The sequence below is a fragment of the Rhizobium sullae genome (assembly GCF_900169785.1).
Classification (GTDB): domain Bacteria; phylum Pseudomonadota; class Alphaproteobacteria; order Rhizobiales; family Rhizobiaceae; genus Rhizobium; species Rhizobium sullae.
Map to the genome: position 1 here is coordinate 1 of NZ_FWER01000018.1, position 55,242 is coordinate 55,242.

The 55,242-nt window shown below is 59.9% G+C and carries 58 protein-coding genes and 1 pseudogene (1 of these 59 only partly in view); 33 read left to right on the forward strand and 26 right to left on the reverse strand.

What is annotated here, in order from left to right; translation table 11 throughout:
- Positions 1-29: 29 nt before the first annotated feature.
- The 3 genes from rpsP to ffh are packed head-to-tail and all read right to left on the reverse strand — an operon-like array spanning position 30 to position 2,357.
- Positions 30-398 carry a 30S ribosomal protein S16 gene (gene rpsP, locus BN1800_RS17925; RefSeq protein WP_027511773.1) on the reverse strand — a complete coding sequence of 123 codons (369 nt, stop codon included), beginning with the start codon at positions 396-398 and terminating at the stop codon, positions 30-32.
- Positions 399-448: 50 nt separating this feature from the next.
- The gene (locus BN1800_RS17930; RefSeq protein ID WP_027511772.1) at positions 449-769 is read right to left on the reverse strand and encodes a chorismate mutase; all 321 of its coding nucleotides are present in this window, start codon (positions 767-769) and stop codon (positions 449-451) included.
- Between the two features lie 16 nt (positions 770-785).
- Positions 786-2,357 (reverse strand): signal recognition particle protein, encoded by a 1,572-nt coding sequence (gene ffh, locus BN1800_RS17935; protein WP_027511771.1) that lies wholly within the window; start codon positions 2,355-2,357, stop codon positions 786-788.
- A 448-nt stretch (positions 2,358-2,805) separates the two neighbouring features.
- Here ffh and BN1800_RS17945 point away from each other — a divergent pair.
- Positions 2,806-3,051 (forward strand): annotated as a pseudogene (locus BN1800_RS17945) (hydantoinase B/oxoprolinase family protein); the annotation flags it as partial.
- Between the two features lie 56 nt (positions 3,052-3,107).
- Here the strand turns inward: BN1800_RS17945 and BN1800_RS17950 are convergent.
- A complete protein-coding gene (locus tag BN1800_RS17950; RefSeq protein WP_086999865.1) occupies positions 3,108-5,057 on the reverse strand; it encodes an elongation factor G in 1,950 nt (649 codons plus the stop codon).
- Positions 5,058-5,244: 187 nt separating this feature from the next.
- Between BN1800_RS17950 and dapF the strand changes: the two genes are divergently transcribed.
- The 5 genes from dapF (at position 5,245) to BN1800_RS17975 (ending at position 10,287) form a co-directional block, all read left to right on the forward strand.
- A complete protein-coding gene (gene dapF / locus BN1800_RS17955) occupies positions 5,245-6,150 on the forward strand; it encodes a diaminopimelate epimerase (protein ID WP_086999867.1) in 906 nt (301 codons plus the stop codon).
- Positions 6,147-7,400 (forward strand): tRNA (N(6)-L-threonylcarbamoyladenosine(37)-C(2))-methylthiotransferase MtaB, encoded by a 1,254-nt coding sequence (mtaB, locus tag BN1800_RS17960; RefSeq protein ID WP_086999869.1) that lies wholly within the window; start codon positions 6,147-6,149, stop codon positions 7,398-7,400. Before dapF ends, mtaB begins: the two co-directional genes overlap by 4 nt.
- 35 nt (positions 7,401-7,435) lie before the next feature.
- Positions 7,436-8,995, forward strand: coding sequence for a signal recognition particle-docking protein FtsY (gene ftsY, locus BN1800_RS17965; protein WP_086999871.1), 1,560 nt, complete (start codon positions 7,436-7,438; stop codon positions 8,993-8,995).
- A 63-nt stretch (positions 8,996-9,058) separates the two neighbouring features.
- Positions 9,059-9,703 (forward strand): septation protein A, encoded by a 645-nt coding sequence (locus BN1800_RS17970; protein WP_086999873.1) that lies wholly within the window; start codon positions 9,059-9,061, stop codon positions 9,701-9,703.
- Positions 9,700-10,287, forward strand: a complete 588-nt coding sequence (locus BN1800_RS17975; RefSeq protein ID WP_086999875.1) for a DUF2585 domain-containing protein — start codon at positions 9,700-9,702, stop codon at positions 10,285-10,287. The genes BN1800_RS17970 and BN1800_RS17975 overlap by 4 nt, the downstream gene beginning before the upstream one ends.
- Here BN1800_RS17975 and BN1800_RS17980 read toward each other — a convergent pair.
- The 5 genes from BN1800_RS17980 to ccmA all read right to left on the reverse strand — a co-directional run bounded on the left by BN1800_RS17980 (position 10,284) and on the right by ccmA (position 13,364).
- Positions 10,284-10,889 (reverse strand): DsbE family thiol:disulfide interchange protein, encoded by a 606-nt coding sequence (locus tag BN1800_RS17980; protein WP_086999877.1) that lies wholly within the window; start codon positions 10,887-10,889, stop codon positions 10,284-10,286. The genes BN1800_RS17975 and BN1800_RS17980 overlap by 4 nt on opposite strands.
- Positions 10,886-11,053 (reverse strand): heme exporter protein CcmD, encoded by a 168-nt coding sequence (ccmD, locus tag BN1800_RS17985; protein WP_027511763.1) that lies wholly within the window; start codon positions 11,051-11,053, stop codon positions 10,886-10,888. Before ccmD ends, BN1800_RS17980 begins: the two co-directional genes overlap by 4 nt.
- A 2-nt stretch (positions 11,054-11,055) precedes the next feature.
- Positions 11,056-11,817 carry a heme ABC transporter permease gene (locus BN1800_RS17990; RefSeq protein WP_086999879.1) on the reverse strand — a complete coding sequence of 254 codons (762 nt, stop codon included), beginning with the start codon at positions 11,815-11,817 and terminating at the stop codon, positions 11,056-11,058.
- 58 nt (positions 11,818-11,875) lie between these two features.
- Complete coding sequence (ccmB, locus tag BN1800_RS17995; RefSeq protein WP_027511761.1) at positions 11,876-12,535, reverse strand: heme exporter protein CcmB; 660 nt, start codon at positions 12,533-12,535, stop codon at positions 11,876-11,878.
- Positions 12,536-12,716: 181 nt separating this feature from the next.
- Complete coding sequence (ccmA, locus tag BN1800_RS18005) at positions 12,717-13,364, reverse strand: heme ABC exporter ATP-binding protein CcmA (protein ID WP_086999883.1); 648 nt, start codon at positions 13,362-13,364, stop codon at positions 12,717-12,719.
- 258 nt (positions 13,365-13,622) lie between these two features.
- On the opposite strand from ccmA, the gene acnA reads away from it, so the two are divergent.
- The 3 genes from acnA (at position 13,623) to BN1800_RS18020 (ending at position 17,952) form a co-directional block, all read left to right on the forward strand.
- Positions 13,623-16,313 (forward strand): aconitate hydratase AcnA, encoded by a 2,691-nt coding sequence (gene acnA / locus BN1800_RS18010; protein WP_086999885.1) that lies wholly within the window; start codon positions 13,623-13,625, stop codon positions 16,311-16,313.
- Between the two features lie 219 nt (positions 16,314-16,532).
- A complete protein-coding gene (locus tag BN1800_RS18015; RefSeq protein ID WP_086999887.1) occupies positions 16,533-17,273 on the forward strand; it encodes a DUF1223 domain-containing protein in 741 nt (246 codons plus the stop codon).
- A gap of 277 nt (positions 17,274-17,550) precedes the next feature.
- Entirely contained in the window at positions 17,551-17,952 is a 402-nt protein-coding gene (locus tag BN1800_RS18020; RefSeq protein ID WP_027511757.1) for a DUF2794 domain-containing protein, read from the forward strand.
- A 5-nt stretch (positions 17,953-17,957) separates the two neighbouring features.
- Here BN1800_RS18020 and BN1800_RS18025 read toward each other — a convergent pair whose 3' ends face one another.
- The 4 genes from BN1800_RS18025 to BN1800_RS18040 form a co-directional block, all read right to left on the reverse strand.
- Entirely contained in the window at positions 17,958-18,515 is a 558-nt protein-coding gene (locus tag BN1800_RS18025; RefSeq protein WP_086999889.1) for a GNAT family N-acetyltransferase, read from the reverse strand.
- Between the two features lie 102 nt (positions 18,516-18,617).
- A complete protein-coding gene (locus BN1800_RS18030) occupies positions 18,618-19,346 on the reverse strand; it encodes a Bax inhibitor-1/YccA family protein (RefSeq protein WP_027511755.1) in 729 nt (242 codons plus the stop codon).
- A 179-nt stretch (positions 19,347-19,525) separates the two neighbouring features.
- Positions 19,526-22,069: an ABC transporter permease gene (locus tag BN1800_RS18035; RefSeq protein WP_086999891.1), complete on the reverse strand. Its 2,544-nt coding sequence runs from the start codon at positions 22,067-22,069 to the stop codon at positions 19,526-19,528.
- A complete protein-coding gene (locus BN1800_RS18040; RefSeq protein ID WP_027511753.1) occupies positions 22,066-22,773 on the reverse strand; it encodes an ABC transporter ATP-binding protein in 708 nt (235 codons plus the stop codon). Before BN1800_RS18040 ends, BN1800_RS18035 begins: the two co-directional genes overlap by 4 nt.
- Before the next feature lie 54 nt (positions 22,774-22,827).
- Between BN1800_RS18040 and BN1800_RS18045 the strand changes: the two genes are divergently transcribed.
- Entirely contained in the window at positions 22,828-23,472 is a 645-nt protein-coding gene (locus tag BN1800_RS18045) for an arylesterase (protein WP_086999893.1), read from the forward strand.
- A gap of 68 nt (positions 23,473-23,540) precedes the next feature.
- Positions 23,541-24,134 carry an RNA 2',3'-cyclic phosphodiesterase gene (gene thpR, locus BN1800_RS18050; RefSeq protein WP_027511751.1) on the forward strand — a complete coding sequence of 198 codons (594 nt, stop codon included), beginning with the start codon at positions 23,541-23,543 and terminating at the stop codon, positions 24,132-24,134.
- On the opposite strand, the gene BN1800_RS18055 is transcribed toward thpR, so the two are convergent.
- Positions 24,041-24,541 (reverse strand): low molecular weight protein-tyrosine-phosphatase, encoded by a 501-nt coding sequence (locus BN1800_RS18055; protein ID WP_086999895.1) that lies wholly within the window; start codon positions 24,539-24,541, stop codon positions 24,041-24,043. The genes thpR and BN1800_RS18055 overlap by 94 nt on opposite strands.
- A gap of 36 nt (positions 24,542-24,577) precedes the next feature.
- On the opposite strand from BN1800_RS18055, the gene BN1800_RS18060 reads away from it, so the two are divergent.
- The 7 genes from BN1800_RS18060 to BN1800_RS18090 all read left to right on the forward strand — a co-directional run bounded on the left by BN1800_RS18060 (position 24,578) and on the right by BN1800_RS18090 (position 30,466).
- The gene (locus tag BN1800_RS18060) at positions 24,578-24,880 is read left to right on the forward strand and encodes a 4a-hydroxytetrahydrobiopterin dehydratase (RefSeq protein ID WP_086999896.1); all 303 of its coding nucleotides are present in this window, start codon (positions 24,578-24,580) and stop codon (positions 24,878-24,880) included.
- Positions 24,881-24,931: 51 nt separating this feature from the next.
- Positions 24,932-25,321, forward strand: a complete 390-nt coding sequence (locus BN1800_RS18065) for a YkvA family protein (RefSeq protein ID WP_027511748.1) — start codon at positions 24,932-24,934, stop codon at positions 25,319-25,321.
- 339 nt (positions 25,322-25,660) lie between these two features.
- A complete protein-coding gene (locus tag BN1800_RS18070; protein ID WP_086999898.1) occupies positions 25,661-26,176 on the forward strand; it encodes an invasion associated locus B family protein in 516 nt (171 codons plus the stop codon).
- A gap of 223 nt (positions 26,177-26,399) precedes the next feature.
- Complete coding sequence (gene rlmN / locus BN1800_RS18075) at positions 26,400-27,629, forward strand: dual-specificity RNA methyltransferase RlmN (protein WP_027511746.1); 1,230 nt, start codon at positions 26,400-26,402, stop codon at positions 27,627-27,629.
- A gap of 90 nt (positions 27,630-27,719) precedes the next feature.
- Positions 27,720-28,673: an ABC transporter substrate-binding protein gene (locus BN1800_RS18080; protein ID WP_086999900.1), complete on the forward strand. Its 954-nt coding sequence runs from the start codon at positions 27,720-27,722 to the stop codon at positions 28,671-28,673.
- 120 nt (positions 28,674-28,793) lie between these two features.
- Positions 28,794-29,675, forward strand: a complete 882-nt coding sequence (locus tag BN1800_RS18085; RefSeq protein ID WP_027511744.1) for an ABC transporter permease — start codon at positions 28,794-28,796, stop codon at positions 29,673-29,675.
- The gene (locus BN1800_RS18090; RefSeq protein WP_027511743.1) at positions 29,672-30,466 is read left to right on the forward strand and encodes an ABC transporter ATP-binding protein; all 795 of its coding nucleotides are present in this window, start codon (positions 29,672-29,674) and stop codon (positions 30,464-30,466) included. The genes BN1800_RS18085 and BN1800_RS18090 overlap by 4 nt, the downstream gene beginning before the upstream one ends.
- Before the next feature lie 11 nt (positions 30,467-30,477).
- Here BN1800_RS18090 and BN1800_RS18095 read toward each other — a convergent pair whose 3' ends face one another.
- Together BN1800_RS18095 and BN1800_RS18100 are read right to left on the reverse strand one after the other, a co-directional pair.
- Positions 30,478-31,119 (reverse strand): LysE family translocator, encoded by a 642-nt coding sequence (locus BN1800_RS18095; RefSeq protein ID WP_086999902.1) that lies wholly within the window; start codon positions 31,117-31,119, stop codon positions 30,478-30,480.
- 80 nt (positions 31,120-31,199) lie between these two features.
- Positions 31,200-32,051, reverse strand: coding sequence for an SDR family NAD(P)-dependent oxidoreductase (locus BN1800_RS18100; protein WP_425299037.1), 852 nt, complete (start codon positions 32,049-32,051; stop codon positions 31,200-31,202).
- Between the two features lie 188 nt (positions 32,052-32,239).
- On the opposite strand from BN1800_RS18100, the gene BN1800_RS18105 reads away from it, so the two are divergent.
- Positions 32,240-33,463 carry an argininosuccinate synthase gene (locus BN1800_RS18105; RefSeq protein ID WP_027511740.1) on the forward strand — a complete coding sequence of 408 codons (1,224 nt, stop codon included), beginning with the start codon at positions 32,240-32,242 and terminating at the stop codon, positions 33,461-33,463.
- A 129-nt stretch (positions 33,464-33,592) separates the two neighbouring features.
- A complete protein-coding gene (locus BN1800_RS18110; protein WP_086999906.1) occupies positions 33,593-34,234 on the forward strand; it encodes a LysE family translocator in 642 nt (213 codons plus the stop codon).
- 6 nt (positions 34,235-34,240) lie between these two features.
- On the opposite strand, the gene BN1800_RS18115 is transcribed toward BN1800_RS18110, so the two are convergent.
- Positions 34,241-34,672 carry a hypothetical protein gene (locus BN1800_RS18115; protein WP_086999908.1) on the reverse strand — a complete coding sequence of 144 codons (432 nt, stop codon included), beginning with the start codon at positions 34,670-34,672 and terminating at the stop codon, positions 34,241-34,243.
- A gap of 211 nt (positions 34,673-34,883) precedes the next feature.
- On the opposite strand from BN1800_RS18115, the gene BN1800_RS18120 reads away from it, so the two are divergent.
- The 5 genes from BN1800_RS18120 to ppa all read left to right on the forward strand — a co-directional run bounded on the left by BN1800_RS18120 (position 34,884) and on the right by ppa (position 42,054).
- On the forward strand, positions 34,884-36,971 hold the full coding sequence (locus BN1800_RS18120; RefSeq protein ID WP_086999982.1) for a M3 family metallopeptidase: 2,088 nt from the start codon (positions 34,884-34,886) through the stop codon (positions 36,969-36,971).
- A 137-nt stretch (positions 36,972-37,108) separates the two neighbouring features.
- Positions 37,109-38,689, forward strand: coding sequence for an alkaline phosphatase D family protein (locus tag BN1800_RS18125; RefSeq protein ID WP_027511736.1), 1,581 nt, complete (start codon positions 37,109-37,111; stop codon positions 38,687-38,689).
- 126 nt (positions 38,690-38,815) lie between these two features.
- A complete protein-coding gene (gene typA, locus BN1800_RS18130; protein ID WP_027511735.1) occupies positions 38,816-40,633 on the forward strand; it encodes a translational GTPase TypA in 1,818 nt (605 codons plus the stop codon).
- A gap of 202 nt (positions 40,634-40,835) precedes the next feature.
- A complete protein-coding gene (locus BN1800_RS18135) occupies positions 40,836-41,342 on the forward strand; it encodes a GNAT family N-acetyltransferase (RefSeq protein ID WP_027511734.1) in 507 nt (168 codons plus the stop codon).
- A gap of 178 nt (positions 41,343-41,520) precedes the next feature.
- Entirely contained in the window at positions 41,521-42,054 is a 534-nt protein-coding gene (gene ppa, locus BN1800_RS18140; RefSeq protein ID WP_086999910.1) for an inorganic diphosphatase, read from the forward strand.
- Positions 42,055-42,058: 4 nt separating this feature from the next.
- On the opposite strand, the gene BN1800_RS18145 is transcribed toward ppa, so the two are convergent.
- The 8 genes from BN1800_RS18145 to hemC all read right to left on the reverse strand — a co-directional run bounded on the left by BN1800_RS18145 (position 42,059) and on the right by hemC (position 48,692).
- The gene (locus BN1800_RS18145; protein ID WP_027511732.1) at positions 42,059-42,373 is read right to left on the reverse strand and encodes a DUF167 domain-containing protein; all 315 of its coding nucleotides are present in this window, start codon (positions 42,371-42,373) and stop codon (positions 42,059-42,061) included.
- Positions 42,370-42,660, reverse strand: coding sequence for a YggT family protein (locus BN1800_RS18150; protein ID WP_027511731.1), 291 nt, complete (start codon positions 42,658-42,660; stop codon positions 42,370-42,372). The genes BN1800_RS18145 and BN1800_RS18150 overlap by 4 nt, the downstream gene beginning before the upstream one ends.
- A 189-nt stretch (positions 42,661-42,849) precedes the next feature.
- On the reverse strand, positions 42,850-43,608 hold the full coding sequence (locus BN1800_RS18155; RefSeq protein ID WP_086999912.1) for a glutamine amidotransferase: 759 nt from the start codon (positions 43,606-43,608) through the stop codon (positions 42,850-42,852).
- Entirely contained in the window at positions 43,598-44,083 is a 486-nt protein-coding gene (locus BN1800_RS18160; protein ID WP_027511729.1) for a tellurite resistance TerB family protein, read from the reverse strand. The genes BN1800_RS18155 and BN1800_RS18160 overlap by 11 nt, the downstream gene beginning before the upstream one ends.
- 16 nt (positions 44,084-44,099) lie before the next feature.
- Positions 44,100-45,704 (reverse strand): heme biosynthesis protein HemY, encoded by a 1,605-nt coding sequence (locus BN1800_RS18165; RefSeq protein ID WP_027511728.1) that lies wholly within the window; start codon positions 45,702-45,704, stop codon positions 44,100-44,102.
- Positions 45,705-45,707: 3 nt separating this feature from the next.
- Positions 45,708-46,961, reverse strand: coding sequence for a COG4223 family protein (locus BN1800_RS18170; RefSeq protein ID WP_086999914.1), 1,254 nt, complete (start codon positions 46,959-46,961; stop codon positions 45,708-45,710).
- A gap of 90 nt (positions 46,962-47,051) precedes the next feature.
- Positions 47,052-47,756, reverse strand: a complete 705-nt coding sequence (locus BN1800_RS18175; protein ID WP_086999916.1) for a uroporphyrinogen-III synthase — start codon at positions 47,754-47,756, stop codon at positions 47,052-47,054.
- A gap of 6 nt (positions 47,757-47,762) precedes the next feature.
- Complete coding sequence (gene hemC, locus BN1800_RS18180) at positions 47,763-48,692, reverse strand: hydroxymethylbilane synthase (RefSeq protein WP_086999918.1); 930 nt, start codon at positions 48,690-48,692, stop codon at positions 47,763-47,765.
- A gap of 72 nt (positions 48,693-48,764) precedes the next feature.
- Here hemC and tsaD point away from each other — a divergent pair, with 72 nt between their 5' ends.
- From tsaD to BN1800_RS18205, 5 genes are read left to right on the forward strand one after another with little or no spacing between them, the layout of a single operon-like run.
- Positions 48,765-49,862: a tRNA (adenosine(37)-N6)-threonylcarbamoyltransferase complex transferase subunit TsaD gene (gene tsaD / locus BN1800_RS18185; RefSeq protein ID WP_086999920.1), complete on the forward strand. Its 1,098-nt coding sequence runs from the start codon at positions 48,765-48,767 to the stop codon at positions 49,860-49,862.
- Positions 49,859-50,842, forward strand: a complete 984-nt coding sequence (locus BN1800_RS18190) for an NAD(P)H-dependent glycerol-3-phosphate dehydrogenase (protein ID WP_086999922.1) — start codon at positions 49,859-49,861, stop codon at positions 50,840-50,842. Before tsaD ends, BN1800_RS18190 begins: the two co-directional genes overlap by 4 nt.
- Positions 50,843-50,851: 9 nt before the next feature.
- The gene (locus tag BN1800_RS18195) at positions 50,852-51,145 is read left to right on the forward strand and encodes a YciI-like protein (RefSeq protein ID WP_086999924.1); all 294 of its coding nucleotides are present in this window, start codon (positions 50,852-50,854) and stop codon (positions 51,143-51,145) included.
- A gap of 3 nt (positions 51,146-51,148) precedes the next feature.
- Positions 51,149-51,580 (forward strand): EVE domain-containing protein, encoded by a 432-nt coding sequence (locus tag BN1800_RS18200; RefSeq protein WP_027511721.1) that lies wholly within the window; start codon positions 51,149-51,151, stop codon positions 51,578-51,580.
- A gap of 6 nt (positions 51,581-51,586) precedes the next feature.
- On the forward strand, positions 51,587-52,234 hold the full coding sequence (locus tag BN1800_RS18205) for a class I SAM-dependent methyltransferase (protein ID WP_086999926.1): 648 nt from the start codon (positions 51,587-51,589) through the stop codon (positions 52,232-52,234).
- On the opposite strand, the gene BN1800_RS18210 is transcribed toward BN1800_RS18205, so the two are convergent.
- Positions 52,224-52,685, reverse strand: coding sequence for a hypothetical protein (locus BN1800_RS18210; protein ID WP_086999928.1), 462 nt, complete (start codon positions 52,683-52,685; stop codon positions 52,224-52,226). The two genes, BN1800_RS18205 and BN1800_RS18210, sit on opposite strands and share 11 nt — an antisense overlap.
- A 316-nt stretch (positions 52,686-53,001) precedes the next feature.
- Between BN1800_RS18210 and sdhC the strand changes: the two genes are divergently transcribed.
- The 3 genes in view from sdhC to sdhA are tightly spaced (at most 10 nt apart) and all read left to right on the forward strand, a layout consistent with a single transcriptional unit that may run on beyond the window.
- Positions 53,002-53,397, forward strand: a complete 396-nt coding sequence (sdhC, locus tag BN1800_RS18215; RefSeq protein WP_086999930.1) for a succinate dehydrogenase, cytochrome b556 subunit — start codon at positions 53,002-53,004, stop codon at positions 53,395-53,397.
- A 10-nt stretch (positions 53,398-53,407) separates the two neighbouring features.
- The gene (gene sdhD, locus BN1800_RS18220) at positions 53,408-53,788 is read left to right on the forward strand and encodes a succinate dehydrogenase, hydrophobic membrane anchor protein (RefSeq protein ID WP_086999932.1); all 381 of its coding nucleotides are present in this window, start codon (positions 53,408-53,410) and stop codon (positions 53,786-53,788) included.
- 7 nt (positions 53,789-53,795) lie between these two features.
- Positions 53,796-55,242 carry the 5' portion of a succinate dehydrogenase flavoprotein subunit gene (gene sdhA / locus BN1800_RS18225; RefSeq protein ID WP_027511716.1) on the forward strand. 395 nt of this gene lie beyond the right edge of the window, so 1,447 of the gene's 1,842 nt are visible here — the first part of the coding sequence; it begins with the start codon at positions 53,796-53,798; the stop codon falls past the right edge of the window.

Sequence of the window (55,242 nt, forward strand, 5' to 3'; positions counted from 1 at the left end):
CCCCGTCCAATCAGGATATGATCCCGGGATTATTCCGCGGAAGCGGCGGCTTCAGCTGCGTCGGCAGCCTTCTGAGCCTTTTCGGCGGTGCGCTCCTGAGCCTTCTTTCCCGGCTTTGCCTTTTCCGGGTTGTTCTTGGCTTCGCGCTTGGCAACGCCGGCTTCGTTGAGGAAGCGCAGAACGCGGTCGGTCGGCTGCGCGCCGTTATCGAGCCAGTGCTTGATGCGCTCGGCGTTCAATTCAACGCGCTTTGCGTCGTCCTTGGCAAGCATCGGGTTCCAGGAACCGAGCTTTTCGAGGAAGCGGCCGTCGCGCGGCGAGCGAGCGTCGGCAACAACAACGTGGTAGTACGGGCGCTTCTTGGAGCCACCGCGGGCGAGACGAATTTTCAGTGCCATGTCATTTACTCCTTAGGCTTTTCTTGACCGCTTCGTGAGGCGGTATCGGTTCATTTTGCTGCGGCGCCTTGTTCAGCGTGATCCGCAGCGATCTGCTCATGGTGCCGGATGACTTCTTTAATGACGAAGTTCAGGAACTTCTCGGCGAAATCCGGATCCAGATGTGCGTCTTCGGCAAGCTGCCGCAGACGGGCGATCTGGTATTCCTCGCGCGCCGGATCGGCCGGCGGCAACTTGTACTTGGCCTTCAGCACGCCGACCTCTTTGGTGCAGCGGAAACGTTCGGCCAGGATGTGAACGAGCGCGGCGTCGATATTGTCAATCGACTGGCGATAGCTCGAAAGCTGGGCTTTGACTTCTGGATCAATCATGGGCCAGGCGATCCTCTCACTTCTTCTTCGGCAGTCCGGGCAGACCCGGCAAACTGCCACCGAGACCCGGCAGCTTTGCGCCGCCAAGACCCGGCAAACCGCCTCCCAAACCGGGCATGCTCCCGCCCGGCTTTCCAAGACCCGCCGCTTCGGCCTGCTTCTGAAGCGCCTCCAGCTGTTTCGGGTCGATATTCGAGAGATCGGGCATGCCGCCCATTCCTCCCATGCCGCCAAGGCCCATCTTGCCGGCAAGACCGCCCATCAGCTGCTTCATCATGCCGCCTTTGCCCTTGCCGCCCATCATCTTCATCATGTCCGCCATCTGGCGGTGCATCTTGAGCAACTTGTTGATGTCGGAGGCTTCGGTGCCGGAACCGGCGGCGATGCGCTTCTTGCGGGAATGCTTGAGGATGTCCGGGTTGGCGCGCTCGGCCTTGGTCATCGAAGAGATGATCGCAAGCTGACGGCCGAAAAGGCCGTCGTTCAGGCCGGCGGACGCCATCTTGTCCTTCATGCCGCCCATGCCGGGCATCATGCTCATGATACCGCCCATGCCGCCCATCTTCTGCATCTGGCGCAGCTGGTCGGCGAGGTCGTTGAGGTCGAACTTGCCCTTGGCCATTTTGGCAGCCATCGCGGCTGCCTTTTCGGCATCGATATTTTCCGCCGCGCGCTCGACAAGCGAAACGATGTCGCCCATGCCGAGGATGCGGTCTGCGATGCGGCGGGGATGGAATTCTTCCAGCTCATTCATCCGCTCGCCGACGCCGATCAGCTTGATCGGCTTGCCGGTGACGGCACGCATCGAAAGAGCGGCACCGCCGCGGCCGTCGCCATCCATACGCGTCAGGACGAGGCCGGTGATGCCGACGCGCTCGTCGAAATTGCGGGCCAGGTTGACGGCGTCCTGACCGGTCAGCGAATCCGCGACAAGCAGGATTTCATGCGGGTTCGACTTCTTCTTGATATCGGCCATTTCGACCATCAAGGGTTCGTCGATATGCGTACGGCCGGCGGTATCGAGAATGACGACGTCGTGGCCGCCGAGCCTGGCTGCCTGAACGGCGCGCGCGGCGATATCGGTCGGCGACTGACCGGCGATGACCGGCAGCGTGTCGATGCTCGCCTGCGCTCCGAGTTGCCGAAGCTGCTCCTGCGCAGCCGGACGGCGCGTGTCGAGCGATGCCATCAGCACCTTCTTCTTCTCGCGCGTCGTAAGGCGAAGGGCGATCTTCGCCGTCGTCGTTGTCTTGCCGGAGCCTTGAAGGCCAACCATCATGATGACGACAGGGGCGGCAGCGTGCAGGTCGACACCGACGCCTTCGCCGCCCAGCATCTCGATCATTTCGTCATGAACGATCTTGACGACCATCTGGCCGGGCTTGATCGACTTCAGTATCTCGGCGCCGACGGCCTTTTCGCGCACGCGGTCGGTGAAGCCGCGCACGACGTCGAGTGCAACATCAGCTTCCAGCAACGCACGGCGAACCTCGCGCAGCGCTGCGGAAACATCGGCTTCCGAAAGCGCGCCACGGCCTGTCAGTCCATTCAGAATGGATCCAAGACGGTCCTGGAGGTTTTCAAACATAGGCTCTTCCTTGATACGTTTCGGGCGGGATTGGTATGCCCGGAAACGTCGTGCTTTTCCTTGACGAAAACAAGACGCAAAGCCAAAAAGCACCCGAGGGCGCATCGCGCTGTCGGGTGTGGACCTCCGGGATCTCTTTATACCTTTGCGGGTCCCGGTCGGCGGCTCGAGTCTTGAAGCTCGTCATAGAATGAGCGGCGGTAAACAGGAAAGCGCAGACAAAGTCAAGAGAATGCGGACAAATGACCGCGTTGCGGGCTTCTGAGACCCTTCGGCGTGCCCCTTGCGTAATCTCACGTGACACGATCAAAGTGCCGCCGTGCAGGACATTCGCGACCTGCTCGGCCTCAAGGTCGGCGGGCCGATCCATTGCGAGCGCATCGGGCCGTCAAGATGGGTACCACGGCCACCAACGCGCCTCTGGAACGCCAGGGTGCCATCCTCTCCGGCCCAGGGCGGCGGAACCCGCCATACGATCCGCTTCCCTGACGAAATGGATTGCAGCATCCTCTCCTCCCATCGCACGATCCGGCCTTTCTGCCTTCACGGCGGAGAGGGCGGCGAATTGGGCAAAACAGAGGTCCGTTGCGCCGGCGGGCAAATCGAAACCATGACCGGCTGCGACCAGTCAACGCCTGCTGCGGGCGAAGCGGTTATCGTCACGACTCCGACCGGAGGAGGTTACGGTGCTTGAGGTTAGGCTGGCGATACTCCGGGTAGCTTTGAGTATCTTCAAAGATGTGTGGCGCTTTAATTCGCGTGCGATCCCGAACCGTGCGTATGTATGATAGACTCGGCCTCCTTGCCGTAGATCTCCTCAAAGTGGTCGAAGGTTTTGGAGAAGTACCCGATCCCCTGAGTGGCTGAGCGCAGTGCCCGAGCCAACTCGTCCAGCGCCCCACCGGGAACGAGTGACCGGAAGACATCCCAGCCTTTGGCGCTCTCATCACGATCGAATCCAAGCACCTGGCCCTTGAGCGCCGAGATGATCGCCACCATGCTGCCGGAGAAGATGGAGGGTATGTGGATTTCGACGCGAACCACCGGCTGCATTAGCACGGCCGCTGCCTCTGACAGCGCCTGCCGCACGCCCATCCTTGCCGCTGCCCGGAAGGCGAAATCGGAGCTATCGACAGAGTGATACTGGCCGTCCGTGAGCGTCACATCGACATCGATCACCTGAAAACCGAGTGGGCCTTTCTCCATGGCTTCACGGGCGCCGGCCTCCACCGCCGGTATATAATTCCGTGGAACGGTGCCGCCCTTGACCGTCTCGCTGAAGGTGAAGCCTTGCCCGCGCGCGTTGGGCCGGACGCTCAATTGCACGTCCGCGAACTGACCTGCGCCGCCCGTTTGCTTGCGGTGACGGTAGTGGACGTTCGAGGGCTTCGAGATCGTTTCCCGATAGATAGGGTTCGGCGATCGATCGGTCACCTCGACGCGGAACACCTCCGACAGGGTCTTGCGCAGATCGCGCAGGTGAATCGGCCCTTGGGCGCAGATCAACTGCGCGCCCGTTCCTTCTTCCTGCATCACCTTCAGGCCGCGATCGGTCTCGGCCAGCTTTGCCAGCGTCGCCGAGAGCTTCGTCTCGTCACGCTCTGTGCCCGGAACGAGGATGCGTTCGAGCATTGGCGTCGGCGGCGTCGTCCAAGCTGGCGGCGGCAACGCGTCGGCCGGTGTCAGCAGCGCAGGTGCGGGTAGGTGGTCTGACTTGACTGCGGCGAATATCGTGCCGCATGTCAGGTTGGGACGGCCGTTTCCTCCCTCCTGAAGCGAGCCGAGCCCCGAGCCGCCCAGCGCCGCGCCCTGCTTCAGTCCGTCGGCAAGCGCGCGGGCGAGAACTGTCTTCCCAACGCTCGGCCGATGGTAGGCGTGAAAGCTCACGGCAGCCAACGCCGTTTCATCTAGGCTGGCGGCCGCGGCCAGCCGCCTCTTTAGAGCTTCAACAGGCGGCGCTTCATGGCGCAGCGCCTTCATCAGCCGCTTGATGCCATTGCTGTGGGAAGCTGCCCCGAAGAGCACGGGAATGACCCTGTTTTCCTTCAGGATCCGCGAAGCGATGGCAAAGAGTGCGTCGCTTGCCGGTTCGCGATCTTCGATCAGCTCCTCCAGAAGCCAGTCATCATAGTCGGAAAGATGCTCCAGCAATTCGGAGCGTGCCTCGTGCTCGCGCGCTGCAGCACTGTCGGGAAGTTCAACGAGGGCGGAAGGTTGACCTTCGCGATAGCGCCAGGCGCGCTCCGAAATCAGGTCGCAGCTGCCGACGACCGCATCTCCGTCGCGGATCGGTATCTGCCGCAGGACGAGGGGATGGCTGGAATAGTCCTGCAGGGCGGCGATGACGTCGCGCACGCGCCCTCGCGGCTCGTCCATGCGGTTCACGAAAAGAATGCAGGGTGTTCCCGAAGCTTCGATGACACGAAGATAGGGGGCTGCCAGCACGGCTTCGTCCGGTGACGGCGATACGCAGAGGATGCAGGCGTCGCTTGCCAGCAGCGAATCCTGGGCGAGCGCCAGCGCCTCGTTGGCGCCGGGTGTGTCCAGCGCACACCATCCCTCGCTTCCGAATTCGAATTCCGTCAGGCTTGATCCGTATGGAGAAACAGACTTTCTCGGTGTCCCTTCGAGCGAAGCCAGTTTTGCGACGAGCGTCGACTTTCCCGTCTGCGAGGGTCCAAGTACCGTGAAGCAGCGCATCGGCTATCCTCCCATTGCCAAGAACACGCATCCCATTGCCAAGAATGCCTTCAACTGATGAAAAGCGCTAGGCCATTGCGATTTTTCTCAAGGATGAGGCGGCACGATGGGCGTCCGCTTTGTCGGTGCCCACTGGTAATTCCCGCGCGTTTCGGCCATATACAGCCGAAATACACGGAATGATCCTATGAGCACAACGGTCGAATTCGCGAAGATGAACGGGCTTGGTAACAAGATCCTGGTCGTTGACATGCGCGGCCGCGCGGACAAGGTGACGTCGGCTGCGGCGGTTGCGCTGAATGCCCATCCGGATACGGCCTTCGACCAGATCATGGCGATCCATGACCCGAGAGCCCAAGGCACTGATGCCTGGATCGATATCCTGAACTGCGATGGATCGAAGGCGCAAGCCTGCGGCAACGGCACGCGTTGCGTGGTGCAGGCTCTTGCTGCGGAAACCGGCAAGAAGGTCTTCACCTTCCAGACGGTGGCAGGCATCCTCAATGCCGTCGAGCATGATGACGGCACGATCTCGGTCGACATGGGCAAGCCTGTTTTCGATTGGGACAAGATCCCGCTTGCGGAAGAATTCCACGATACGAGCCGCATCGAACTGCAGATCGGCCCGATCGACAGCCCGGTTCTGCATTCGCCCTCCACCATGTCGATGGGCAATCCGCACGCCGTCTTCTGGGTCGACAGGGACGTGATGTCCTTTGATCTTGCCCGCTTCGGACCGTTGCTTGAAAACCATCCGATGTTTCCGGAGCGCGCCAATATCACGCTGGCACAAGTCACCTCGCCGGTATCGATCACGACGCGCACGTGGGAGCGCGGCGCGGGATTGACGCTTGCCTGCGGTTCGGCTGCCTGCGCAACCGCGGTTTCCGCTGCCCGCACGGGCCGCACGGGCCGCAAGGTCGACATTCATGTCGCCAGCGCCAAGCCGCCCGGCATATTGTCGATTGAATGGCGCGAGCGCGACGACCACGTGATCATGACCGGCCCAGCCGAATGGGAATGGTCCGGCACTGTCGATCCCGCCACGGGCTCATGGTCGCGCGATCAGGCGCAGGGGGCCGAGGCGCGGTGAGCGGCGTCGAGGTCATAACCTTCGGCTGCCGCCTCAATACCTATGAATCCGAAGTGATGCGGGCGGAGGCGGAAAAGGCAGGGCTCAACAATGCCATTCTAGTGAACACTTGCGCGGTCACAGGCGAGGCCGTGCGTCAGGCGCGGCAGGCCATCCGCCGCGTGCGCCGCGATAATCCACATGCCCGCATCATCGTGACGGGCTGCGCGGCCCAGACCGAAAAGCAGACATTTGCCGAAATGACCGAAGTCGACGCCGTTCTCGGCAATGAGGAGAAGCTGACGAGCACTTCCTACCGCGCGCTTCCCGATTTCGGCGTTTCGGCGGAAGAGAAGCTGCGCGTCAACGACATCATGAGTGTGCGCCAGACGGCGCCGCAGATGGTGAAGCACATCGACGGGCATGTGCGTGCTTTTATCCAGGTGCAGAACGGCTGCGACCATCGCTGCACTTTCTGCATCATTCCCTATGGCCGCGGTAATTCCCGTTCCGTGCCCATGGGTGCCGTGGTCGATCAGGCGCGCAACCTCGTTGAAAGTGGCTATCGCGAGATCGTGCTGACAGGCGTCGATGCCACCAGCTACGGCGCCGACCTCACGGGCGAACCGACGCTCGGGCTGCTCGCTAAGACGCTTCTGAAGCAGGTACCCGACATCCGCCGTCTGCGGCTGTCTTCGATCGACAGCATCGAGGCGGACAAGCATCTGTTCGATCTGATCGCCGACGAGCCGCGTTTCATGCCGCACCTGCATCTTTCGCTGCAGCATGGCGACGACATCATTCTGAAGCGCATGAAACGGCGCCATTCGCGCGCCGATGCGTTGGGCTTCGTCGAGCAGGTCCGCCGTCTGCGTCCGGAGATGAGCCTCGGCGCGGATATGATCGCCGGTTTCCCGACCGAGACCGAAGCGATGTTCGAAAATGCTGTCAGCCTGGCGGAAGAAGCGAAGATCGCTCATCTGCACGTCTTCCCTTACAGCCCTCGTCCAGGCACGCCGGCAGCCCGCATGCCGCAACTCGACCGAGCACTCGTTAAGGATCGCGCGGCACGGCTTCGCGCTACTGGACATCAGCTTCATCAGTCCCATCTGGATCAGATGGTTGGAACGCGGCAATGGCTGCTGGTGGAAAACAACGGGCTGGCACATACCGAAAACTTCACGCTTGTCGCAGCTCCCGGTCTTCGCCCGGGTTCGTTCGTCGAGGCGACCATCACCGGCCACAACGGCAACATCTCGACATGCAATTGATAGCCGCCGACGCGGCCTGATTTCACGGAATTCCCATGGCGCTCAGTTTCATCAAAAAGGTCTTCACCTTCGGCAAGGAAAAGCCGGCGGAAGAACAGGCGCCGGAGGCTGCAGAGACGAAAGCTCTCGAAGCCGAACTGGAGCCGCATTCGCGCGAAGAGCACCTGCCGCGCGCAAGCGATCCCGCTTTGCCGGAGGAGATGGATACCGCGGGTGGGCCGGCTGCGGATGCGTCCGAGACTTCCGCAGAGGAGAATTTGACGATTCTTCCGGCGGCCGACCAGATTGGTGATCTTGGAGTGATACCACTCTCGCTGCTGGAGGCGGAAGCCGAGCAGGAGGCGGGCGAGATAAAAACACCCCCCTCTGTCCCTACGGGACATCCCCCCCACAAGGGGGGAGATCCGTTGGAGGGCGAGGCTGCCTTTTCGGAAGAAAGCGCTGCTGAGGTTGTTGAGGCGTCAGAAGCCGAACCAGTGACGTCAGAGTCTGGGAAAGACATCGCCGCTCAACCGCTCACCCCCCATGTGGGGGAAATGTCCGGCAGTACAGAGGGGAATATTCCTAGTCCTGAAGCGGATGGCGAGCATGCTTCAGAGGCGGAGCCTGTGCTTCCCAAGGGCTTTGCAACCGGTCCGAAAGTCGCCGAGCCGGAACCGATTGCTCTGACGCCAAAACTCAGCTGGTTCCAGCGTCTGCGTGCTGGTCTCGCGCGCACCTCGTCGCAACTTACGGGCCAGATTTCCGCACTCTTCACCAAGCGCAAGCTGGACGACGACACGCTTCAGGATCTCGAAGACCTGCTGATACAAGCCGACCTCGGCCTCGAGACCGCCATGCGCGTCACCGGCACGCTTGCTTCCGAGCGCTATGGCAAGGATGTGACGGGAGAGGACGTCAGCCGCATCATGGCGTTTGAAATTGCCAAAGTATTGAAGCCGGTCGCAAAGCCGTTGCAGCTCGATCTCAGCCACAAGCCGCATGTCATTCTCGTCGTCGGCGTCAACGGCACCGGCAAGACGACGACAATCGGCAAGCTGGCGTCGAAGCTCTCGGGTGCCGGGTTGAAGGTCATGGTGGCGGCGGGTGACACTTTCCGTGCCGCGGCGATTGAGCAGTTGAAGATTTGGGCCGATCGCACGAAGTCGGAATTCATCGGCACCAAGCTTGGTGCCGATGCCGCGGGCCTCGCCTATGACGCCTTCGAGCAGGCGAGGGCGAAAAAGTGCGACGTGCTGATCATCGATACCGCCGGACGCTTGCAGAACAAGGCGGAATTGATGGCGGAGCTTGAAAAGATCGTCCGCGTGCTCGGCAAGCTCGATCCCGACGCCCCGCATACGGTGCTGCAGACGCTGGATGCGACCACCGGCCAGAACGCTCTCAACCAAGTCGAAATCTTCCGCAACGTTGCGGGCGTCAACGGCCTCATCATGACCAAGCTCGACGGGACGGCGCGAGGCGGCATCCTCGTTGCCATTTCCGCCAAGCACAAGCTGCCGGTCTATTTCATCGGCGTCGGCGAAGGTGTGGACGATCTGGAGCCCTTCGAGGCCGAGGATTTCGCTCATGCCATTGCCGGTCTCGGGCAATGATGCCACAGATAAGTCGACAACTGCGCGCAAGCCGCGCGAACGATGAACAGGTTTGACGGGTACATGACCACTGAAAGCGATATTACGCCCAGCGCCGCCGACCGGCACCATCCGATGCTGAAGCTGGCGCTGGAACTCGGGCCGCTTATGATCTTCTTCTTCGCCAATCTGCGCGGCGCCTGGCTGGTCGAGAGGTTCCCTGCCTTGTCCGAACTCGGCGGGCCGCTCTTCGTGGCGACGGGGCTGTTCATGGCGGCAACGATTGTCTCGCTCGTTGTTTCCAAGCTTGTTCTCGGCCATCTGCCGATCATGCCCTTCGTGTCGGGCATCGTCGTTCTGATCTTCGGTTCGCTCTCGATCTACCTCCAGAACGAAACCTTCATCAAAATGAAGCCGACGATCGTCAATGCACTGTTTGGCGTCGCGCTGCTGGGCGGGCTTGCCTTCGGCAGGTCTCTGCTCGGCTATGTCTTCAATGCAGCCTTTCAGCTCGACGCCGAAGGCTGGCGCAGGCTGACGGTCCGGTGGGGTGTCTTCTTCCTGTTCCTCGCAGTTTTGAACGAAGTCGTCTGGCGCAATTTTTCGAATGATTTCTGGGTGGCCTTCAAGGTCTGGGGGACGATGCCGATTACTATCATTTTCACCATGGCGCAGATGCCGCTCATCCTGAAGCATTCGATAACTCCTGCAGGAGAGACCGAAAAGTGACGGCTTTCAGTGCGGCGGAAAGAACGAGGCATCAGAACTTCTGGTTTGCGGCCTGCCTGGCGGTTTTGATCGCCCAGATGGCTGCCGAGTATCTGATGGGCCGCACGCCGATCTGCACCTGCGGCTATGTCAAGCTGTGGGAAGGCGTTGTCAACTCGAGCGGCAATTCCCAGCATCTTTCGGACTGGTACACGCCATCCCACATCATTCATGGCTTCCTGTTCTATGGGCTGGCGCATCTCGTGCTACGCGGCAAACCTATTGCCGTCCGCCTGCTTCTGGCGCTAGTCATAGAATCCGGCTGGGAGCTGATGGAGAATTCGCCGATCATCATCGACCGTTACCGTGCGACGACGATCTCCCTCGACTATTATGGCGACAGCATCCTGAACTCGGCCATGGACACCGTCTTCATGGTCGCCGGCTTCTTTTTCGCTGCCCGCGCGCCGGTCGCGCTTACCGTTGCCATCGCGATCTTCTTCGAGATTTTCACGGGTTATATGATCCGCGACAACCTGACGCTCAACGTGCTGATGCTGGTTTGGCCGGTCGAGGCGGTCAAAGCCTGGCAGAGTGCGATTTAGGAAACAGGCTTCCCGAGCGCCTTTTCCATCGCGGGATAGAGGCCTTCCTTGAGGCTGACATCATCGAAGGGGCCGACGCGCTTATAAAGGATCGTGCCGTCGGGGCCGACCAGGTAACTCTCCGGGATGCCATAAACGCCCCAGTCGATCGCTGCCTTGCCATTCGGATCGATGCCGATCGCGGCATAGGGATTTCCGAGCTCGCCGAGGAAACGCAGTGCGCTCTCGTTCTTGTCCTTGTAGTTGATCGCCACGATGTTGAGCCGGTTGTCCTTTGCCAGTTCCGTGAGGATCGGGTGCTCCTCCCGGCAGGGAAGGCACCAGGAAGCAAAGACGTTGACCAACGTCAGCTTTCCCTTGATCGCGATGTCCGTCAGAGGCGGCAGATTGGAGCCTTCGAGCGGTGCCAGGTTCAATGCCGGAGCCTTGGTGCCGATCAGTGCTGACGGTATTTCCGAAATGTTCTTGCCGTGGAAATCCTGATCGTAAAGCATTTTGGCAGCTGTCATTGCGATGCCGCCGAAAACCATAAGCGGGATCAGAGCCAGCGCGTAACGGGCCAAGCGACGCGGTTTCGGCTGATCCTGCTGCTGCGTGCTCATTCGCCATCCTTTGCGCGCGCCGAGCGGCGGCGGATACCGGAAGCCTCGAGCACTGCGAGTTCCTTCCGCCGTGCTCGTCCGTCGGCCCAGACCCAGAGCGTGACGGCAATCGTGAGCAAGGCCGCGAAACCGTAGGCGCTATAGACATAAAAAGCATGCGTCATGGCTATTCCTCGCGGCTTGCCATGCGGGCAGCGAGGCGGCGCTGGGCAGCAACGCGACGGCGCCAGATCTCGTTGCGCATTGCGGTGATGTGCAGCGTGAAGAAGAGCAGCGTGAAGCCGATGGCCATCACGAGGAGCGGCCGCAGGAATTCCGGATCGATTGCGGGGCCGTCGAGACGCACGACGCTTGCGGGCTGATGTAGCGTGTTCCACCAGTCGACGGAAAACTTGATGATGGGGATGTTGACGAAACCGACGAGAATCAGAACCGCGGTGACCCGTGCGGCCCTCGACGGATCATCGATGGCGCGGTTGAGTGCAATGAGACCGAGATACATCAGGAAGAGGATGAAGACGGACGTCAGCCGCGCGTCCCAGACCCACCAGGTACCCCACATCGGCTTGCCCCAGAGAGAGCCGGTGACGAGCGCTAGGAGGGTGAACGCGGCACCGAGCGGTGCGGCCGCCTTGGCGGAGACATCGGCCAGCGGATGGCGCCAGACGAGGGTGCCGATCGCCGAAATGCTCATCACCGTGTAACACATCATCGCGAGCCAGGCCGAAGGCACATGGAGATACATGATGCGGACGGTTTCGCCCTGTTGGTAGTCGCCTTCCGTTGAGAAGCTGAGATATAGCCCGACGATGAGACAGAGCGCCGTTGCCGCCGCCATCCACGGGATCGTGCGCTGCGCCAGCGCCAGAAACCGCGTCGGATTGGCGAGATCGCTAAATTTGCTGATGGCAAGGCTTGTTTCGTTCATGAACGGTTCTTTACCTTGAACGCAGTGCTCCCGCAATTGATCGTGATCAAAGAGCCGATCAATCCGATGTGTTTCGCAGCGCAAGTGCTGCGGCTGCCGGACCGATAACTGCAAAGAACAACGTCAATGCGATCAGAATGAGGAAGGGCGGCAGGAAAGGTGCCGGATCCTCCACGGCCGCATAGGTGGCGCTTACGCCGAAAATCAGCACCGGAATGGTCAACGGTAGAACAAGGATCGAGACCAGCAGCCCGCCGCGCGGAAGCGCGACGGCGACGGCCGCGCCGACGGCGCCAATGAAGGTGATCGCGGGCGAGCCGGCCAAGAGCGTCAGCATCGTCGCGCCGATCGCAATCTCGTTCATATTCATGAAGAGACCGAGGAACGGGGAGGCAATCACCAACGGGAGGCTCGTTGCCGTCCAGTGCGCGAAGCATTTAACGAGAACCGTCAGCACAAGCGGCGTTTCCTGCATCAGCATCAGGTCCAGCGAACCGTCGTCGCGTTCGGCTTGGAAAAGCCGGTCAAGACCGAGCAAAGCCGCAAGCAGCGCACCAATCCAGACGATCGCGGGGCCAATCCGCGAAAGCAGATTCAGGTCTGGCCCGACGCCGAACGGGATGACAGCGACGACGGTGAGAAAAAACAGCACGCCAACCAGCGCACTGCCGCTGGCGCGGATGGAAAGCTTCAGGTCGCGGAAGAAGAGGGCGGTCATATGCAGATGTCCCCTCGGATGGACGACCCCTCCCCGACCCGCCGCGTCGGCTGGCGCCTAAAGCAGGCCATTTCCGAATTAGCGAGGATACGATCCATATGAGCGGATGCCGTGTTGAAGCCCCTCGCTCTTGTGAGGAGGGGTTGGGGAGGAGTCGTGTTCCGGTGTGCCATAAGCTTCATCAACCCCAAACTCCTCGATCCACACCCGCAAACCCGGTCATCTTGAGTTCCCGGGCACTCTCAAGCCCGAGCGGCTGGTGGGTCGCGGCGAGAACGATGCCGCCCTTTCTGCGGTGGGCGTCGATGAGATCGGCAAGCAAGCGGTCGGCGCTTGCGTCGAGCGCTGCGGTCGGTTCGTCGAGAATCCAGACCGGGCGGTAGGCGACGAGCAGCTTGGCGAATGCAAAGCGGCGTTGCTGGCCGGCAGAGAGATAGCCGAAGGGAAGATGCGTAATGCCCGAGAGGCCGACGGCCCCGGCGGCGTCTTCGATCGATAATTCTGAAGCGCCGAGCGTGTCGCCGAGAAAATTTTGCCAGAAGGCGAGATTTTCTGAAACGGTCAGCTCGCTTTTCATCGCATTGCGGTGGCCGAGATAGTGGCTGACCTCGCGCGGATCCCGGTCCGTTTCACCACGCGAATCAGTGAATTCGACTGTGCCCCTTTCGGGCGCCAAAAGACCGGCCACGACACGCAGCAAAGTGGACTTTCCCGATCCGTTTTTCCCAGTCAAAACTAGCGCTTCGCCTGCGTCGAGACGAAAGGATACGTCTGTGAAAATCAGGTCTTCGCCCCGCCTGGCAGCGAGATTGGAGGCGTCGAGATGCATAGGTTTTCCGTTCGATAAGATTTTGGTCACCGCGACGCAAAAAATGTCCCAAATGGGCCAAGCCCTCTCTGGCACCTTTCTTAGAAATTATCTATAAGACCCGCAACCACGCCAGCGGCCGGCGTGAATTTCATCCTTGCGCCGAACATGGAGAACCTCTCCACGTGCGGACAGCGGAAATGGCCGTACCCGCATCCTGATGTGCATTAGTGCATAGGCGTCCGCACGACTGTGTTGGCTATCAGAACGGGGTCTCTCGTGTCTAAATCTCTTGACAGCTTCAATTGTCGTTCCACGCTTTCCGTGAACGGGAAAGACTATGTCTATTACAGCCTGCCGAAGGCTGAGGCGAATGGTCTCAAAGGCGTGTCGAAGCTTCCCTATTCGATGAAGGTTCTGCTCGAGAACCTGCTGCGCTTCGAAGACGGCCAAACAGTCACCAAGGAGCACATCCTGGCCGTCGCCGAATGGCTGAACAACAAGGGCTCCGTCGAAAACGAAATCGCCTATCGGCCGGCACGCGTGCTGATGCAGGACTTCACCGGCGTTCCGGCTGTCGTCGACCTCGCCGCGATGCGCGACGCGATGGTCTCGCTCGGCGGCGATCCGGAAAAGATCAATCCGCTGGTTCCGGTCGACCTGGTCATCGACCATTCGGTCATCGTCGATGAATTCGGCACGCCGCAGGCCTTTGCGAAGAACGTCGAACTGGAATACCAGCGCAACGGCGAGCGCTACCGCTTCCTGAAGTGGGGCCAGCAGGCATTCAAGAACTTCCGCGTCGTTCCTCCCGGCACTGGCATCTGTCACCAGGTCAACCTCGAATATCTCGGCCAGACCGTCTGGACGAAGGAAGAGGACGGAGAGACGATTGCATACCCGGATACCTGCGTCGGTACGGACTCTCACACGACGATGATCAACGGCCTTGGCGTTCTCGGCTGGGGCGTCGGCGGTATCGAAGCGGAAGCCGCTATGCTCGGCCAGCCGGTCTCGATGCTCCTGCCGGAAGTCATCGGCTTCAAGCTCACCGGCAAGCTCAAGGAAGGCGTGACCGCGACTGATCTTGTTCTGACCGTCGTGCAGATGCTGCGCAAGAAGGGCGTCGTTTCGAAGTTTGTCGAGTTCTTCGGCCCGGGCATGGACAACATGCCGCTCGCAGACCGCGCAACGATCGGCAACATGGGTCCGGAATACGGCGCGACCTGCGGCTTCTTCCCGGTCGACGGCGAAACCATCAACTACCTCACCATGTCGGGCCGTACGCATGACCGGATCGCGCTGGTCGAAGCCTATTCCAAGGCGCAAGGCATGTGGCGCGACGGCGATGGTTCCGATCTGGTCTTCACCGACACGCTGGAACTCGACCTCGGCGACGTCGTGCCGTCTATGGCAGGCCCGAAGCGCCCGGAAGGCCGCATCGCGCTCGAAGACATCGCGTCCGGTTTCGCCACGTCGATGGACGCTGACTACAAGAAGCCCAGCCAGCTTTCAAACCGCTATGCGGTCGAAGGCACGGACTTCGATCTCGGCCATGGCGACGTTGCCATTGCCGCCATCACGTCCTGCACTAACACCTCCAACCCATCGGTGCTTATCGCTGCCGGCCTGCTTGCCCGCAACGCCGTTGCCAAGGGCCTGAAGACTAAGCCCTGGGTCAAGACCTCGCTGGCGCCTGGATCGCAGGTTGTTGGCGAATATCTTGCCAAGTCCGGCCTACAGGCCGACCTCGACAAACTCGGCTTCAACCTCGTCGGCTTCGGCTGCACGACCTGCATCGGCAATTCCGGCCCGCTGCCGGCACCGATCTCGAAGGCGATCAACGACAAGGGCCTTATCGTTTCGGGCGTGCTTTCGGGCAACCGCAACTTCGAAGGCCGTATCTCGCCGGACGTTCAAGCGAACTACCTGGCATCCCCGCCGCTCGTCGTCGCTTATGCGCTCGCCGGCACGGTCCAGAAGGACTTGACCAAGGAGCCGATCGGCGAGGAGCAGAACGGCAAGCCGGTCTATCTCAAGGACATCTGGCCGAGCGCGAAGGAAGTTCAGGAATTCATCCTGAAGTATGTCACCCGCGAACTCTACGAAACGAAATATGCGGATGTCTTCAAGGGCGATGAAAACTGGCAGGCCGTTCAGGTTCCTCCAGGCCAGACCTACGCCTGGGACGACGACTCAACCTATGTCCAGAACCCGCCTTATTTCGTAGGCATGGGCAAGAAGGGCAGCGGTACCTCGGACATCAAGGGTGCCCGCATCCTCGGTCTCTTCGGCGATAAGATCACCACCGATCACATTTCCCCGGCCGGTTCGATCAAGGCTGCGTCGCCGGCCGGTTCTTATCTGCTCGAGCACAATGTCGGGGTCGCGGACTTCAATCAGTACGGCACGCGGCGCGGCAATCATGAAGTGATGATGCGCGGCACCTTCGCCAACATCCGCATCCGCAACCACATGCTCGGCCCGAACGGCAAGGAAGGCGGCTACACGATCCACTATCCGTCGAAGGAAGAGGAATCGATCTACGACGCCGCCATGAAGTACAAGGCAGAGGGTGTCCCGCTGGTCATCTTCGCAGGTGTCGAATACGGCAACGGTTCGTCGCGTGACTGGGCGGCGAAGGGCACGAACCTGCTCGGTGTCAAGGCCGTTATCGCGCAGTCCTTCGAACGTATCCACCGCTCGAACCTGGTTGGTATGGGCGTCATCCCCTTCGTCTTCGAAGACGGTACGACTTGGCAGAGCCTTGGCCTCAAGGGTGACGAGACCGTTACTATCGAGGGCCTGGAAAACATCAAGCCTCGCCAGAAGAAGATCGCCAAGATCACTTACGGCGACGGCACGGTAAAGGAAGTTCCGCTCCTGTCGCGCGTCGATACGCTTGATGAAGTGATCTACCTTAACAACGGCGGCATCCTGCAGACGGTTCTGCGCGATCTTGCTGCCTGATTGTTAAGAGGCATGACATATAATGACCGCCGGAAAGCAATCTCCGGCGGTTTTCTTTGCGGGTTTCCATCTCACGCCGATGTGTTCCGGCGACGATACCGGCGCGTGGCGTCTCACCCCTTCGTGACTTCCCGTTTGCGGCCGGAAGGATTATCTCTACCATCGTAATCAGGGACTGCGGTTTTCGGTCTGCTGCGTGTCTCTGGAAAAGAGGTTGGAATGTCGCCGCGTTTTGTGATCTCGCTGGTCGCCGGTATGGTGCTTACAGCGCCGCTTCATGCCGAGGATGGCAAGCTGAAAGGCGTCGTTGAACTTTTCACCTCGCAGGGATGCTCCTCTTGTCCCCCCGCCGATGCTGCCTTCCGGAAGCTTGTTAGCCAGGGCGATGTCATCGCGCTCGCCTATCATGTGGATTACTGGAATTATCTCGGGTGGACGGACACGTTCAGCTCGAAGGAAAACACCGAGCGCCAATATGGTTATGCGCGGATGATGGGCCGCAGCAATGTCTATACACCGCAGGTCATGGTGAACGGCCGCGATCACCTGACTGGCTCAGACCTTTCTGCTATCAACGGCAAGATCGATACATTTTCGACGGAAGGCAAAGGCTTGACCGTGCCCGTGGACGCGCAGATGCACGGCGACGAGCTCGAGATAAAGATCGGCGCCGGCGAAGGAAAGGCCAATGTCGTTCTTGTCTATTTCGACAAGGAAAAGACGATTACCGTCGAAAAGGGCGAAAATAGCGGCAAGAAGATTTCCTATCTCAACAGCGTCAGCGATGTCGAAACGATCGGCATGTGGGACGGCAAGTCGGCAAACCTGACGCTGCCCGCAAGCGTTCTGCAGAAACCAGGACTCGAGGGGTGCGCCGTCCTGCTTCAGGCTGCGACAGCGGACGGCGATCCGGCCGCGATTCTCGGCGCAACAATCGTCATGGCAGGCAAGAATATCTGACCGGTTTCACCGCTTCGACGCGGACGGAAATGAGGCGGCCCGGCTGATCGTATTCGGGGCTGGGGTTAAGGTCGATACGCTCAGCCGGGCCCTTTGGCGCGCTGGCGCCAAATCAGTGAGCGAACTTCCCCCGGAAATGAGGCGCTGTTTTGACTGAAATGCGGCGCTTGGGAGATTGCATAGCATATGTTTAATGTGATGGTTGGCCGCACTTGCAATTTGATGTGGCTCGGGCAAACTGTCGTTCTCCTGTCATAAGCGGAGGCTTGGGAGACTGATGACAGATCAGCCGGATTTGCGGCATGGCGACGCCCGTTCCGCCAGTAGTAGTTCCTCGGTCGTCGTCGATTTAAAAGAGTACAAGCAAAGCAAGGATCCGCCGCCGGTGACGTTTCATCGCCGCGAGCTGGATGCGATTCTGTGGATCTACGGAAGGATGGTCGGCGAAGGCGAATGGAAAGACTACGCCATCGACCATTTGAAGGAGAAGGCGATCTTCGCCGTGTTCAAACGTTCAGGCGAGATGCCGCTTTTCCGCATCGAGAAGGATCCGAGGCTTGCCACCAAGCAAGGCGCCTATTCCGTGGTCAATTCAAACGGCATGATCCTGAAGCGCGGCCATGACCTCCAGCAGGTGCTGAAAGTCTTCAACAAGGTGTTCAAACTCGTCGAGAAGTGAAGGCATCAGCCCTTGAACAGCGTGCCGGGATAGACCGACGGATTAGGATCGCTGTCTTTGCCATCGCCGAGCGGCCGCTGCATGATCATCGTGTCAAGCCAGCGCCCGTGTTTGTATCCGGCACCTTTCAGCAGACCCGTATCTTCAAAGCCCAACGTGCGATGAAGCGCGATCGAAGCAGGATGAGCGCCGCCAATGACGGCTATCATCTGGCGGAAGCCGAGTTCCGTGCAGCGCGAAATCAGCGCTGTGAGCAGTGCCCGACCGATGCCAAGGCCGCGCGCTGCAGGCGCGAGATAGATTGAATCCTCCACGATCCAGCGATAGGCAGGTCGGGTGCGGAAGGCGGAGGCGTAGGCATAGCCAAGCAGGGTCCCATTCTCATCAACCGCAGCGACATAGGGATACCCGAGGCCGGTATTCGCGGAGAAGCGAGAAGCCATCTCGGATTCCGAAGGCGGGATGATCTCGTAGCTGGCGACGCCATTGAGGACTGATTCGCGATAGATTTCCGTGATTGCGGGAAGGTCGGAAGGAGTGGCGTCACGAAGGGAGAATGGCATTGAGTCGGCCGACTATTGATGAATAGTCTTTAGAAAACACTCCATCGCTCAACGCGCAATAAAAAAGGCGGCCGGAGCCGCCTTTTCGGTGATGCTGTCCCCTTACCTGCGGTTACCGAGGAACTGCAGCAGGAACATGAAGAGGTTGATAAAGTCGAGATAGAGCGTCAGCGCGCCTATGATCGCCTTGCGGCCGGCGACGGCAACGTCATCGGCTTCGAAGTACATTTCCTTGATCCGCTGCGTATCGTAGGCTGTAAGGCCTGCGAAGATCAGAACGCCGATCACGGAGATCGCGAACTGCATCGCGGAAGAGGCCAGGAAAATGTTCACCAGCGAGGCGATGATCAGACCGAAGAGGCCCATGATCAGGAACGAGCCCATCGCCGAGAGGTCACGTTTTGTCGAGTAACCGTAAAGCGACAGCGCGCCAAAGGAGGCGGCGGTGATGAAGAACGTTTGAACGACGCTCTGGCCCGTGTAGATCAGCAGGATTGACGACAGCGAAAGGCCGACGAGTGCGGCATAGACCCAGAAAGTCGTCTGGGCGGCGGCGACACTCATGCGGCCGATCCGGAAGCTCAGGAAAAACACCAGAGCCAACGGGGCAAGGATCACGACCCACTTCAGCGGGCTCACATAGATCGCCTGGCCGAAGGCGGTCAATTGACCGTCGGCAAAAGCGAGCTGGAATGATAGAAATGCCGCTACACCCGTGATCGCCAGACCCAGCGCCATCAGGTTGTAGACCTTGAGCATATAGGAGCGCAGGCCCTGGTCGATCATCTCGCCAGTTTGTGCGCGGCTTTGGTAGTTACGAAGGTCAGCCATAGTTTCCTCTTAAAAGCTCCGATGGGAATACGGTGTCGGGCTATACGACCCGGGCGCCGCTGCGGAGCTCCAGCATGCCTAGCCACAATATGAGCCTTTCGCCCTTTGCAAACAAGGCCCTTGCAACCCGCGATCGGGTTAAATCGCCGTAAGGTGAAGGGATTTTATCTGCCGCCGATTCAGAGCTCGCGCAAAACGGGTGCTGCCTTCTGGCCGAGAATGCGCCAAGTGCCGATCAGCCCGATGCCAACGGTCAGGACCAGAGCGGTGATCAGCGTAAGGCCAGCGACATCCGGCAGGAACGTCGAAGGTATCCGCATAATTCGGCTGACGATGAACCAGGCCGCGGCTCCGCCGGCGATCAATGCGAAGACCGCCGTTGCAATCCCTAGGATCAGGTATTCGTAGCTGAAGGCGCGGATCAGCATCGCTCGCGTTGCGCCCAGCGTCTTGAGCACGACGGCATCGTGGGTTCGTGCCCGGTTGCCGGCGGCAAGCGCGCCGGCAAGTACCAGAATGGAGGAGATGAGCGCAACGGAGGCGGCCGCGCGGATTGCAGTCGCAAGCTGCGCGACCAGCGTGTTGACGATGTCGATCGCATCTTTGACACGGACGCTGGTGATCGTCGGGTAGGTATTGGTCACGGATTTGAGGATGGCTGCTTCCACGGCCGGCGTCGCCGAGGGATCGGTAAGCGTTGCCAACCATGCATGCGGAGCGCCACGGAAGGTATTGGGCGAGAAGACCATGACGAAATTGATCGACAGCGATTCCCACTCGACCTTCCGCAAGTTGGCAATTTTGGCAGTGAGGTTGCGGCCAAGCACATTGACAGTAACGGTATCGCCGATCTTCAGGCCGAGTTCTCTGGCTTCTTCCGAGGAGAAGGAGACAAGCGGCTCGCCCCCGTAGTCCTTCGGCCACCAGCTTCCCTCCGTCAGCGAGGAGTTTTCCGGCTTCGACTCTGAATAGGTGATGCCGCGATCGCCGCGCAGCACCCACTGGCCACCGGGTGGCACCTGGATCTTGGTCACGTCCTTCCCGTTCAGCGCCAAGATACGGCCGCGCAGCATCGGCACTTCGACGAGTTTGCCTTCTGGTGCCTGCCGGTTGATCAGGCTGCGGAAGTTTTCGACCTCGGCACTTTGAATGTCGACGAAGAAGAAATTCGGTGCGCCATCGGCCATGCGTCCGGTCAATTGCCGGCGGAGGTTACCGTCGATGAGCGTCAGGGTGACCAGCAGAGCGAGGCCGAGACCGAGCGAGAGGACGACGGACGGCGTCAGTGCGCCAGGGCGATGGATGTTGCCGATCGCAAGCCTCAGTGCCGGCGAATTGACGCGCGGGCTGCGCTTGGCAAGCCAGGCGATCAGTGCCGCAACAGCGCGCAAGATGACGAAGGCGAAGACGATCGCACAGACGAAGATGACGGCGATGTAGCGGTCATAGGCGGTAAGGATCGCAAGACTGGCAAGTGCTGCCATGAAAAGCGCGGCAAGCAGGATATAGGGCCACGAGGGCAGGCGGCGTGCCTCGAAACCCTGTTCGCGGAAGAGCGCGGTTGCCGGCACTTCGCGGGCATGGCCGAGCGGCATGATGGCGAAGGCGAGTGTCGTCAGGATGCCGAAGAGCGCTGCTATCAGCAGCGCGCCTGGATAGAGCGTCGGCTCGGTGGAGACCGGCAGGAATTGTGCGAGAAATTGCGCGGCGAGCATCGGCGACAGGATACCCAAGACGAGGCCGATCAGGATGCCGGCGAAGGCGATGATCGCAATCTGGAAGAGATAAACGAGGACGACGACTGCGGCAGGTGCTCCGAGGCATTTGAATGTCGCGATCGTTGTGCGCTTCGCATCCAGGAAGGCGCGGACGGCGTTGGCGACGCCCACGCCGCCGACGATCAGTGCGGTGAGGCCGACGAGCGTGAGGAATTGCGAGAAGCGGGTAATGTTTTCGGTGAGCGAGGGTGCCGCGCGGTCGCTCGTTCGGATCGACCAGCCCGCCGATGGTAACTCCGTGGTGGCGCGGTCGCGCACGCTGCCGCGCTCGGAGGGGTCGTCGAGCTTGATCTTGTAGACATGCTCGACAAGGCTGCCGGTCTGGATGAGCCCGGAGGCAGCCAGAGCTTGCCAGCTGACCACCAGACGCGGCGCAAAACCGAAACCTTCTGAGAGCGCATCTGGCTCTGTCTTAACGGTGCCGGTGATGCTGAGCGTCGCGTTTCCGAGCAGGATCTCGTCGCCCACCGCAAGACCGAGGCGCTCCAGCAGCAGGGGTGCTGCAACGGCGCCATAGGTTCCGTTCTGATCGGAGAGCAGAGCGGAAAGGGTGTAATCCGGTTCGGCCGTGAATTTGCCATAGAGCGGATAGGCGTTATCCACCGCCTTGACCTCGACCAGCGCCTGATCGGAGCCATCCGGCTTTCGTGCCATGGAGCGAAGGCCGGTCGAGGTGGAAACCTGGCCAAGGCCCCGGAGGAAACCCATCTCCTGCTGGGTCGCCTCGCGATTATTCAGTTCGAAACGGACATCGCCGGCGAGCAGCTCCTGGCCCTGGGATGCGATTGTGTCGGTGATCGATTGCGAGACGGAATTGACGGCGGCGATCGCGCCGGTGCCGAGCGCGATGCAGGCAAGGAAAATATAGAAGCCTCTGAGGCCGCCGCGAAGCTCGCGAAGGGCAAGACGGAAGGCGAGCGCGACGCGGGGTGTGACGAGCTTCATGCGATGGCTGCTTCGGAACGCCGGTCGGCAGTATCGCCTTCGATCTGGCCGGAACGGACTTTGATCTGCCGCGAACATCGGTTGGCGAGCGACACGTCATGCGTGACGAGCAGCAGAGTCATGCCGCGCTCGGCCTGCTTGGAAAACAGCAGATCGGCGATCTGGCGGCCGGTATCGGTGTCGAGATTACCGGTCGGTTCGTCGGCGATGAGGAGGGCGGGCGAAGGCGCAAGCGCGCGGGCGATGGCGACGCGCTGTTGTTCGCCGCCCGAAAGCTGGCCCGGATAGTGGCTCAGCCGCTCGCCGAGGCCGACCGACATCAGCTCGCGCCGGGCGATTTCGAAAGGGTTCGGCACGTTTGCGAGCTCAAGGGGTACTGCGACGTTTTCAAGGGCCGTCATATTGGCGATCAGATGGAACGACTGGAAGACGATGCCGATATTGCGGCCGCGGAAATCAGCGACCTGGTCTTCGCTGAGAGCGTGCAGGGGTGTCTCGTTGATGTTGATCTCGCCGCTATCGAGCTTCTCGAGACCGGCAAGGACCATCAGCAATGTGGACTTGCCGGAACCGGAGGGGCCAACGATACCAACCGACTCGCCGGCGGCGACCGAAAGGTCGATGCCTTTCAATACATGCACGGAGGCTGCAGCATTGCCCAGCGTCAAATCTGCCTGCTTGAGCTTGATGATGGTTTTTGCCAACAGAAAATCGCCCTATATGAATTGCAAAGACTTTGCCAATCTAGGGAAAGCAGCATGAGATTTAAAGTTGTCGCGCTTCACATCGCTGTCATTGCCGTTTCGTTGATTTTCGGGACCAGTGCAAATGCCACGACCATCAACCTTGTCGGCTTCGGCGACAGCCTGATGGCAGGCTACCAACTGCCGCCAGGCGACGGCTTCCCGGAGAAGCTGCAAGCGGCCTTGAAAGCCAAAGGCGTCGATGTTTCGATCGCCAATGCGGGCGTTTCCGGCGACACGACGGCAGGCGGGCTGGCGCGAATCGACTGGTCTGTCCCGGACGGCACAAACGGCGTCATTTTGGAGCTTGGTGCCAACGACGCGTTGCGCGGCATTGCCCCGGAAGAGAGCGAAAAGAATCTCGATGCGATAATTGCCCGGCTAAAGGGTCGCGGCATCGCCGTGCTGCTTGTGGGTATGATGGCGCCGCCGAACATGGGTGCGGATTATGCCGCGCGGTTCAATCCGATCTACCAAAAACTCGCGGAAAAACATAAGGTTCGGCATTATGCCTTCTTCCTTGACGGGGTCGTCACGGACGCCAGTTTAAAGCTTGAGGATGGAATGCATCCGAACGCGAAGGGCATTGATGTGATGGTCCAGAAGATGGAACCAGCTGTCACGGAATTCATCGGGACGATTTCTACTGTGAAGAAATAAGGGCTTGCGCGGGTCTCGAATGCGTGATTCCGTGTGAGCACCTGCAAAAGATTCGGGGAGTGCTCGTTATGCCGAGACTGTTTACCGCCCTCGAAATTCCGCGCAATGCGGCGATGAGCCTTTCATTGCTGCGCGGTGGTCTTCCCGGTGCTCGATGGATCGATGTCGAGAATTACCATATCACGCTGCGTTTCATCGGCGATGTCGACGGACGTACTGCGGACGAGATCGTCGAGCGCTTGGACCGGATCGACCGGCCCGAATTTCAGATACGCCTTGACGGCATCGGCTCCTTCGGCTCGAAGAAGCCCCATTCCGTTTGGGCGGGCGTTTCGCCTTCGCCGGAGATGTATGCCCTGCAGGCTGAAATCGAACGTATATGCCAGAGGATCGGCCTGCCGTCGGATCCCCGCAAATTCACGCCGCATGTGACGCTGGCGCGGCTGAAGTCCTCGCGCGTCGATGACGTCGTCCACTATCTTTCCAGTCGAGGCAACTTCCAGACGTCATCCTTCACGGTTCCACGCTTCGTGCTGCTTTCTTCGCGGGAGTCGGTCGGCGGCGGTCCCTATCTGACGGAAGAAGTCTTCCCGCTGAGCGAGGCTTGGTCCGCGCCGAGCGTATCGACCAGCGCGATGCAGCCGGTCAAAAGCCTCGTATAGATCAGTTCAAAGCCTTCCGGGCCGCCGTAGTAGGGGTCCGGAATATCCTCGCCGGTCTGAAGCGCGGCGTCGCCGAAAAGCATTATGTTGCCTGCGCCCGGCGCCATCGCGCGAAGCTCGGCAACATTGGCGCGGTCCATTGCGAGGACAAGATCGAATTCCTCGAAATCGTCAGGGCGGATATGGCGGGCACGCTGCTCTGTAATGTCAATACCGTGGGCTCGTGCGATTGCGATCGAGCGCCTATCAGGCTGTTTGCCTTGATGCCAGCCGCCGGTACCTGCCGAATCAATCTTGAAACGATCGGCAAGACCGGCTTCTCTTGCAATACGCGCAAGGATGCCTTCGGCGAGCGGCGAGCGGCAGATGTTGCCCATGCAAACAAAGAGAATGCTGACGCGTTTCATGAAGGGACCTGACGGAACATATGGGAGAACAATGACATGAAACAGGAGAAACTGGAACGGAGTGCGATCAACGGCCAGCTTGCCGGATTGACGGGCTGGTCCCTGGATGATGGTGCAGCATCGATCTCCAAAACCTTCAAATTCGCAAGCTTCGTTGAAGCCTTCGGTTTCATGACGAAGGCGGCGCTTGTGGCAGAAAAGCTCAACCACCATCCGGAATGGTTCAATGTCTACTCCAGGGTCGAGGTGAAGCTGAACACGCATGATGCGGGCGGCCTGACCGAACTCGACTTCAAGCTTGCCAAGGCGATGGACAAGGCTGCCGGACAGTTTGATTGAATATGCCGAAGCCATCACCATATCTTCGCATGCACGAAAAGGGAAAACGGAATGGACGACGTCAAGTTCGGTGAGATCCTGCTCCCCGGGGACGAAGATACCCAGAGCAGGCAGGAAAAGGCTGTGCGGAAAAAGTTCTGGCCGACCTTCAAGCGGGCAGTGCGGCAAATTCCGTTTTCACGCGACCTGGTGGCAGGCTTCTATTGCGCGCTCGATCCCGAGACGCCGGCGCGTGTACGCGGCATCATGCTTGCTGCGCTAGCGTATTTCATCCTGCCTCTGGACATGATTCCGGACATTTTCGCCCTGATCGGCTTTTCGGACGATATTGCCGTGCTCACCGCAGCGTTTGCGATGGTCAGCAGCCATGTGAAAGCGAAGCATTACGAGGCGGCGGATCGTGCGCTTGCCGATCAGCCGGAAGGCATGAAAACGATCTAGGCCGTTTCGGCTTCCAGCACCTGTGCTCAGGCAATTCTTTGATAAATTTCCAATGCCTTAATGGTCCGGCAGCGGAATTCCGGAAGGTCAAACTCTTGCCTGAATCTTTATGTCTTAAATCTCCTCGAAGGGATGGCATCAGGCCATCAGGGCAGAATATCGTCGCGGGGCGCAATCGCGTTATACGTTGACACTCAGGCCGGAATGACACACGTGGCGACAATTCGTAGGCTCCGTTGACGCTTTGGTAACCTGAATCAAGTCAAAATAAAGCAGATCGTGACGAAGACGCCGCTCGCTCCGACAGGGCGCTGAATCGTAAGAACCGGCAGGAAATCCATGTTTGTAAAAAGTATCGTATCCGCTCTCGCACTCGTTCTGATCACGGCCGGAACTGCAGGAGCGCAGCAGACTGCTGCTGCGCCCACGCGCATCCAGCAATTCCAGGCTTGGGGTGCCTATTCCTACAAGCAGGGCAATGGCAATGTTTGCTACGTGCTGTCCGTGCCGACCGAAAAGAAACCGGTTGGCATCGACCACGGCGACAACTTCTTTATCGTCTCGCAGCGTCCCGGCCAGAACATCTCTTACGAGCCGCAGGCCATGATGGGCTACACGGTCAAGGAAGGCTCGAAGATAGAAGTCGTCATCGATAGCAAGACCTTCGTTATGTTTACCAAGGATAAGGCCGGCTGGGTCGAGAATGCGGCGCAGGAACCGGCGCTTGTGGCAGCCATGAAGGGCGGCAAGTCGATGACTGTCAATGCGATGTCTCGCCGAGGCACCGCCACATCCTACAGCTACTCGCTCTCCGGCATCTCTGCTTCGCTGAAGCAGATCGAAACCTGCAAGTAAGCCACGTTGCGCGATCTTGAAGTTCAAGGCCGGCCCTTGCGCCGGCCTTTGCCTTTTGCCATCTATAGTGACGCGCGGCGAAAATGATGATAAAGCCGCGCGCAACTGCGGAAGATCGCGGCATAGCCGCTCCGCTAATCAATTTTCTTTGAACTGCCGATGCCGCCCGCGAAGTCTTCCGGCTTACCGGGGTGAGTGCAGTTTGATTTCGGGATAAGGGACCATGTCCGTCATGGATGCCGTGACCATCACCAAGCCTGCCGCGCAGCCGCGCACGGAGCTTTCGCCGAAGCCATCGCTGATCGGCTTGAGCCGCGGGGAAATGGGCCAAGCGCTTAGCGAGAAGGGCGTTGCCGACAAGCAGATCAAGATGCGCGTCAGCCAGTTGTGGAACTGGATCTATGTGCGCGGCATCTCCGATTTCGATCAGATGGTGAATATCGCCAAGGACATGCGCGAGATGCTGAAGCAGCATTTCACGATCGCGCGTCCAGAGATTGTCGAAGAGCAGGTTTCCAATGACGGCACCCGCAAATGGCTGCTGCGCTTTCCGCCCCGCGGCGCCGGACGGCCCGTCGACATCGAGACGGTGTACATCCCGGAAGAGGGCCGCGGCACGCTCTGCATCTCCAGCCAGGTGGGCTGTACGCTCACCTGTTCCTTCTGTCATACCGGCACGCAGCGGCTGGTACGCAACCTGACAGCGGAAGAAATCCTCTCGCAGCTCCTGCTTGCCCGCGACCGGCTCGGCGATTTCCCGGACCGCGACGTGCCGGTCGGCGCCGTCGTGCCGTCGGAAGGCCGCAAGGTGAGCAACATCGTCATGATGGGCATGGGTGAGCCGCTCTACAATTTCGATGCCGTGAAGCAGGCCTTGCTGATCGCCACGGACGGCGACGGGCTTTCACTTTCGAAGCGCCGCGTCACGCTTTCCACCTCCGGCGTTGTGCCCGAGATTTTCCGCACCGGAGACGAGATTGGCGTCATGTTGGCGATCTCGCTGCATGCCGTGCGCGACGACCTGCGCGACATCCTGGTGCCGATCAACAAGAAGTATCCGCTGAAGGAATTGATCGACGCGTGCCGTGCTTATCCGGGCCTCTCCAACGCGCGTCGCATCACCTTCGAATATGTGATGCTGAAGGACGTCAACGACAGTCTGGAAGATGCCAAGGGGCTGATCCAGCTCTTGAAGGGCGTGCCTGCCAAGATCAACCTGATCCCGTTCAATCCCTGGCCTGGCACGAATTATCAGTGTTCTGACTGGGCGCAGATCGAGAAGTTTGCCGATTTCATCAATTCGGCGGGCTACGCGTCGCCGATCCGCACGCCACGCGGCCGCGACATCCTTGCCGCATGCGGCCAGCTCAAGTCGGAATCCGAGCGCATGCGCAAGACCGAGCGCCTGGCCTTCGAGGCGATGATGATCGCCAATCACGGCGCCGATGACTGATCAGCAAGTTTGATCCTTGCAGCAGTTCTTTGCGATTGATTGCGGCGTGCGGTTTTCTTAGAAGCCTTTCATCACCGATGGAGGACTCTCATGCGTTTGATCTCGCTCGCCGTCGCGGCGACTCTTGCCCTTACCTTGCCCGCCAAGGCTGACGACGTCACGGTCGCCGTGACCGCTATCGTCGAGCACCCGGCGCTCGATGCCGTGCGCAAGGGCGTCCAGGATACGCTTGCGGCGGCAGGCTACAAGGAAGGCGAGAACCTCACATTCCTCTTTGAATCCGCACAGGGAAATCCTGCTACGGCAGCGCAGATCGCCCGTCAGTTCGCAGGCGAGGATCCGAACATCATTGTGCCGATCTCCACGCCGTCGGCGCAGGCCGTGGTTTCCGCGACCCGCGACATTCCGGTGGTCTTCACCGCCGTTTCCGATCCGCTCGGCGCGCAACTCGTCAAGGATATGGACAAGCCTGGCGGAAATGTCACCGGCCTTTCCGATATGTCGCCGGTTGCCGAGCACGTCGCGCTGATCAAGGAAATCCTGCCGGAGGCCAAGACGGTTGGCTACCTCTACAATTCCGGGGAAGCGAATTCGGTGTCGCTGCTTGCAGTCCTGAAGGTTGAAGCGGAGAAGGCCGGCATGCGCGTCGTTGAATCGGCGGCAACCAAGTCTGCGGAGGTGCAGGGTGCAGCTCGCTCGCTCGTCGGCCGTGCCGATGCGATCTACGTGCCGACGGACAACACGATCATCTCGGCGCTGGAAGGCGCCGTTGCGGTCGCCGCAGAAAGCAAGCTGCCGCTCTTTACAGCAGATACCGATTCCGTCTCACGCGGCTCCGTCGCGGCACTCGGGTTCAACTATTACGACGTTGGCAAGCAGACCGGCGATGTCGTGGTCCGTGTCCTGAAGGGCGAAAATCCGGGTGATATCCCGGTCAAGGTCGCCGCCGGCAGCGATCTCGTCATCAACAAGGCCGCGGCTCAGAAAATGGGCGTTACGCTTCCAGAAAGCGTTCTCAAGCGGGCCAATCGCGTCATCGAATAACAAGCAGCTTTTGCCGCTATCGATATTGCGCTTAGCCGTTCCTGTTTCTAAACGGGAGCGGCTGATGATATTGATGCCCTTACGATTGGGCAGAACTGAAGAAAAGAAGGGCATATCGCCTTGAGTCAGATTGCATTTTGGGGAGCCGTTGAGCTGGGGCTGGTTTATGCCTTTGTCGCCCTCGGTGTCTATCTCGCGTTTCGCGTCCTCGATTTTCCGGATCTGACCGTCGACGGCTCCTTCCCGCTCGGTGCAGCGGTTACTGCGGTGTTGATTATTGCCGGCGTGAACCCTTGGCTTGCTGCGCTCCTTGCGATGGTCGCGGGGGCCGGCGCAGGCATCGTGACCGCGATGCTCAACGTCAGGTTCAAGATCTTGAACCTGCTTGCGTCGATCCTGACCATGATTGCGCTCTTCTCGGTCAATCTCCGCGTCATGGGCAAACCCAACGTCGCGCTGATCAATGCCGATACGATGATCAGCCCGTTCTTCGGTCTTGGTCTTCGCGACTTTTATGTCCGGCCGCTCTTTGTCGGTGTTCTCGTCATCATCGTGTTGATCGTGGTCTGGCGTTTCCTCGAGAGCGATGCCGGGCTTGCGATGCGAGCAACGGGTGCAAATGCACGGATGGCGCGGGCGCAGGGCGTCGATACGAGCAGGCAAATTTATCTTGGCATGGCGATGTCGAATGCTCTTGTCGCGCTTGGCGGCGCGCTCTTCGCGCAGACCAATGGCTTTGCCGATGTGACCTCTGGTGTCGGCACGATCGTGGTCGGCCTTGCCGCCGTGATCATCGGTGAGACGCTGCTGGGCCGCCGGGGGCTCCTGATTGCCCTCATCGGCTGTGTCTTCGGCTCGATCATCTACCGCATTGCCATTCAACTGGCGCTTTCGACCGATATAATGGGACTTCAGGCCTCGGATCTCAATTTCGTGACGGCGGTTCTCGTGACTATTGCGCTCATTCTTCCCCGTATTCGCCGCGGAGGAGCCGCATCGTGATCAGCGTCAAGGATGTCAAAGTCGTTTTCGGGAAGGGCACGCCGCTCGAGAAAAGGGCGCTAAATGGCGTCAGCCTGACGATTGAGCAAGGCTCCTTCGTGACTGTCATCGGCTCCAACGGCGCCGGCAAATCGACGCTGCTCGGCGTTCTTGCTGGCGACGTTCTGGCAAGCGAGGGGAAGGTGCTAATCGGCGACATCGACGTGACGCGCAAGCAGACCGCTCAGCGTGCGGGGCTTGTCGCACGCGTCTTCCAGGACCCGCTGACCGGAAGCTGCGGCTCCCTCTCGATCGAGGAGAATCTAGCTCTTGCCGCCCGGCGCGGCGAGCGGCGCGGATTGGTGGCGGCCCTCGGCCCGAGGCGCCGCGATCATTTCCGTGAACGGATCAGCGAACTGAACCTCGGCCTCGAAAATCGTATGGCTGATCGCATGGATTTGCTTTCCGGCGGTCAGCGGCAGGCGGTTTCGCTGGTCATGGCGACGCTTGCCGGTTCCGAGGTGCTGCTGCTCGACGAACATACGGCCGCACTTGATCCAGCCATGGCGGAATTTGTCATGAGTCTCACGGACAAGATTGTCTCGGAGCGCAAGCTGACCACGCTGATGGTGACCCATTCCATGCGCCAGGCGCTGGACTACGGACACCGCACCGTCATGCTGCATGGTGGCGAAATCGTGCTGGACGTCAGCGGTGACAGCCGCAAGGACCTGCAAGTCGAAGACCTGATCGCGATGTTCCGCAAGATGCGCGGACAGACGCTGGACGACGATGCACTACTGATCGGCTAGGGCAGGCGTGGTCAACGCGCCTGCGTAAAGAAGATCTTCACGGCGAAGATCGAGAAGACTCCCGCAAACGCGTAGTCCATTCCGCGCAGCACCTTCCTGTTTTTCTGTAGCCAGCCGGCGAGCCAGTCGGAGGCGAGAACCACAAAGGTGTTCACCGGCATACCGATCAGAATGAAGAAGAAACCGAGGAACAACAGCTTCTGTGTCACCGTCGGATCGCCGGCGCTTACAAACTGCGGCAGGAAGGTCATGAAGAAGATGATGACCTTGGGGTTCAGGAGATTGACCCAGAAGCCGACGGATATGTTGGAAAGCGGTGTGCCTTTGGCTTCGCCGACCTGCTCGACGGAAAGCTTCGAGCCAAAGCGGATTGCCTGAAGAGCCAGCCACAGAAGATAGGCGGCGCCTCCGGTCTTCAGAATCAAGAAGGCCATCGGCGAGGCGGTGATCAGCGCTGAGATACCGAAAGCAACCAGCATGGTATGAACCACGATGCCGAGGCTGGTGCCCAAGACGACGTAAAGCGCCGGCTTTTTGCCTTGAGAGAGTGCTCGGCTGATCGAGAGTGTCATATCCGGCCCTGGCGTTGCTGCGAGAAGCAGGCTGGCCGCCGTGAAGGCGAGAAGGGTTGCGATGCTCGGCACGAAATCCATGACACACTCTGAAAGCTGATAAGAGTTAGTGTTTTCTTATCCAGCTTTCAGAAAATTACAAATCAATCCTGATGATCCGCCTATCGCTTTTCTTCAAGGGAGGCCTTGAACCTGTCGGCATAGTCCTTGTGCCAGCGCGATAGCGGCGGGCGGTTCTCGATGATGTCGCCGATCGCCCAGGCCATGCGGCGCTCGTCAACCGGGCGGGCGACGTCGTTGTCCGGGCATAGGATATAGAAATCGCCGCGCTGCAGGCTTTCGATCATGAAGTCGACCGTCTGTTCCGGTGTCCAGGCGGCCGCGGGCTTTTCGGCGCTGTCACCCCTGGTGAGGCCGGTGAAAACGAAACCCGGGATCAGAAGATGGGCTGAGATCTTCGAGCCTTCGGTGTTGCGAAGCTCGTGCTCCAGTGCTTCGGTGAAAACCTTCACGCCTGCTTTCGAGATATTGTAGGCGGGATTGCCCGGAGGGGTCGTGATGCCCTGCTTGGAGCCGGTGTTGATGATGAGTCCGGGCTCGCCATGTGCCAGCATGCCCGGTCCGAAGACGCGCGTGCCATTGATGACGCCGAGGAGATTGACAGCCAGGATGCTGTCCCAATTCGCCTGAGCGCTGAAAATCGAGGTTTCCGGACCGATGCCGGCGTTGTTCATAAGGACATGGACGCGGCCGAAGCGCTGAACGACCGCCCGTTCGAGCGCTTCCAGCGACGTTTTGTCGGAAACATCCGCCGCAATTGCCATCACGCGCTCGTGGCCCGCAATGGCTTCGAGTTCGCCACGAGCCTTAGCCAGCCGCTCGCCGCCGAGATCGGCAATTGCGACCCTCATGCCGGCCTTGGCGAAATGCTTCGCCGCCGCAAGGCCGATACCGGATGCGCCGCCGGTGATCACGGCAACATTGGGCTTCTTGAGAATTTCCTGAATATTCATAGGACCGGCCTCCTCAACCATTGTTCGGACGCAGCCAGATATGGGTGTGCGTTTCGCACTGTCAAACTCCAAGCCCACACCGGCGGCGGCAATCCTGCCCTTGCGTCACGCGACAATCTCGCTAAAAGTGCCCGCGACACCGGGCTATGCGGGTTCGCCGCTGCCCATATGCAACGGACCTCATCATCATGGCATCCAAAAAAGACGTGAAAAAAGTCGTGCTCGCCTATTCCGGCGGCCTCGATACCTCGATCATCCTCAAGTGGCTGCAGACTGAACTCGGCGCCGAAGTAGTGACCTTCACCGCCGACCTGGGCCAGGGCGAAGAGCTGGGACCGGCGCGCAAGAAGGCCGAGATGCTCGGCATCAAGGAAATCTATGTCGAGGACGTGCGCGAAGAGTTCGTGAAGGATTTCGTCTTTCCGATGTTCCGCGCCAATGCCCTCTATGAGGGCGTCTACCTGCTCGGCACTTCGATCGCCCGGCCGCTGATCTCCAAGCACCTGATCGACATCGCCCGCAAGACCGGCGCCGATGCGATCGCCCATGGCGCAACCGGCAAGGGCAACGACCAGGTCCGTTTCGAGCTTTCCGCCTACGCGCTGAACCCGGACATCAAGATCATCGCGCCGTGGCGCGATTGGGCGTTCAAGAGCCGCACCGAGTTGCTCGCGTTTGCTGAACAGCACCAGATCCCGGTTGCCAAGGACAAGAAGGGCGAGGCACCGTTCTCCGTCGACGCCAACCTGCTGCACTCGTCATCCGAAGGCAAGGTCCTGGAAGATCCGGCGCAGGAAGCACCGGAATACGTGCACATGCGCACGATCTCGCCGGAAGCCGCGCCTGACAAGGCAACGGTCATCAAGGTTGGCTTCGAGAAGGGCGATGCGGTTTCGATCAACGGCGTTCGCATGACCCCTGCAACGCTTCTCGCCACGCTCAACACCTACGGCCGAGACAACGGCATCGGCCGCCTTGACCTTGTGGAGAACCGTTTCGTTGGCATGAAATCGCGTGGCGTCTATGAAACGCCCGGCGGCACGATCCTGCTTTCGGCACACCGTGCGATCGAATCCATCACGCTCGACCGCGGCGCAGCGCACCTCAAGGACGAGATGATGCCGCGTTACGCGGAGCTCATCTACTACGGCTTCTGGTTCTCGCCGGAACGCGAAATGCTGCAGGCCCTCATCGACAAGAGCCAGGAGCATGTCGAAGGCGAAGTGACGCTGAAGCTCTACAAGGGCAACGTCATGGTCATCGGCCGGGAGAGCCCGAAGTCGCTCTATTCCGACAAGCTGGTCACCTTCGAAGACGACCAGGGAGCCTACGATCAGAAGGACGCCGCGGGCTTCATCAAGCTGAACGCACTGCGCCTGCGCACACTCGGCAAGCGTAACCTCAAGAGCTAAGCATGTCATAGTATGCTTGACGAGAGGTCCGCCGGCAGCGCCGCGGGCCTCTTCTTTTTGAGTTGTGCGGCGCTTGACGGATTACCGGGTTAGCATAGTCTGCGGCTTTGACCCTTCGGAGCGTTTGACATGACGCAACCCCTGCTTGTCGGTGCCTTTCTGGCGGCTCTCTTTTATGTGCTCATTCCAGGTCCGGCGTTCCTTCAGCTTCTCGGCATTGGTGCTGGACAGGGACGAAAGGCTGGTGCCTTCTTCATGATGGGGCATCTCGTCGGCGATATTCTCTGGTCGGCGCTGGCGCTGGTTGCGATCGTCGGCGCAAGAACGATCGGCACCTTCGTCTTCGATCTGCTCGGCTTGCTCTGCGGCTTCTATCTCGCCTGGATCGGCTGGAGCGCGGTAACGGCGAAGCCGAAAGGTGACGGGCGGGCGTTGGTGATGGTCGAGCGGCCCTTCCGCCGTGGGCTGATTTTCGGCGTCACCAATCCGAAGGGTTATCCGGTAGCGCTTGCGACCTTCACGGCGTTGGTCGCAGGTTCGGCAGGCGCCCTCGATTTCGAGGCGTTGCCGCTGCTTCTCAGCGTATCCTTCGTAGGCTTCGTGACTGCCGATCTTATTCTTGTCGCCATTATCGGCGCAGGCGCTGTGCGGCGTTTCTACCGCGCGCATGAGCGGCTGATCGTCCTCTGTTCCGGCGTGCTCTTCATGGGATTTGCAGCCCAGGCGCTCTGGCACGCGACGCCAGGCCTGCTCGGATGGCGTAAGGCCTGAACGCGGTCAAACGTTCAAGAAATTCACGATGGATTTCAGTGTCTTCACGCTATCGGAATCGCCGATCGACATGGCGATCTGCAGCTGGTTTTCGTAATAATCGCGAAAATTGAATAGCGTGCCGTCGGTGATCCCGGTCAGGTCGATGACGTTACCCTGTGCATCGATGGCGTGCATCGGCAGCGGCTCGGAAATCGCCGCAAATGTGTCCTGATCGATCCCGCCGCCGTCGTAGCTTTGGCGCGCATGGTTTCGCAGCTCGCCCGGGCTCATTGCCGTAAAATCCGGGCCTTCGACACCACTGTCGTCGGTCCTGAATATCACTGAAGCGGCCGCTCCGGTGTCGATTCCAATCTCTTCGGTCTTCGAATTTTTTGCGTTGTTCTGGCTGTTCTTAAAAAGCAAACTCTGAGAAGACCGCACAGAAAAAATTTCCATGGCATATGTCCCCTGACGGAAAGAGTGGCTTGAGACTAGCGCCAGCGCGCGAGTCGCGTCAATCGTCAACGATTGGTTAATTCTTGTGTATCAATTCTTGTCGGTTAGATCTTACTGTGAAAGGTAAAAAGTGAATTTCGCCAGCGGCATACCAATGCCGCGATGCCTTGCCTATATTGCCGTTTCAGCCCTCTGCATAAAGGACGTCAGCATGCCATCCACACAAGATTTCAACACGGCTCTCGTCAACTGGAATGGGCTTCATGGCCTGCCGCGCTTCGACGCGTTGAACGATGGCGATTTTGCTGCCGCTTTTGATGCTGCTTTCGCATCCCATGATGTGGAGATCGATGCGATCGCCGGAAACGTGGAAGAGCCCACATTCGAGAATACGATCGTCGCGCTCGAGCTTGCAGGCGATGAGCTTTCGCGTGTTTCGGCGCTGTTCTGGAACCGCGCGGGCGCGCATACGAACGATACGATCCAAGCGCTGGAGCGCGATATCTCGCCGAAAATGTCGCGCCACTATTCCAAGATCGGAATGAACGCTGCGCTTTTTGCGCGTATCGATGCGCTCTGGGAGAAGCGGGAACGTCTCGGTCTGACACTCGAGCAGACGCGTGTGCTAGAGCGGCATTGGAAAAGCTTCGTGAAATCCGGTGCCAAGCTGCCGAAGGGGGAGCAGGAAAAGCTCGCGACAATCAACGAAAAGCTCGCAGGCCTGAGCACGCAGTTCGGACAGAACGTGCTTGCCGACGAGAAGAACTGGTCGCTGATCCTCTCCGAAGGACCGGAGCTCGCGGGCATTCCGGATTTCCTGAAGGACGCCATGGCGGCGGCGGCGCGCGAGCGCGGTAAAGAGGGGAAGTTTGCGGTCACTCTGTCGCGCTCGATTATCGAACCGTTCCTGACCTTTTCCGAGCGGCGCGACCTGCGCGAGCAGGCTTTCAAGGCATGGGTTGCCCGCGGCGAGAACGAGGGCGAGACGGACAATCGCGGCATCATCCGCGAGACGCTGGCGCTTCGCGGCGAAGTCGCGAAGCTTCTCGGATACGCCAATTTCGCGGAATTGAAGCTCGACAATACGATGGCAAAGACGCCGGCCGCTGTTAACGGTCTGCTGCGCGCCGTGTGGGCAAGGGCTGTCAAACGGGCGCATGACGAAGAGGCGGATATTGCCAGACTGATTGCCGAGGACGGCAAGAACCACGAGGTCATGCCTTGGGATTGGCGCTATTATGCCGAAAAGATCAGGGCGCAGAGGTTCAATTTTTCCGAAGCCGAGCTGAAGCCCTATCTGCAACTCGAAAAAATCATCGATGCCTGTTTTGACGTCGCCGGCCGTCTCTTCGGCATTCGTGCCGTCGAAAAGAAGGGCATTGCCGCCTATCATCCGGATGTGCGCGTCTTCGAAATTCGTGATAGCGAAGATAAGCTGGTTGCGCTTTTCCTGGGCGACTATTTTGCCCGCAGTTCCAAGCGCTCCGGCGCCTGGATGAGCGCGTTCCAATCTCAGCACAAACTCACAATGAAGAATGCACGCCAGGGCGAACTGCCGATCATCTACAATGTGTGCAATTTCGCAAAACCGGCCGAGGGTAAGCCGGCACTGCTTTCGCTGGACGATGCGCGCACGCTTTTCCATGAATTCGGCCACGCGCTTCATGGCATGCTTTCGAATGTGACCTATCCGACCGTGTCGGGCACGGCCGTTTCGCGCGACTTCGTGGAGCTGCCATCGCAGCTTTACGAGCATTGGCTGACGGTTCCTGCGATCCTCAAGCAATATGCCGTGCATTTCGAAACCGGCGAATCCATGCCGCAGGCACTGCTCGACAAGGTGCTTGCGGCGCGCACCTTCAATGCCGGGTTCAACACGGTCGAGTTCACCTCCTCGGCGATTGTCGACATGGAGTTCCACACGCGCGACACTGTGGAAGACCCGATGGCGGTGCAAAAGCAGGTGCTTGCCGAACTCGGGATGCCGAAGTCTCTCGTGATGCGCCATGCCTCGCCGCACTTCCAGCACATCTTCTCCGGGGGTTATATGGCAGGCTATTACTCCTACATGTGGTCTGAAGTGCTTGATGCCGATGCCTTCGCGGCTTTCGAGGAATCAGGTGACGCCTTCAACAGTGAGATGGCGCGGAAGCTCAAGGACAACATCTATTCCAGCGGAGGGTCGATCGATCCGGAAGACGCCTACAGGGGATTCCGCGGCAAGCTGCCGACCCCGGATGCGATGCTCGTCAAGAAGGGCCTCGCCACGTTCGAGGAGCTGTCGGGCAGCGATGCCTGAGATGATCCTTTAACAAAACTGTCGCCGAAGTTTCGGAAAACCGTCATGTCATCTTCAAGAGACTGACATGACGGCTGCTCTAGGCTTGTTGCGGGAGATTCGTTCCCGCTCTCGAAGCAAGCCGGATGAGCCATGGCATGAAATTGACGGACACGACGCGCCGCCGCTTCCTCTCTTCGATCGGCGCAGTCGGTGGCTTTGCGGCAGCCAGCCTCGTGATGCCATATTACGCGCGCGGCTCTTCGAGCCGCCCGATCTTCACGTCAGGCGTTCAATCCGGTGATGTAGACGTAACGTCAGGCATGATATGGACGCGTGTCGATCGGCCGTCGCGGCTCTTTATCGAATATTCGACGAGCGACAAATTCGCGAATGCTGTCAGACTGGCTCCGATCGACGTCACAGCGGAGACCGATCTTGCGGGCAAACTGCTGCTGCAGGACCTGCCGCCGGACCAGGACATCTTCTACAGGTTTACGGCCGCCGACCTACAGGACATCAACAGCACCTCCGAACGAATTCACGGTCAGTTCCGCACCGCCCCTACCAACAAGCGGACGATCCGCTTCGCATGGTCAGGCGATACGGCGGGGCAGGGTTGGGGGATCGATGACGACGGTATGCGCACCTATCAGACGATCGCCTATCACCGCCCCGATTTCATGATCCATTCCGGCGATACGATCTATGCCGACAATCCGATGCCGGACGAGATCAGGTTGCGCGACGGCGGGCTCTGGAAGAACAGGATCGTGACTGAGGAAAAGCGCGACATCGCGCAGACACTCGATCAGTTTCGCGGACAGTGGAAATACAATCTGCTCGATGAGCACGTGAGGGAACTGAACGCCGTCTGTCCGATCTTCTATCAATGGGACGACCATGAGGTCCTGAACAACTGGTCGCCTTCGACCGATCTTCGCGGGGACAATCGCTATAAGGAAAAGTCCGTTTCAACGCTGGCAGCGCGGGCAAGCCGCGCCTTCCATGAGATGACGCCCATCCGCTACATTGCCGCTGAACCCGGGCGCTTCTACCGCAAAGTCTCATATGGTCCGCTACTCGATATCTTCTTTGTCGATTTGCGATCCTATCGGGGGCCGAACGACGATGGGCGGCTGGATCAGACCCTGACGGTGAAATCCCGCCTCCTTGGCGAGACGCAAGTGGCGTGGCTGAAGCGCGAACTGGCGCGCTCGGCTGCAACATGGAAGGTGATTGCCTGCGATATGCCGGTCGGACTGGTCATCTGGGATGATTATGGAAAACGCCAAGGCAGCGAGTCCTTCTCCAACGGCGACAACGGAACTCCGCTCGGGCGAGAGGTGGAATTTGCCGATCTGCTGCGTTTCATCCGTGACGCGGCAATCTCGAACATCGTCTGGCTGACGGCCGATGTTCACTACACGGCGGCGCATTATTATGATCCGGCCAAGGCGAAATTCCGCGAATTTCTGCCGTTCTGGGAATTCGTTTCCGGGCCGCTGCATTCGGGAACCTACGGCCCGCAGGAATTCGACATGACCTTCGGCCCTGAAGCGCGCTTCATCAAAGCAGCCCCCGGCGGTGCAGACTCCAACCTGCCGCCGTCCGCCGGACTTCAATTCTTCGGACTGGTCGAGATCGACGGGCAGACCGAGCAGATGACCGTGCGGCTGATGGACAGAAACGATACCGAGCTCTGGCGGACGGTCATCGACCCGCAACGCATGAGCTAAACGGTTGCATGGCTCCGATCCGCCCTCCCCCCTTTCGCAAACGCGAAAAACACTGTAAGAGCGCGCCAAACGTAATTGGCGCATTCTCTTGAACGTAGCGCCTCAGCCTCAGAGATTTGAAAACATATGGCACTTCGCAACATCGCGATCATCGCGCACGTTGACCATGGCAAGACGACCTTGGTGGACGAACTCCTGAAGCAGTCCGGCTCGTTCCGCGAGAACCAGCGCGTTGCAGAGCGTGTGATGGACTCCAACGACCTCGAAAAGGAGCGCGGCATCACCATTCTCGCGAAGGCGACGTCGGTGGAATGGAAAGGTGTCCGCATCAACATCGTCGACACCCCCGGCCACGCCGACTTCGGCGGTGAAGTCGAGCGCATTCTCTCGATGGTGGACGGCGCGATCGTTCTGGTCGACTCGTCCGAAGGCCCGATGCCGCAGACAAAGTTCGTCGTCTCGAAAGCCCTGAAGGTCGGCCTTCGCCCGATTGTCGCGATCAACAAGATCGACCGTCCTGATGGCCGCCACGAAGAAGTCATCAACGAAGTGTTCGACCTCTTTGCAAACCTCGACGCGACTGACGAACAGCTCGATTTTCCGATCCTTTACGGTTCTGGCCGTGATGGCTGGATGAACGTCAACCCGGAAGGCCCGAAGGACCAAGGTCTCGCACCGCTGCTCGACCTCGTGCTCGAGCATGTTCCGGAACCGACAGTCCACGAAGGTCCGTTCACGATGATCGGTACGATCCTCGAGGCTAACCCCTTCCTCGGCCGTATCATCACTGGCCGCATCAATTCCGGCTCGATCAAGCCGAACCAGGCCGTCAAGGTTCTGAGCCAGGATGGCAAGCTGATTGAAAACGGCCGTATCTCGAAGATCCTCGCTTTCCGCGGCATCGAGCGCACGTCGATCGAAGAAGCGCATGCAGGCGACATCGTCGCGATTGCCGGTCTCTCCAAGGGCACGGTTGCCGATACCTTCTGCGATCCCTCGGTTACCCAGGCGCTCACCGCACAGCCGATCGATCCGCCGACTGTCACCATGTCCTTCATCGTGAACGATAGTCCGCTGGCTGGGACCGAAGGCGACAAGGTGACCTCGCGCGTCATTCGCGACCGTCTCTACAAGGAAGCCGAAGGCAACGTCGCGCTGAAAATTGAAGAAGCAGAAGGCAAGGATTCCTTCTACGTGTCCGGTCGTGGCGAATTGCAGCTCGCCGTTCTGATCGAAACGATGCGCCGCGAAGGCTTCGAACTGGCCGTGTCGCGTCCGCGCGTGGTCATGCATCGCGATGAGAACGACCAGCTGATGGAGCCGATCGAAGAAGTCGTCATCGACGTCGATGAAGAGCATTCCGGCGTCGTCGTGCAGAAGATGTCCGAGCGCAAGGCCGAAATGGCCGAGCTCAGGCCTTCTGGCGGTAACCGTCTTCGCCTGGTGTTCAACGCGCCGACGCGGGGCCTGATCGGCTACCAGTCGGAACTCCTGACCGACACGCGCGGCACAGCCGTGATGAACCGTCTGTTCAAGGAATATCAGCCGTTCAAGGGTGAAATCGGCGGCCGTACCAACGGCGTTCTGCTCGCCAACGCTCCGGGCGAAGCTGTTGCCTATGCCATGTTCAACCTGGAAGATCGCGGCCCGATGATGATCGAGCCGGGCGAAAAGGTCTACATGGGCATGATCATCGGCATTCATTCCCGCGACAACGATCTTGAAGTCAACGTTCTCAAGGGCAAGCAGCTGACCAACATCCGCGCTGCCGGCAAGGACGAAGCCGTCAAGCTGACGCCGCCGATCCGCATGACGCTCGACCGCGCCTTGTCCTGGATCCAGGACGACGAGCTGATGGAAGTGACGCCGAAGTCAATCCGCCTGCGCAAGATGTATCTCGACGCAAACGATCGCAAGCGCTTCAGCAAGGCAAAGATGGCCTGAGCCATCCAGACACCTTGAAGGCTTTAAACCCCGGCTATTGTGCCGGGGTTTTTTATTGTGTTCTGCGTCGAATCCGGCTTGTCGCAATAGTTAAAAAAGCGTTAAATTTTGCTCATCGTCCACATGTTAAGTCTGTGGGCAAACGGCCGAAACGCATGATCGCGTATGGTTAATTGCCTGCTGGAAGACCAGAGTAAGCGTTATGAAGACGTTGTCGATCGATGTCCGGCGGGCGGAACCGCATGATGCTCAGGCCATCTCCGAGGTGCATCGCCTCGCTTGGCAGCACACCTATGCCGGGATCATTCCGCATCGTGCCTTGACGCACATGATCGAACGCCGCGGCGAGAACTGGTGGCGCAAGGCAACCCGCGGTCCGGCAACGCTTCTCGTTCTTGACGTCGCCGGGACGGTCGCAGGCTATGCCACACTCGGCCTCAATCGCGCCCGCGCACTGCCGCAGGAAGGCGAGATCTACGAACTTTATCTTCGTCCTGAGTATCAGGGCATCGGTCTTGGGCGCATGCTTTTCGGCGAGGCGAGGCGGCTTCTGAAGTCACTCGGCTGCAAAGGCCTCGTAGTCTGGTGCCTTGAGGAAAACGAGAACGCCAGCCATTTCTATCGCGGCCATGGCGGCGTCGACTTCTGCGAAGGAATGGAGAGCTTCGACCACAAGCAGTTGAAGAAAATCGGCTTCATCTGGAACTGAAAAGCACAGCCTTCAACTTTTCGAAACAGTGCTGCATCGCCTTGAACTGACTGGCGAAATCGGCCGCTTGTCCTTCAATATTTCAAGCTGTATCTGGAACATCACGAACGCGCCGTGTTGCGTTGCGGCATAAAACGGACTATTTGGCTGCGAACAATTCATTTTGTGGGAGTTTTGCATGCGAATCGACGCCATTTCCATCGGCAAGAATCCTCCGGAAGATGTCAACGTCATCGTTGAAGTTCCGGTCGGCGGTCACCCCATCAAGTATGAAATGGACAAGGAAGCCGGCACGCTGGTCGTCGACCGCTTCCTCTATACGCCGATGACCTATCCGGGCAATTACGGCTTCGTGCCGCATACGCTTTCGGAAGACGGCGATCCGATCGATGTCCTGATCGCCAGCACGCGTCCGTTGGTTCCAGGCTGTGTCATCAATGTCCGCCCGATCGGCGTTCTGAAAATGGAAGACAATTCGGGCAAGGACGAGAAGATCATCGCCGTTCCTTCGCCGGCGCTTACATTGCGCTACGAGAAGGTGAAGGACTACACCGACCTTCCGGAGATCACGCTGAAGCAGATCGAGCACTTTTTCGCGCACTACAAGGACCTGGAGCCCGGCAAGTGGGTGAAGATTTTCGGCTGGGGCGATTCAAAGGAAGCCGGTCAGCTCATCCTCGAAGCCGTTGAGCGTGCCACGAAGGCAACATAAGCCGTTACGGCTTCAGAAGCTTTTCGAGCCTTTCCATCAACTCCTTCGGGTCGCCATCGATCCGGAGGATTTTTTTGCGCGATGTATCGCCTGAAACCAATTGGATCGAGGATTTCGGGATGCAGAGCGCTTTGGACAGAAGCGCGATGAGCGCCTTGTTGGCTTTTCCTTTTTCAGGGATCGCGGTGACACGGACTTTAATGTGGCACGCGCCTTCGGCATCGGCCTCGAAGCCATCGATCGCGTCGCGCCCGCCATTCGGTGTCAACCGAACGGCGAGGCGTATATGATCATCGAAAATCTTCCCGGCGGAATTCACGCCACCAGCGGGAAGAGAGTGTTCCACATCAGCGAGCGGAGGAAGAAGATGATGAGCAGAAGAATGATCGGCGAGATGTCGATACCACCAAGATTCGGCAGCAGCCGGCGAATCGGACGCAGTAGCGGCTCGGTCACATTGTAGAGGAACATGCCGACCGAATTGACGAACTGGTTGCTGGAATTGATGACGTTGAAGGCGTAAAGCCAGGAGAAAATGGCACTCGCAATTAGCACCCAGGTGTAAAGATTCAAAGCCAAATCAATGGTTTGAAATAGGGCAATCATCTTGGTCTCCAGTTCGTTTCTGACAGACATGTAGCCATTGGGCGCCAAACGGGCAAGTGCCGCGTGAAAACCTGCGGCGAATCATGCTTGGCGGGCGTGTCCGATCATGCGTCCGGCTTTTTCGCAGCAGAAAACGAACAGTGCAATGGGAAAGCAGCGGCGCGTGGCCTCGAGCGGACTTCTGAGCACCTATGCGGACAGTGCAGCTACAGAGCCCGGTACGGCCTTTGCCGTCTTGCCTTCGAAGACGATATCGAGAAATTCGGTCAGCCAGGCCTTGAGCGGCGCATCGAAGAGCATGCGGCCTTCCAGATGCTCCCGGCCCTGCTGTGCATTCGGAAGAATGAAGCGATGAGCGCCGTGGACGACCCAGCGGTGCATCATCACGCGGGTGAGCTCGGCGTGGAACTGCAGCGCCCAGGCGTTGCCGTTGTAGCGGAAGGCCTGGTTCGGATAGGTATCGCCTTCTGCGAGCAGATCGGCGCCGTGCGGCAGATCGAAGCCCTCGCGATGGAAATGGTAGACCATCTTCGGCCAGTGCATCAACAAGCGGCCCTTTTCGGTCGGGCGGAGCGGATACCAGCCGATTTCGGTCGAGCCGTCGGCATTCGGCTGCACCTTGCCGCCAAGGTGGCGCACCAGCATCTGCGCGCCAAGGCAGATGCCGAGGAACGGGCGATTTTCCTTGAGTGGAATGTCCAGCCAGTTGACTTCGGTTTTCACGAAGTCGTCCGGATCGTTTGCGCTCATCGGCCCGCCGAAGACGACCGTTCCGGCGTGGTTTTCAAGCGTGGTGGGCAGCTTATCGCCCAGAACCGGGCGGCGGATGTCGAGGCTGTAGCCCTTGTCGACCAGAAGCTGACCTACTCGGCCGGGGCTGGAGCGTTCCTGATGCAGGACGATCAGGATAGGGCGCTTGTCGCGCTTGATGGGACGGTCAATCGACATCGTCTTGCACCACCACCGTATCGGTCACGCGTGCGGCTGCCTCCTGACGTTTCCGGATGCGCTCGCGGGAGGAGACGCCGAGCAGATCGGCGATCCGCCAGATGACGTGATCCTCCATCTCGCTGCGTTCGCCGTCGGCATAGACGATGTCCCAGAGAATGCCGATGAGTTCCAGCCGCTGCTCGGTATCGAGATGGCGTTTCAGGTCGGACGTGAAGCGGTAATAGTCGACGGCGCTGCTCTCGGCTTCCTGGCCGGCGGCGATCAAGGCATCCAGCTGCTTTCCGTCGAGCCCGTATTGCTCCTTGAGCAGTTTGCGGAGCCGCTTCTTTTCGCTGTCCTTGACCTTCCCATCCGCCTCCATCACCTGCATGCAGAGAGCGGCAACGGCGATGCGGGGATCGTCAGGGCTAAAACCCTTCTTGGGATTGTTTGCAGCGAGATTTTGGAAGAATGCCTGAAAACGTTCGAACATGCAGATTTCGTTCCATTCAGAAAAGGCGGAGTCGTGTCTTGGGTTCTGGTTCCGCCTTTGTGTTGCGAACGCCAGGGTCATCCGGCATTCCATAAAAGGGTTTCGGTTCTGGCTGCGCGGTAACCGGCTCTGGCTGCTTGGCGACCGGCGCGGGCGAGACAGACTTCGGAGCAGGAGCCGGTCGGGCGGCCTCGGCAATCGTTGCGGCGCGCTCCAGCTCGATGATTCGGTGATCGTTGGCCGAACTTTCGGGCCGTGTTTCGCGAACGGGCGGCAAAGTCCGCAGCGCGGCGTCGATCGAGATGGTGGGTCGTTCCTCGACCGGCCCTTCGAGCTGACCGAAAGGCGCCTTCCATTCGAAGACGTCGAGACGGCCGGTGATGGGTGAGACGGGCAGCCATTTGTCGGAAACGAAGCCGTCGGCGACCCAGGCCGGGTCACGCGGCGCCTTGAGCGCCTGTGCCAGCCAGTGGCGTACACGGCCCTGGTCGCCAGTTTCGGCCTCTTCGATGTCGGCAAGCAGCAGGAAGGCGGCTTCACGCGGCTGCATGCGGGCGGCAGCTTCCGCCTTCGCGCGGGCCTTCGCAAAGTGCTGCGCATCGAGCGCCGCCTGCGCGACCACGAGCAGGGACTCGACGTTGTTGGGACGCAGGGCCTCCAACTTTTCGGCGCGTTTCAGGCGATCAACGGAGGAATCGCCGCTTCGAGCGAGCACATAAGTGCGGCCGATCTCGGGATGCGGTCCGGCTTTCCATGACTGCTCGAGGATCGAGGCGGCCTTGCGCAGTTTATCTTCCCGGAAAAGTGCCTTGGCGGCGATGATGGCGGCCGGTTCGAAGTCGGCAATGAGCTTCAGCGCATGCATCGCGTCGTCACGGGCACCGGCCGGATCGCTTTCCAGCTTGTCGTCAGCGCGAGCGGTCAGCAGCACGCCGCGCAGACGGTCCGCATCCTGCTTTTCGACGACACGTGCGGCCTTCTGTTGCTCAAGAAGCCGGATGGCGTCGTCCCAGCGGCCGGACTGGCTGCGGTATTCGAGCGTAGCCTGTGCCGCCCAGGGCAGATAGGGGGCGTTGTCGGCTGCCTTCTCGGCATATTGGCGCGCGGCCTCGTTGGCGCCGAGGCGTTTGGCTTCTAGATAGAGCCCGCGAAGGCCGAGTTCACGCGTTTCCGGATCGTTGGCCATCGCTTCGAACTTGGCGCGCGCTTCGTCATGCCGGCCTTCGATCAGGGCAGCCTGTGCCTCGAGCAGGTTGATCAGCGGCTCCTGATCGGCACGGATGAGGCCTCGGGAACGGGCTGCCATCTTGCGGGCAAGCAGGGCATTGCCGGCGCCGGCGGCGATAAGGCCGGTCGAGAGCGCCTGATAACCGCGATCGCGCTTGCGGGCGCGAAAATAGCGTCTCACAGAATGAGGCGACGTCCAGACCGTGCGGATCAGCCACCAGGCGATCATGACAACGGCGATCAGTGCGATAAGGCCGCTTGCCGCGACGATCAGCTTTGCCTGATAAAGCCGGCCTTCCCACACCAGCGACAGATCGCCCGGGCGATCGGCAAGCCAGGAGAAACCATAGCCGAGAACGACGACGAGGGCGACGAAGACGACGAGACGGATCATCGATCAACCCTCCTTGCCGGCGCCGGAAATGGCCTTGGAGAGCGCACCACCCACCAGTTCCTCGACACGGATGCGGGCTTCCAACGATTGCTTGAAAGCGGCGGAAGCCTGCTTTGCGTTCGCGGGCAGATCGTTCCATTCGTTGGCAGCGCCCGGCAGGTCGCCGTTCTTCACCTTGTCTTCTATGCGGGCGGCAATCGCCTCGACGCTTTCGCCCTCGATATTGCCGACAGGGCGCACGGTAACGAGCGACTTGGCGCTCGCCATCAGCCGGTCCGACCAGCTCTGGTTCGGATCCGATTGGGTGACGGATTGGATGACGGCGGTCGCGACGTCGGGAACCTGACGGATCAGTTCGGCGCGCGAGGGTACGCCGGTTTCGGCGAAATTGCGTAGATCGGCGACTGCGGGGTCGTCCGGCGAAACGCCGGCGAAAGTATCGAGTTCGGCCATGAAAGGTCCGCCGCGGTCGATCGCTGCCTTGAGTGCCGCAGCGGCGATCGCCTGCGCAACCGCAACATCCTGGCGTGGTTCGTTGAGCTTCTTCTCGGCTTCCTCCAGGCGCTTGACAATGTCGGCGCCGTTCGACGCCCGCTCTTCGGAGGATTGAGAGAGAGATGTGCGCACCTGTTCCAGCTGCGCGGCCAAATCCGCGACCTTCTGGTTCAGCGCATCGACTGCCGCTGTGTCTGCTGGCCCCGTGACGGCAGGCGTCTTTGCCGCCGCCTCGAGAGCAGATAGTCGCTTGTCGAGCGCGTCGTCGCTGGTATTCGGCGCTGCGGCCAAGTTCGCGATGGATTGCTTGAGGCCGTCGATTTCAGCCGAAAGGTTGGCCGTTTCATCCAGCGCGGTTTGGGGTGCTGAAGACGTCGGAAGGTAGCCGGCATATTGGATAACGCCAGCACCCAGCAGGGCAACGAGGCCGCCGAAAATGCCCGCAGCGATCTGACCCGACGTCGTTCCGCCGCGCGGCGGCTGCCGGATCGGCTCCGGGTCGGCTGTCGTTTCCGGCTGACTGGACTCCTCGGAGGCGGCGGCGGGCTCGGCCGTCTCCTCGGCCGATGGTTCCTTTTGCGGATCGACGGATGCCTCCAGGTCGGCTGTCGCATTGTCTGCGTCGGGAGCGTCGGCTTCAGGGCCGTTCTCTTCGGATTTCTTGTCGGTATCGGCTGCTGCCGCAATTTCCTGCGCTTCCAGATCGATCGTGACCGGCTCGTCGGTGTTTTTCGAATGACGTGGCGGATTTCCCGATACCATGCGTATCCTCATTTTCCTGCATCGCAACGAAACTAGTCAGTGATGCCAGTTATGAAAAGAGGTTAGATCAAATTTGAGCGGCTAAAGCCTTCAAAGAAGCGACAGAAGGCTTGTCTCATCCGGTAATGCTGCAATGCGAAGATTTCTGCCGAGCGATGCCGGAACAGCTGCCGCGACGGCTTTGCTGAGACAAAGAATGAGCGCCTGATTGATCCAGGCGGGTTCCGATTGGGTTCCGGCGAGACTGAAAAAACGCTCCGCGGTCTGGCGGGAATAGAGGAGAACGGCCTCTGGCGGCGGGATCAGCGCTTTTAGCAGGGCGTCCGGATCAGGTTCTGCCGGCAGCATCCGATAGCACTCGACGATATCGACCTTCAGTCCAAGTGCTTGTGCCTTGAGCTCAAACGTTTCCGCACGTGGCGAACCGGCAAGATAGGTGACCGGTTCCCGTATTTGCCCTGCGATCAGCTCCGCCAGTTGCGCGCCATCGCCCGCCGACGCCAGGACCGAAGCAAATCCGATCGCTTTGGCTGCGTTTGCGCTCGCTTTGCCAACGGCGAACACCGGCCGGAGGCGATAAGGCTTGACGTCTGTTCCTGACGATGAGAGCGCATGGACAGCCTCCGTGCTTGTGATGGCGATAGGACCGTCGCTCCTCGCCAGCGCATCCATCGCGGCCTTGCCATCATGCATGGGCTGCGAAAGCGGCAGCAAGACGGGCTCATGTCCCATATCGCGTAAGGTTTTGGCGGTTCGTTCCCCCGAATGCTTCGGACGGGTAACCAGCACGCGCATGCTGCATCAGCTCCAGTCGTCGAAGAAGCTGCTGCCGGCGCGGGCGCGAATGTCCTGGCCGGCGCGGGTGCCATGTGCTGCGGCATCGCGGCGATGGCCGTCGATGGTCACCGAATGCTGGTTGCGGCCGTCCGGGGTGATGATCAGGCCGGAGAACCTGATCTGATCGCCTTCGCAGATCGCGTAGCCGCCGATCGGCGTGCGGCAAGAGCCGTCGAGGGCAGCAAGGAAAGCGCGTTCGCAGGAGACGGCATCGTAGGTGACCGGGTCATTGATCGTTGCAAGCAGATCGTCGATCCGCTGATCGCCGATGCGGCTTTCAATGCAGATAGCACCCTGCGCGGGCGCGGGCGGGAAAGTATCGGGGTCGAGGATGTCGGTAATCACGTCCACCTTACCGAGACGCTTCAGGCCCGCGAGCGCGAGCAGCGTCGCATCGACCTGGCCTTCGTCCAGCTTGCGCAGACGGGTTTCCACCGCGCCCCGGAAGGTTACGACCTTGATATCAGGCCGCATACGGCGGATCAGGGCCTGACGGCGCAGTGATGCCGACCCGACCGTCGCACCGTGCGGCAACTCGATCAGTTTCGGCGCCGTGCGGCCGATTACCGCATCGCGGATGTCTTCCCGCGGCAGATAGGCCGAGAGATAGAGCCCTTCCGGCAACACCGTTGGCATGTCCTTGGCGGAATGGACGGCGAAATCGAGATCGCCGCTGGCAAGCTTTTCTTCCAGCTCCTGAGTGAAAAGACCCTTGCCGCCAATCTCGGCAAGCGAACGATCCGTGATGCGGTCGCCTTTCGTCGTCAGCACAACGATTTCGAACATTTCCTCCGGCATTCCGTGCGCTGCCATCAGCCTGTCGCGCGCTTCGTGGGCCTGAGCAAGGGCCAGCGGGCTGCCCCGCGTGCCAATCCGGAAAGGTTTTGTTTGCATCCGCTTTGATCCGTTGTTACCGGAAGTTCTCGTAACCGGGTTTCGCACCCATCGCAATCAACGACAGGCTTCATGGCTCCCTTTCTACGCATCCTCGGCATCGAAACAAGCTGCGACGAGACTGCCGCGGCTGTGGTCGAGCGCGATGCGGACGGGCGCTCGAAGGTGCTTTCCGACGTCGTCTTGAGCCAGTTGGACGAGCATAGCGCCTATGGCGGCGTGGTACCAGAGATAGCCGCGCGCGCTCATGTCGAGGCGCTCGATACGCTGATCGACGAGGCGTTGCAGCGCGCCAATGTGTCGCTCTCCGACGTCGATGCGATTGCCGCCACCTCCGGGCCGGGATTGATCGGTGGGCTGCTCGTCGGATTGATGACGGGCAAAGCGATCGCCAAGGCCACCGGCAAGCCGCTTTATGCCGTGAACCATCTCGAAGGCCATGCGCTGACGGCCCGGTTGACGGACGGGCTCTCCTTTCCTTATCTCATGCTGCTCGTGTCCGGCGGCCATACGCAGCTCATCCTCGTGCGCGGCATTGGCCAATACGAACGCTGGGGAACGACGATCGACGATGCGCTCGGCGAGGCCTTTGATAAGACCGCGAAGCTGCTCGGGCTGCCTTATCCGGGCGGGCCACAGGTGGAAGAGGCGGCGAAGAACGGCAATCCGGACCGCTTTGATTTCCCGCGGCCGCTCGTCGGTGAAACGCGGCTCGATTTCTCCTTTTCGGGCTTGAAGACGGCGGTCCGGCAGGCAGCAACGGATATCGCGCCGCTCACGGATCAGGATGTCGCCGATATATGCGCCTCGTTCCAGAAGGCGATTTCGAGAACGCTGAGAGATCGCATCGGCCGTGGATTGCAGCGGTTTAAGGCGGAATTCCCGCAGCTGAACAGGAAGCCGGCCTTGGTCGTTGCGGGCGGCGTCGCCGCCAATCTGGAAGTGCGTGGTACGCTGCAGGCCCTCTGCGACAAACACGGCTTCCGATTCATCGCGCCGCCGCTGAGATTGTGCACCGACAATGCGGTGATGATTGCCTGGGCAGGGCTCGAGCGCATGGCGACGGGCGTTGCGCCGGATGACCTCGATGTGCAACCGCGGTCGCGCTGGCCGCTGGATTCGAATGCGGAAGCGCTGGTTCACTACGGAAAGCGGGGGGCAAAGGCATGAGCGAACAGATTGCCGTCGTTGGCGCAGGCGCTTTCGGAACGGCGCTTGCCTCCGTCGTTGCGCTCACCGGCCGCAACCAGGTCACTCTTGTCGGCCGTAATCCCTCGCTGATTGCCGACCTGAAGGCCGAACGGCTGCATGATGCGGTTCTCCCGGGCATCGAGCTGCCGGACGCTCTGGAGTTTTCGGCAGAGCCTGATTCAATCGGCGATGCGGATATCGTGCTTTTTGCCATGCCGTCGCAGGCGCAGGCGGATGCCGCCCGGCAGTACGGCGCTCATCTCGCTAAGGACGCGATCGTCGTAACATGTGCCAAGGGCATCGAGCGGGCGACCGGCAACTTGTTGACCGACATGCTGGAGCGCGAATTGCCGCAGCATCGCGTCGCAGTGCTTTCAGGGCCAGGTTTTGCGGCTGATATTGCCAAAGGGTTGCCGACCGCTATGGTACTTGCGGCATCGGAGGTGGCTGTTGCCGAGCGGCTGGCTCAGGCGATTTCGGGCAGAACCTTCCGGCTCTATCCGTCGTCCGACCGTATCGGCGTGCAGCTTGGTGGTGCGCTGAAGAATGTATTGGCGATCGCCTGTGGTATCGTCGAAGGCTGCGGCATTGGCGATTCTGCGCGTGCGGCGCTGATTGCGCGCGGGCTGGCGGAGATGTCGCGCCTCATCGTCGCCAAGGGCGGGCAGGCCGATACGGCGCGCGGGCTTTCCGGGCTTGGCGATCTCGTCTTGACTGCGACGAGCCATCAGTCGCGCAATCTGCGCTTCGGTATTGCGCTCGGCCGTGGCGAAAAGGCCGATCCTTTGCAAGGCGAGTTGGTGGAAGGTGCATTTGCCGCCGCCGTCGCCTCGCGGCTGGCGGAAGAGCTCGGCATCGCGATGCCGATCACGGACGCCGTCTCTGCGATCATCGAAGGCAAACTCGGCATCACCGAGGCCATCGAGCAATTGATGACACGTCCGATCACGACCGAATAGGAGAGAGACATGCTTTTCGCCCTTCTCTGCAAGGACAAGCCGGGGCATCTCAATGTGCGCATGGAGACACGTGCTACACATTTGGAGTATTTGAATAAGCTGAATGCCGAAGGCAGGCTCAGCCTGGCCGGACCGTTCCTCGACGGCGAAGGCAAGCCCTGCGGCAGTCTGGTAATCGTGAAAGCCGAGACGGCCGAGGAAGCCAAGGCGCTCGCCGATGCCGACCCCTATGCGAAGGCCGGTCTTTTCGAGAGCGTCGAGATCAAGCCCTTCAACTGGGTCTTCAACAATCCGGAGGCATAAGGAATGGCCCATTGGCTCTATAAATCCGAACCGTCTTCCTGGTCCTGGGAGCAGCAGAAGGCCGCAGGCGAAAAAGGCACGGAGTGGACGGGCGTTCGCAATTATCTCGCCCGCAACAACATGCGCGCCATGCAGATCGGCGACAAGGGCTTCTTCTATCACTCGAATGACGGCCTGGAGGTCGTCGGCATCGTCGAGGTCTGCGCGTTGTCGCATCCGGACTCGACGGCGAAGGGCGACGATCGCTGGGATTGCGTCGATATCCGCGCCGTGCGCGATATGCCGAAGCCGGTGACGCTGAAGGATGTCAAGGCGAACGAAAAGCTCTCGAAGATGGCGCTGGTGACGTCGATGCGCCTTTCGGTCCAACCGGTGACAGACGACGAGTGGCTCGAAGTCTGCCGAATGGGCGGCCTCGACAATCCACCGCGCTGACCGCCTTTGAAGACAGATCCCGAAATCTTCATCCGCGCCAATACGAGTCTGATTGCGCCGCCGCATGTGCCGGAGATCCGGTTACATCTGGCGAGCGAAGTGCATGAGCTTTGGCTCAAGACGGAAGAGGAACTGGTGGAGATCGGCCTGCCGCCGCCGTTTTGGGCTTTTGCCTGGGCAGGCGGACAGGGGCTTGCGCGTTATATTCTCGATCATCCGGAGACGATGCAGAATAAGCGCGTTTTCGATTTTGCAACAGGCTCGGGGCTCGTCGCGATTGCGGCGAAGATGGCGGGTGCGGCGGCGGTGAAGGCGGCGGATATCGATCCGTGGGCTGAGACGGCCGTGCTGCTTAATGCTGTTGCCAATGGGGTCTCGATTGATTTCGATGGCGCCGATTTCGTCGGCCAACCTGTCGATGCCGATATCGTTCTGGCGGGCGACGTGTTCTATGACCGCGTCTTCGCGAACGCCCTCGTTCCGTGGTTCGAACGGCTGGCCAGCGAAGGCAAGGAGGTCTTGGTCGGCGATCCGGGACGCGCCTATCTGCCAAAGGAGCGGCTGGAGTTTTGCGCCATCTACCAAGTGCCCGTAACGCGGGCGCTCGAGGATAGCGAGATCAAGAAGACGACGGTCTGGCGATTCAGGGCCTGATGACGCAGACGCCGGCCTCGTAGCTGCAGGGGTCGCCCTGGACGGCGACGTCGATCACCTTGGCCTTGGCTGCAAGCGGCGCGGCCTGCGGCACGCCGTAGGTCTCATAGCCGTCGACGCCGAAATAGGTGCCGCCTTCCGTCTCGTAGCCATAAGTGCCGCCGTAAACGCCGCTGTAGGCATGGCGGGAGAGCTGCGGCGATGCAGCGATAACGCTGCGGATACCGTAGCCGTTCGATGACGGCGAGAAATGCTTGAGGCGAACATGGCGGTTATGACCGTGATGGTGACGGCGATCGCCGAACCAGGGCTTGGCAATATTTGCCCACTTGGCGCTGCTTGCCCAATGGATCGTGCCGCGATGATGCCGGTGGCGCTCGCCGGCCACGGCCGGAAGCGCAATTAGAGCACATAACAGGAGCGAAACGACTTTCGAGATGCGCTGGAACATGGGACGTCAGCCTCCGGAAACTCGGCCATTAACAAATCGTTAACGCCAGCTTGCGTCAAAACTACCCCTCTGTCCACTTGAGCGATGAAAAATCAGGATAAAATTTGAGCCGAAAAGGCCAGTTTCCATTTCCGGCAACTTCCCGGTAACGCGAATCGATTAAATTAAAAGCAGACAGCAATTGTGCTTGTCGTCGGGGGTTTCGGTGATTAAACGTCGCCGTTGATGCAACGCACACAGACAAATTTGTCATTCCTGTGGTTGCCTCGAAATGCTCCGAAATTCGGGAGCGCAGAGAAGACGCCGCGAGGTTCTGATGGCGAATGTGACAAATAACCGGCCTCTGTCGCCGCATTTGCAAGTTTATAAACTTATTCCTACCATGGTCATGTCGATCGTCCATCGTATCACCGGCACCGCTCTTTATTTCGGCACGCTGCTGGTCGCCTGGTGGCTGATTGCGGCTGCGACCGGCCAGGCTTATTACGACTGGGTGAATTGGGTACTCGGCAGCCTCATCGGCAAGGTCGTCCTGCTTGGTTACACCTGGGCACTGCTTCACCACATGCTCGGCGGCCTGCGCCACTTGCTGTGGGACCTCGGCCATGGTTTCGGCAAGGAATTCTCCACCAAGCTCGCCATCGCCAATATCATCGGATCGCTCTGTCTTACCGTGTTGGTCTGGGTGATCGGCTTTATCATTCGCTTCTGAGGTCGCTCACATGGATATGCGTACCCCTCTGGGTAAGGTTCGCGGCCTCGGTTCCGCCAAAGAAGGCACCGAACACTTCTGGCGTCAGCGCCTGACGGCTGTTGCCAACATCCCGCTCATCGTCTTCTTCGTCATCTTCATGATCGTTTATGCTGGCGCGCCTTATGCGGATGTCGTGCATGCGCTGTCGAACCCCTTCGTGGCGGTCATCATGGGGCTGATGGTGATTTCAGGCATCGTTCACATGCGTCTCGGCATGCAGGCCATCATCGAGGATTACGTGCACAGCGAAATCGGCAAGCTCGTCCTGCTGATGCTAAACACGTTTTTCGCGATCTTGGTCGCGGGGCTCTGTCTGTTTGCCATTCTGAAAATTGCTTTCGTAGGATAACCGTATCATGGCACCGACTTCACCTGCTCAGAATGGGAAAGCCTACAAATATGTCGATCACTCCTATGACGTGATCGTCGTCGGCGCCGGCGGCGCCGGTCTTCGCGCCACGCTCGGAATGGCCGAACAGGGGTTCCGCACGGCCTGCATCACCAAAGTATTTCCGACCCGCTCGCACACCGTTGCGGCGCAGGGCGGCATTGCCGCCTCGTTGCAGAACATGACGCCGGACAGCTGGCAGTGGCACCTCTACGACACCGTCAAGGGTTCGGATTGGCTCGGCGACGTCGATGCCATGCAGTATCTCGCCATGGAAGCGCCGAAGGCGGTCTATGAGCTCGAGCACTACGGCGTGCCTTTCTCGCGCAATGAGGAAGGCAAGATCTATCAGCGCCCGTTCGGCGGCCACATGCAGAACTACGGCGAAGGCCCGCCGGTGCAGCGCACCTGCGCCGTTGCCGACCGCACCGGCCACGCCATCCTGCACACGCTTTACGGCCAGTCGCTGCGCCACAACGCTGAGTTCTTCGTCGAATATTTCGCACTCGACCTCATCATGTCGGAAGACGGCAATCGTTGCACTGGTGTTGTTGCCTGGTGCCTCGATGATGGCTCGATTCATCGCTTCGCGGCGAAGATGGTAGTGCTGGCGACCGGTGGCTATGGCCGCGCTTACTTCTCCGCGACCTCCGCCCATACCTGCACCGGTGACGGCGGCGGCATGGTGGCGCGCGCAGGGCTTCCGCTGCAGGACATGGAGTTTGTGCAGTTCCATCCCACCGGCATCTACGGCTCCGGCTGTCTGATCACCGAAGGCGCGCGCGGGGAAGGCGGCTACCTGGTCAACTCCGAAGGCGAGCGCTTCATGGAGCGCTACGCGCCGTCGGCGAAGGACCTTGCCTCGCGCGATGTCGTCTCGCGCTGCATGACGCTGGAAATCCGCGAGGGCCGCGGTGTTGGCAAGAACAAGGATCATATCTTCCTGCATCTCGATCATCTCGATCCGGCCGTCCTGCACGAGCGCCTGCCGGGCATCTCCGAGAGCGCCAAGATCTTTGCCGGTGTCGATGTGACGCGCGAGCCGATCCCGGTCCTGCCGACCGTCCATTACAACATGGGCGGCATTCCGACGAACTATTGGGGTGAGGTGCTCAATGCCGACAACGCCAATCCGGAACGCGTGATTCCCGGGCTGATGGCCGTCGGCGAAGCGGGCTGCGCTTCGGTGCATGGGGCCAACCGCCTCGGCTCGAACTCGCTGATCGACCTCGTCGTTTTTGGCCGCGCAGCGGCAATCCGTGCCAGCGAGGTCATTGACCGCTCCGTATCGACCCCGCATCTGAATATAGCTGCCTGCGACAAGATCATGGATCGCTTCGACGGTCTTCGCCACGCCAATGGCGGAACGCCGACGGCGTATCTGCGCGAGAAGATGCAGCGCGCCATGCAGGAAG

Excerpts from the sequence above, each read along its gene's own strand:
- rpsP (WP_027511773.1), bottom strand. The coding sequence starts at position 398 with ATGGCACTGAAAATTCGTCTCGCCCGCGGTGGCTCCAAGAAGCGCCCG.
- BN1800_RS17930 (WP_027511772.1), bottom strand. The coding sequence starts at position 769 with ATGATTGATCCAGAAGTCAAAGCCCAGCTTTCGAGCTATCGCCAGTCG.
- ffh (WP_027511771.1), bottom strand. The coding sequence starts at position 2,357 with ATGTTTGAAAACCTCCAGGACCGTCTTGGATCCATTCTGAATGGACTG.
- BN1800_RS17950 (WP_086999865.1), bottom strand. The coding sequence starts at position 5,057 with ATGCGCTGCTTCACGGTACTTGGACCCTCGCAGACGGGAAAGTCGACG.
- dapF (WP_086999867.1), top strand. The coding sequence starts at position 5,245 with ATGAGCACAACGGTCGAATTCGCGAAGATGAACGGGCTTGGTAACAAG.
- ftsY (WP_086999871.1), top strand. The coding sequence starts at position 7,436 with ATGGCGCTCAGTTTCATCAAAAAGGTCTTCACCTTCGGCAAGGAAAAG.
- BN1800_RS17970 (WP_086999873.1), top strand. The coding sequence starts at position 9,059 with ATGACCACTGAAAGCGATATTACGCCCAGCGCCGCCGACCGGCACCAT.
- BN1800_RS17980 (WP_086999877.1), bottom strand. The coding sequence starts at position 10,889 with ATGAGCACGCAGCAGCAGGATCAGCCGAAACCGCGTCGCTTGGCCCGT.
- ccmD (WP_027511763.1), bottom strand. The coding sequence starts at position 11,053 with ATGACGCATGCTTTTTATGTCTATAGCGCCTACGGTTTCGCGGCCTTG.
- BN1800_RS17990 (WP_086999879.1), bottom strand. The coding sequence starts at position 11,817 with ATGAACGAAACAAGCCTTGCCATCAGCAAATTTAGCGATCTCGCCAAT.
- ccmB (WP_027511761.1), bottom strand. The coding sequence starts at position 12,535 with ATGACCGCCCTCTTCTTCCGCGACCTGAAGCTTTCCATCCGCGCCAGC.
- ccmA (WP_086999883.1), bottom strand. The coding sequence starts at position 13,364 with ATGCATCTCGACGCCTCCAATCTCGCTGCCAGGCGGGGCGAAGACCTG.
- BN1800_RS18015 (WP_086999887.1), top strand. The coding sequence starts at position 16,533 with ATGTCGCCGCGTTTTGTGATCTCGCTGGTCGCCGGTATGGTGCTTACA.
- BN1800_RS18020 (WP_027511757.1), top strand. The coding sequence starts at position 17,551 with ATGACAGATCAGCCGGATTTGCGGCATGGCGACGCCCGTTCCGCCAGT.
- BN1800_RS18025 (WP_086999889.1), bottom strand. The coding sequence starts at position 18,515 with ATGCCATTCTCCCTTCGTGACGCCACTCCTTCCGACCTTCCCGCAATC.
- BN1800_RS18030 (WP_027511755.1), bottom strand. The coding sequence starts at position 19,346 with ATGGCTGACCTTCGTAACTACCAAAGCCGCGCACAAACTGGCGAGATG.
- BN1800_RS18035 (WP_086999891.1), bottom strand. The coding sequence starts at position 22,069 with ATGAAGCTCGTCACACCCCGCGTCGCGCTCGCCTTCCGTCTTGCCCTT.
- BN1800_RS18045 (WP_086999893.1), top strand. The coding sequence starts at position 22,828 with ATGAGATTTAAAGTTGTCGCGCTTCACATCGCTGTCATTGCCGTTTCG.
- thpR (WP_027511751.1), top strand. The coding sequence starts at position 23,541 with ATGCCGAGACTGTTTACCGCCCTCGAAATTCCGCGCAATGCGGCGATG.
- BN1800_RS18055 (WP_086999895.1), bottom strand. The coding sequence starts at position 24,541 with ATGAAACGCGTCAGCATTCTCTTTGTTTGCATGGGCAACATCTGCCGC.
- BN1800_RS18060 (WP_086999896.1), top strand. The coding sequence starts at position 24,578 with ATGAAACAGGAGAAACTGGAACGGAGTGCGATCAACGGCCAGCTTGCC.
- BN1800_RS18065 (WP_027511748.1), top strand. The coding sequence starts at position 24,932 with ATGGACGACGTCAAGTTCGGTGAGATCCTGCTCCCCGGGGACGAAGAT.
- BN1800_RS18070 (WP_086999898.1), top strand. The coding sequence starts at position 25,661 with ATGTTTGTAAAAAGTATCGTATCCGCTCTCGCACTCGTTCTGATCACG.
- rlmN (WP_027511746.1), top strand. The coding sequence starts at position 26,400 with ATGTCCGTCATGGATGCCGTGACCATCACCAAGCCTGCCGCGCAGCCG.
- BN1800_RS18080 (WP_086999900.1), top strand. The coding sequence starts at position 27,720 with ATGCGTTTGATCTCGCTCGCCGTCGCGGCGACTCTTGCCCTTACCTTG.
- BN1800_RS18095 (WP_086999902.1), bottom strand. The coding sequence starts at position 31,119 with ATGGATTTCGTGCCGAGCATCGCAACCCTTCTCGCCTTCACGGCGGCC.
- BN1800_RS18100 (WP_425299037.1), bottom strand. The coding sequence starts at position 32,051 with ATGAATATTCAGGAAATTCTCAAGAAGCCCAATGTTGCCGTGATCACC.
- BN1800_RS18105 (WP_027511740.1), top strand. The coding sequence starts at position 32,240 with ATGGCATCCAAAAAAGACGTGAAAAAAGTCGTGCTCGCCTATTCCGGC.
- BN1800_RS18110 (WP_086999906.1), top strand. The coding sequence starts at position 33,593 with ATGACGCAACCCCTGCTTGTCGGTGCCTTTCTGGCGGCTCTCTTTTAT.
- BN1800_RS18115 (WP_086999908.1), bottom strand. The coding sequence starts at position 34,672 with ATGGAAATTTTTTCTGTGCGGTCTTCTCAGAGTTTGCTTTTTAAGAAC.
- BN1800_RS18120 (WP_086999982.1), top strand. The coding sequence starts at position 34,884 with ATGCCATCCACACAAGATTTCAACACGGCTCTCGTCAACTGGAATGGG.
- BN1800_RS18125 (WP_027511736.1), top strand. The coding sequence starts at position 37,109 with ATGAAATTGACGGACACGACGCGCCGCCGCTTCCTCTCTTCGATCGGC.
- typA (WP_027511735.1), top strand. The coding sequence starts at position 38,816 with ATGGCACTTCGCAACATCGCGATCATCGCGCACGTTGACCATGGCAAG.
- BN1800_RS18135 (WP_027511734.1), top strand. The coding sequence starts at position 40,836 with ATGAAGACGTTGTCGATCGATGTCCGGCGGGCGGAACCGCATGATGCT.
- ppa (WP_086999910.1), top strand. The coding sequence starts at position 41,521 with ATGCGAATCGACGCCATTTCCATCGGCAAGAATCCTCCGGAAGATGTC.
- BN1800_RS18150 (WP_027511731.1), bottom strand. The coding sequence starts at position 42,660 with ATGATTGCCCTATTTCAAACCATTGATTTGGCTTTGAATCTTTACACC.
- BN1800_RS18155 (WP_086999912.1), bottom strand. The coding sequence starts at position 43,608 with ATGTCGATTGACCGTCCCATCAAGCGCGACAAGCGCCCTATCCTGATC.
- BN1800_RS18160 (WP_027511729.1), bottom strand. The coding sequence starts at position 44,083 with ATGTTCGAACGTTTTCAGGCATTCTTCCAAAATCTCGCTGCAAACAAT.
- BN1800_RS18165 (WP_027511728.1), bottom strand. The coding sequence starts at position 45,704 with ATGATCCGTCTCGTCGTCTTCGTCGCCCTCGTCGTCGTTCTCGGCTAT.
- BN1800_RS18170 (WP_086999914.1), bottom strand. The coding sequence starts at position 46,961 with ATGGTATCGGGAAATCCGCCACGTCATTCGAAAAACACCGACGAGCCG.
- BN1800_RS18175 (WP_086999916.1), bottom strand. The coding sequence starts at position 47,756 with ATGCGCGTGCTGGTTACCCGTCCGAAGCATTCGGGGGAACGAACCGCC.
- hemC (WP_086999918.1), bottom strand. The coding sequence starts at position 48,692 with ATGCAAACAAAACCTTTCCGGATTGGCACGCGGGGCAGCCCGCTGGCC.
- tsaD (WP_086999920.1), top strand. The coding sequence starts at position 48,765 with ATGGCTCCCTTTCTACGCATCCTCGGCATCGAAACAAGCTGCGACGAG.
- BN1800_RS18190 (WP_086999922.1), top strand. The coding sequence starts at position 49,859 with ATGAGCGAACAGATTGCCGTCGTTGGCGCAGGCGCTTTCGGAACGGCG.
- BN1800_RS18195 (WP_086999924.1), top strand. The coding sequence starts at position 50,852 with ATGCTTTTCGCCCTTCTCTGCAAGGACAAGCCGGGGCATCTCAATGTG.
- BN1800_RS18200 (WP_027511721.1), top strand. The coding sequence starts at position 51,149 with ATGGCCCATTGGCTCTATAAATCCGAACCGTCTTCCTGGTCCTGGGAG.
- BN1800_RS18210 (WP_086999928.1), bottom strand. The coding sequence starts at position 52,685 with ATGTTCCAGCGCATCTCGAAAGTCGTTTCGCTCCTGTTATGTGCTCTA.
- sdhC (WP_086999930.1), top strand. The coding sequence starts at position 53,002 with ATGGCGAATGTGACAAATAACCGGCCTCTGTCGCCGCATTTGCAAGTT.
- sdhD (WP_086999932.1), top strand. The coding sequence starts at position 53,408 with ATGGATATGCGTACCCCTCTGGGTAAGGTTCGCGGCCTCGGTTCCGCC.